This is a genomic window from Jannaschia sp. R86511, from assembly GCF_042466345.1.
GTDB lineage: Bacteria > Actinomycetota > Actinomycetes > Actinomycetales > JBBAYJ01 > Aquipuribacter.
On record NZ_JAXHCD010000001.1, the window covers coordinates 1,187,267 to 1,242,332 of the forward strand.

Genomic DNA, 55,066 nt, shown 5'->3' on the forward strand with positions numbered 1-55,066 from the left:
ACCCCGACACGCCGCTGCTCGTGGTCTCCCCGCTGCTGTGCCCCGTCCACGAGCAGACACCGGGGCCGGGCGCCTTCGACCTGGAGGCGCTGGCCGAGGGGCGGCTCGCGTTCACGGCCACCGGCGACCCGGCGCAGGTCGCCGCCGGCCGGCTGACGCTGCGGACGGTCAGGTCCGAGCTGGCGCGGGTGGTCGCCGAGCGCGCCGACGACCCGGCGCTGCACCTGCTCGACGGTCTGCGGTTGTACGGCGAGGACGACGCGGCCGAGCGGCCCCTGCCCGACCGGCTGCACCCCGACCCCGCCACGCACCGGCTGGTCGGGGAGCGGTTCGCGGCGCTGGTGTTCGGCTCCGGCGGTCCGTTCGGCCCCGACCGCGACACCTGAGCCGGCGCCCGGCGTCGGCGCCGTCGGGGGTCAGCGTCGTTGCGAGCCGGCCGTCTCCCGGACGTCCTCGGTCCCGGCGGTCCGGTCGCGGCCGCCGGCCTTGGCGCGGTAGAGGGCCTGGTCGGCCATGTCGACCAGGGTCGCCGGGTCCGCCAGCCGGGTCGGTCGGGCGCTGGCGGCGTACCCGATGCTCAGCGAGACCCGGCGCCCCGGCGGGCCCCCGAGGTGAGGGACCTCGGCCGCGCGGACGCGGGCCAGCACGCGCTCGGCCACCGTCGCCGCGCCCACGGCGTCGGTGCCGGGCAGCAGCACGGCGAACTCCTCGCCGCCGAACCGGGCGACCACGTCCCGCCCGCCCCGGACGGCGTCGGCCAGGCAGGCGGCCACGGCGCGCAGGCAGTCGTCGCCGGCGAGGTGGCCCGCCACGTCGTTGTAGGACTTGAAGTGGTCCACGTCGCACATCAGCACGCTCAGCGCCTCGCCGCTGCGCCGGTGCTCCGACCAGGCCCGCTCCAGCGCCCGGTCGAAAGCCACCCGGTTCTGCAGACCGGTCAGGCCGTCGACCAGCAGCGCCGCCTGGAGCCGCTCGTTGGCCTGTCGCAGCTGCCCGGTCCGGGCGGCGACGACGCGCTCCAGCCCGGCCGCGTGCTCGATCAGCTGCTCGGAGCGCGACAGGCTGGCCAGCGACCCCGTCAGCAGCTGCTGCAGCGCCTGCCCGGACCACCGGTCCTCCTGGTCCTGCTCGTACACCAGCAGGCCGGTCTCCTTGCCGCGGTCGGTGAGCAGGTGCACCACCAGGGTGCCGTGGTCCAGGTCCTGGCTGCGGGCCGCGGGCAGCAGCGCCTCCGGGGGGTAGGCGCAACCGTCGTCGGCCGCGGTGCCCCGTCCGTCCTGGGCGTGCAGCAGCGTCGCCTGGCCCCGCCGGGTGCGCGCGACGAACGTCCGGCGCAGCGCGGTCCGGGGGAGCAGGGCCGCCAGCTCCGAGGCCAGCTCGAAGTCGTCCGCGACGCCGAGCAGCCCCTGGTTGAGGACCAGCAGCTCCCGCAGCCGCGACAGCTCGGTCTCGGTGGCGTGGCGGCCCCGGTCCGTGGCCGGCGTCGGCGCCAGGTCGGCCGTGCTGGAGGCCCGCACGACCAGCCGCGCCCGGGTGCGGACCCGGCGGGGGATCGCGCGTCCGGCCAGCCGGCCCAGCAGGAGCCGCGCGGCGCAGCGGCCCTGCTCCACCAGGTGCTGGTCCAGGCTGGTCACCCCGGGACTGCTCGTCTCGGCGGCGGCGGTGTTGTCGAACCCCACGACGGCGACGTCCTGCGGGGTGCGCAGGCCCTGCACCCGCAGGGCGTCCAGCACGCCGAAGGCCATGTCGTCGTTCGCGGCGAACACGGCGTCGACGGGGTCGGCGCCGTCCGCGTCGACCTGGTGCAGCAGCCGGAGGGTGCGACGGTAGGCCAGCTCGCGGGAGAAGTCCGCCCGCACGAGGCGCACGGCCTCGCGCGGCAGTCCGAGCCGGACGCACTCCGCGGTGAACGCCACCTCGCGGGCGATGCCGTCGGGGTTGTCCACGATCCCGGCCACGACCAGCGGCCGGCGCCGGCCCTGCGAGAGCAGGTGGGCGGCGGCCGCCGCCGCCGCGGAGGCGTTGTCGCAGCTGACGTCGGGGACCCCCTGGTCCCCGCACCCCAGGGTGACGACCGGGACGCCGTCGGCCTGGGCGACGAGGTCACCGGCGCAGGACTCACCCGTCTCCGGGTCGACCACGGCCGTCACGGCCACGGCGTCCAGGGTGCCGGCCCGGACGACGCGGCGCAGCCACGGCTGCGCCGACGGCGAGACCGGGGGCAGGACCAGCACCAGGACCGAGGCCCCCGCGGCCCGCAGCACCTCCGTCATGCCCGTGGCCACCGGCAGGACGTAGTCCTCCACCCGGTTGACCACCAGCCCGACCCGCACCCCCCTCCGGCCCGGTCCGGCCGGACCGCTACCGGGCGACGGCACGCGGCCGGCCTGTCGTCGGGGCGTGGCCGGGACCGCCCGGGACCGGCGCCGCCGACACCCGTCCTGCGGCTCCGGCGGCGGGGGTGCGCCGCGGGGCGGGCGCGTGGTCGCGCAGGAACGCCGTGACGACGTCCACCGGCCCGGGTCGGGCGAAGTGGTAGCCCTGGGCGGTGGTGCAGCCGACCGCCAGCAGCTGGGCGACCTGATCCGGGGTCTCGACGCCCTCGACGACCACGCGCAGCGCGAAGGCCCGCGCCAGGTCCATGACCGCCTGCACGAGCTGCCGGCCGCCGGGCTCGGCGAGGCCGGTGACGAAGGACCGGTCGATCTTGAGCAGGTCCACCGACAGCCGGCTCAGGTAGCCCAGCGACGAGAAGCCGGTGCCGAAGTCGTCCAGGGCGAGGCTGACCCCGAGCGCGCGCAGGTCGGCCAGCACCTGCAGCAGCGCGGCGTCGTCGCCCACCACCAGGCTCTCCGTGATCTCGAGCACCAGGGCCTCACCGGGCAGGCCGGCGACGTCGAGGGCGGCGACGACGTCGGGGACGAAGGCCGGGTCGCGCAGCTGGTGCACGGACACGTTGACGTGCAGCAGCAGGTTCGGCTGGTCCCGTCGCCAGAGCGCGGCCTGCCGGCACGCCCGCTGCAGCACCCAGCGCCCGATCTCCACGATCAGCCCCGTGCTCTCCGCGACGGGCACGAACACCACCGGCGGCACGGCGCCGCGCTCGGGGTGCCACCAGCGCACCAGGGCCTCCACCGCGAGGGGACGACCGGTACCCAGCTCGACCACCGGTTGGTAGTGGACGTCGAGCTCGCCCCGGGCCAGGGCGTGCGGCAGGTGCGCGCGCAGCGCGAGGTGGTCGCGTCGCGCGCTGCGCATCTGGGGTCGGTAGGTGGCGGAGCGCCCGCCGCCGGCGGCCTTGGCGGTGTACATGGCCAGGTCCGCGTCACCGAGCAGCCGGTCGGCCAGGACGTCGGTGTCGACGTCGTCCCGGTCGGGCGGCGCGTGGGCGATGCCGACGGTGGCGCCGATCCAGGTGAGCTCCTGCCCGAGCGTGAACGGCTCGCGCAGGGACGCGACCAGGCGGTCGGCCACGGCCCGGACCTGGTGGGGGTCGTCCCCGTCGGCCAGCAGCAGGGCGAACTCGTCCCCGCCGAAGCGGGCCACGGTGTCCCCGGCCCGGGTGCAGTCCGTCAGCCGGCGGGCGACGGCGCGCAGCAGCTCGTCCCCGCCGGCGTGGCCCAGGGTGTCGTTGACGGCCTTGAAGCGGTCCAGGTCCACGAAGAGGACGGCCGGGTTGCGGCGGCCGCGGTCGCCGCGCAGCGCCTCGCCCAGCCGGTCGAGGAACAGCGACCGGTTGGGCAGCCCGGTCAGCGGGTCCCGGAACGCCGCGGCCAGGGCGTCCATGGCCCGGGCGTCGGTCAGGGCCATGGACGCGTGCCCGGCGAAGGTGTCGAGCAGGCTCTGCTCGGCCGTGGTGGTCCGGCCGTCGGCCGTGCCGGCGACGATCTCGCCCACGACGGCCCCGTCGACCTCGACGACCGCGCGGTGGCAGGGGCCGTCGCTCACCTCGCCCGCCCCGGTGACGATGGGACGTCCGGGGTCGGCCGCGTCCTGCAGCAGCAGCGCGACCGGCCGGTCGCCCAGCACCGAGCTGGCGCCCGCGGTGATGGCCGACAGGATGTCCGGCACGGGTTGGCGGGCGGAGATCGCCCGCTGCACCCCCAGCAGCACCTCCAGCAGGTGCTGGCGGCCGCGCTCGCGCTCGAGGGCGGCGATCATGTCCAGCGTCAGGCCCAGGGCGCCCGCCATCCCCAGCAGCAGGGTCCGGTCGCCCAGCTCGAACGGCAGCTCCGCCCGGGCCACGACCAGCCGGCCGCCGGAGCCCCGCCGCCAGGTCGCGGACAGGGTGTGCAGCGACCCGAGACCCGGCAGGTCGCAGCGGTCGCTGCCCGGGGGGACGTCGAGCAGGTGGGCCTCGGGCGGTACGTCTCGGCCGAACCCGACGTGCCCCTCCAGGCGGCCGTCCACCACGACGGCCCCCACCTCGGCGTCGAACTCCTCCGCGACCAGCTCGGCGGCCACCAGGTGGGCGGCCTGGACGCTGGGGCAGCGACCGACCGCCGTCATGAACTCGACCAGGCGGTGCGGCGACGCCTCGGGCTCGACCACGTCAGCCGAGGGCGAGCAGCACCAGGGTCGCGTTGTGCACGCCCCTGGCCCCGCTCGTCCGGGCGAACTCGCCGTAGGTGTAGAAGCCGCCCACGGGGACGCCCCCCATCAGCTCGTCGAGCAGCCGGGTCTCCGCCGCGGTGCCGTCCGGACCGAGCACGGCCCGACGAGCCACGCAGTCGAAGGCGACGACCCCGCGCGGCGCGACCCCGCCCAGGTCCCGCAGGGCCTCCGCCGCCGCGACCCGGGTGCCCTCCTGCACCGTGCCGGCGTCGCCGTCCATCAGCCAGACCGTGGTGCCCTGGGGGACGTCGCTGCACGTCAGGGTGCGCGCCTCGAAGTCGGCGCTGAGGACCGCGCGGACCTCCTCGCCCCCGGGCCGCGGCAGGCCGAAGCTGTTGCTCATCGCGATCCCGTACCAGAGCGAGGGGTCGGTGTACGCCTCCGCGGGGGCGCCGGCCAGACGCAGGTACTCGTCCAGCGCGGGGCGGTCGTCGAGGGTGTGGATGGTGCTGCCGTCGCTGCCGGTCACGACCAGCGGCCGGCCCACGCGGCGCCAGCCGTGCCCGATGCCGACGCCGATGGGGCCGGGGGAGCCGATGGCCACCCCGAGCAGCGACCCGCGGACCACCTCGCCGTCGACCAGCAGGGCTGTGGCGACCATCTGCAGCTCGTCCCCGGCGCAGCCGCCGACCAGCGCCACCGAGGCCCCGGCCACGCCGTAGGCGCCGCGCACCATGTCCGCGCGGTTGCCGGCGAAGCCGTCGCCGAGCAGCACCAGCGCCCGGTTCTCCCCGACCACCCCGTCCAGGGCCGCCGCGGCCTGCGCCCCTGCGGCGCGGGCGCCCCGGGACAGGTCACCGACCGAGACCCCGACGCTCACGCCCCCCAGGGCCACGGCGACGACCCGCCCGGACCCGGCCGTGCCCTCGCCGATCTCTCCCGACGTGGTGCAGCCGACGACCCGGGCCCCGGCCGGCGCCGTGCGGGCGGCCTCGGCGGCGACGGTCGCGAGGTCGAGGAACGGGGACACGAACAGCAGCACCAGGGCGGTGTCGCGGTCGGCGACGGCCCGGGCCACGGCGTCGGCTGCGGCTGCGGCGGGGTCCGTCATTGCGGAGGCGGCGACGCCCACCCAGCGGGTTGACGTCGTCGTCGAAGTCATGCTCATGGCTGGGGCATCGTCCGCCGTGCCGCCCCACCTGAGCCCCGGCGACCGGGCGACACCCGTGCGGACGAACGGGACGCCCTCGACGTCCCCGCAGGTCAGGGCCCAGGGGCGTCAGTCGTGCTCGGCCTCGAAGTCCGCCACGACCCGCCCGATCACGGTCCGGGCGTCCCGCGCGGCCGGCGCCTGCGGCCCGGAGCCGTCCTCGACGTGCTCGGCCAGCACGAGGGCGGCCTTCCACAGCGCCCAGCCCCGTCCGCGCGACCACGTGGCGGCGTCGACGTCGTAGCGGGCCCGGAACGCGTCCCGGGCCGGACCGTCCAGCAGGGTCCAGGCCACCACCACGTCGCAGGCCGGGTCACCCACCCCGCTGGTGCCGAAGTCGATGACGGCGTGCAGCCGCCCCCGGCGCAGCAGCAGGTTGCCCGCGGCGACGTCACCGTGGAACCAGACCGGGGCCCCGTCCCACCGGGCGGCCCGCGCGTGCTCCCAGACCCGGAGCACCCGGTCCCGGGGGAGGAGGTGACCGACGCGGTCCACGGACCGCAGGGCCTCGGCCTCGTAGGTGGCCAGCGGGCCACCGCGGTGGAAGTTGTGCGGTCCCGGCCCGGGCCCGTCCGTCGCGTCCACGCCGCGCAGCGCCACGAGGAAGTCGGCCAGGCTCGTGGCCAGGTCGACCTGGTCAGCGACCCGGGCCCGGTCGGCCCGCTCGCCGTCGATCCAGCGCCGCACCGACCACCGGAACGGGTAGCCGTGGCCGGGGTGGCCCAGGGCGAGCGGCTCCGGCACGGCCAGCGGGAGGTGGGGCGCGAGGCGCGGGAGCCACTGCTGCTCCTTGTCCACCTGCAGCCGGTAACCCTCCGCGCTGGGCAGGCGGACGCTCATGGCCCCGCCGAGGCGGAAGGTCCGGTTGTCCACCCCGCCGACGGCCACCGCTGCCACCGGCAGGTGGCTCCAGCGGGGCAGCTGGGACGCCACGAGCCGACGGACCAGCTGCTCGTCGATCCGGGGTCGGTGCTCGCTCACGGCCTGGACGCTACGGTGTGGGCTGTGCCAGCGTCCGGGCGTGCCGCAGCGGGGTCGCTGCGCGCCGTCGTGGCGAGCGCGGCCGTCGTGGGGCTGGCCGGGGCCGGGCACCTGCTCGCCGGTGGGGGGACGCCGTCGCTGCGGGCTCTGGTCCTGGCGCTGCTCGTGGTGGCGCTGCTGAGCACCTCCCTCGCGACCCGCCGGGTCACCGCCTGGCGGGCGGCGGCCGTGGTCGGTGGGGGCCAGGTGGTCCTGCACCACGCGTTCGGCTGGTCACCAGGTGACCACAAGACCGGCGGGGGCCATGACGCGCTGTTCTCGGACCCGGGCATGCTCGCCGCCCACGCCTTCGCGACGGTCGTCACGGTGGTGGCGCTGCGCCGCGGCGAGGCCGCCCTGGTCGCGCTCGGCTCCTGGGTCGGACCGCTCCGCCTCGTCCTCGCGGCCATCCTGCCGCTGGGCCCGGTCCGTCCGCTGCTGGCGGCGGGCGAGCCCGCCCCGCTCGGTGGGCCGGCCGCGGCCACCGACCCCGTCCGGGGTCCGCCGCACCTGCTCGTGCTCGCTGCCTGAACCGGCAGGAGCAGCTCGCGACGACCTAGACGGGGCCGGCCGACCGGTCGACGTCCAGGTGTTCCGCCAATTTTGGAGAATGCGCGAGAGTGTTATTCGTCATGCCATCCGCTGCTGTTTACGCACCATTCTCGATCGGCAAGAAATAGATCGCTGCGGCTATTGCCGGAGCCATTTCCTGGTGTAGCGTCTTTTGTGGTGGCGATCCGGGAGAGCAGCCATCACTCGTCCTCTGTCAGGGGAGACGGGGCCTTCGGGAAAGACGCGCGGTCCGCTCAGCCTGGGGCGGGCCGCGCGTACCTGTGCTGCTCAGGGCCTGGTCTCGACCGTGACCGGGTCCGACCTGTTTCACCCGGTCCGGGGTATGTCACGCGCCGTCCGGCGCGACGCAGAATCGCGTGGCACCGCAGCAGCCGGGACCGGACGGGGAGAACGCACGGGTACGACGCACCGGGTCGGGGTCGGTCGGGGAGCGGGGCCGCGGGTGGCGCCGTCGGTGCCGCTGGCCCTCGGGCTGATCGTGGTCTACGCCGCGGTGTTCACCGCGGTCGCGGCGAGCTCCGGCATCCCGTACGCCGACTGGTTCGCGTCCGGCTCCACCGCGTTCCGGACCGCGGTGCTGCCGCTGCTGGCCGGCGCCGTGGTCATCGTGGCGTTCCTGTGGTGGGCCCGGTGGGACTTCGTGTTCCGCGACCCGGAGCGCCTGCCGGTGCACCGGGCCTACCGCGTGGCCATGGCCGCGTTCGTCCTGGGCATCGTGGTGCACCTGGTGCTCGTCCGCTGGGACCGGCTCACCCTGGGGCTGCTGCTGGCGGTGCTGGCCGCCGGGGTGCTGGTCGGCTTCTGCGAGGAGACCTTGTTCCGGGGCGTGCTGCTGCGCAGCCTGCTCGACGGGCACCGCTCCGAGACCGCCTGCCTGCTGATCAGCTCGGCGGTGTTCGGCCTGTTCCACCTGACCAACGTCATCAACGGCTCGCCGCTGACGTCCGCGCTGACGCAGGTGGCGCTGGCGGCCGTCACCGGGGCGATCCTGTACCTGTTCCGGCGGGTGGGCGGGCTGCTGCTGGTCGGCATGGTGGCGCACGGCCTGTGGGACGTCTCGCTGTTCCTGCCCGGTGGGGGCGGCGGCAGCGCCGGGGCCCTGGTCAACGTGGCGCTGCTGGTCGTGGTGCCGCTGCTCGGCGTCGTCGCCGTGCTGGTGTCGCTGCGACGCGACCGGCAGCTCGTGGTCGGGTCGGTGCGGGCCACCGCCACGACCTGAGCCCGGTCGGTGGCACTCGTGCCGGGCACCGCCTTCACGTCCCGCCGCGGGCCAGCCGGAAGACGGGCCAGCCGATCTCCGTCCGCCAGGCCGACTTCTCGGCCGTGTCGTCGGGGCCGACGAGGTAGGTCTCGCGCACCGGCCCGGCGACGGCCAGCGCGTTGGCCACCACCCAGGCGCCGAGCCGGCCGTAGCTGACGTCGATGTCGTCGTGCTCGCCCCGGTGGGTCGTCACCGCCAGCTCGACGGCAGGCAGGGTGACCGGTCGGACCCGTCCCGCCCGCGGTGGTGACGCGGTCGGTCGGTACAGCAGCACGTGGCCGCGGCCCTGCTCGAACAGCTCGTTGTCGTAGAGCCCGCCCAACGGCCCGGTGGGCCGGCCCACCACGGCGGCCAGCTCGGCCGCGGCCCCGGCGTACCAGCCGAGCACGTCGTCGTGGGCCACGTCGTCCTCGACCGCCGCGACGGTGCTGGCCGGGACCTCGCGCAGCTCGACCTCCAGCGGGGCCGGGGCCGGCTGCAGCAGCCGGCGGAGCGAGGCCACCGCGGCCCGCGTCCGGTCCAGCTCGGACTCCAGCCGGCGCAGGTGCTCCGCGACCAGGGCCGCGCGGGCCTGCGGGTCGGCCGAGCGCAGGATCCGCTGCACGTCGGCCAGCGGGACGTCGAGCTCGCGCAGCCGGTGGATCACCTGCGCGACCGGGATCTGGTCGGCGTCGTAGTAGCGGTACCCGCTGGTGGGGTCCACGGTCGACGGCTCGAGCAGGCCTGCGTCGTGGTAGCGGCGCAGCGTGCGCACGCTCAGGTGGGTCAGTCGCGAGAACTCGCCGATCGCCAGCACCCCCGAACTCTGCACCCTCCCCCGGGGAGAGGGTCCAGCGGTTGACCTGCTCGTCGCGGGAGGCCGGACCCTGGTGGCATGACGAACCCCACCCCCCCCCCGTCCACCAGCATCCCGCCGGACGAGCTGCCGACCGCCGTCCGAGGCTTCCTCACCGCGCACGCGGTGCACGACGTGGCCGGCGCCCTGGCGCACCTGGCCCCCGACGCCGTGGTCACCGACCAGGGCGAGACCTTCCGCGGCGCCGAGGAGGTCCGGCGGTTCCTGCGGCAGGCGGGCAGCGAGTTCACCTACACGACCGAGCTGGTCGGCGCCGGGCGCGCGGGGGAGGACCGGTGGACGGCGGCCGTCCGCATCGAGGGCGACTTCCCCGGCGGGGTCGCCGACCTGACCTACCGCTTCGAGCTGCGTGGCGCCCTGGTGGCGGAGCTGCACATCGGGCCGTGACGGTGCCGACCCCCCGACCCGCCGACCGGCCGCCCTCAGCGGGGGTAGGCGTGGATCTCGGTCGCCTTGACGCTCGCCCAGACGTCCTGCCCGGGCTGCAGCCGCAGCTCGGCGACGGCGGCGGTCGTGACGTCGGCGAGCACGGGTGGCGTGGCGTCGAGGCGGACCCGGGCGGTGCTGCCGTGGTGCTCGAGACCGGCGACCCGACCGGGCCAGGTGTTGCGGGCCGAGCCCTCGGGGCGGTGCCGGTGCAGGGCCACCGCGGCGGGCGGGTAGGCGAGGAACACCGCGCCGTCGGTGGGCTGGGCGGTGTGCAGGGTGCCGCCGTCGACCAGGTCCACCGTCGTGCCGCGGCTGCTGCCACGGTGCAGGTTGAGCCCCACCAGCTGCGCGACGTACGGGGTGCGCGGGGTGCGGGCCAGCTCGGCGGGGGTGCCCTGCTGCACCACCCGGCCGGCCTCCAGGACGACGATGCGGTCGGCCAGGACCATGGCGTCCAGGGCGTCGTGGGTGACCAGCACGGTGCAGCCCGCGTACCCGCCCAGGTGGTGGGCGAGGTCGGAGCGGATGCCCGGGCGGGTCGAGGCGTCCAGCGCCGACAGCGGCTCGTCCAGCAGCAGCAGGTCGGGGTCGGTCACCAGGGCCCGGGCCAGGGCGATGCGCTGGGCCTGGCCGCCGGACGTCCGCCCCGGTCGCGACCCGCCCAGGTCGTCCAGGCCGACCCGGTCGAGCCAGCCGCGGGCCTGCTGCCGCGCGGCCCTCCGGCCGACGCCCCGGGCCCGCAGGCCGAAGGCGATGTTGTCCAGGACGCTCAGGTGGGGGAACAGCAGGTAGTCCTGGAACACCATCCCCACGCGTCGGTCGCGGGTGGCGGTGAGGTGGCCGGCGCGGGGGTCGTCCACGGTGCGCCCGCCGAGCCGCACGTGCCCGTCGCTCAGCGGCAGCAGGCCGGCCAGGGCGGCCAGCGCGGTGGACTTGCCGGCGCCGTTGGGGCCGAGCAGCGCGACGACCTCGCCGGGGGCGACGGGCAGGGGCAGGTCGAGGCGGAACGGGCCGCGCTCGACGAGCAGGTGGGCGTCCAGGCCGACGTCGCCGGTCACCGCACGGTCCCGGTGACCCAGCGGTCGCGCAGGCTGGCCAGGACCAGGACGGACACGGCGAGCAGCACGAGCGACAGCACGATCGCGGCCTCCGGGTCGGTCTCCAGGGCCAGGTAGACCGACAGCGGCATGGTCCGGGTGACCCCGGGGAAGTTGCCGGCGAACGTGATCGTCGCGCCGAACTCGCCCAGGGCGCGGGCGAAGCAGAGCACCGCACCCGCGGTGACCCCCGGGGCGATCAGGGGCAGCGTGACGCGATGGAAGACGGTCCAGCGGGAGGCACCCAGGGTGGCGGCGGCGTCCTCGTAGCGGCGGTCGGCGCCGCGCAGCGCACCCTCGACGGCGATGACCAGGAACGGCAGGGCGACGAAGGCCTCGGCGATGACGACGGCCGCGGTGGTGAACGGCAGCGTGAGGCCGAACCACAGGTCCAGCGACTGACCGAGCAGGCCGCGGCGGCCCAGCAGCAGGAGCAGCGCGACGCCGCCCACCACCGGCGGCAGGACCAGCGGCACGGTGACCAGCGCCCGCACCAGACGTCGGCCCGGGAACTCGGCCCGGGCCAGCAGCCACGCCAGCGGCACGCCCAGCACGAGGCAGATGAACGTGGCCAGGCTCGCGCACAGCAGCGACAGGCGCAGCGCCTGCCCGACCTCGGGGCTGCTCAGCTGCTGGGGCAGCGTGGACCAGGGGGCCCGGGCCAGCAGCGCGACCAGGGGCAGCAGCAGGAACGCCAGGCCCAGCAGCGCCGGGACGAGCAGGACGGCGGGCAGGCCGCTGCCCCGGCGCCCGCCCCGACGGTGGCGACGGGCCAGGCGCCGCTGCTGACGGCGGTCGGGTGCCGCCGTCAGCCGGTCAGGGGGTGCCGAAGCCGGCATCGGTGAGCACCTCGAGGCCGTCCTCCGACAGCACGTACGCGACGAACGCCTGCGCGGCACCGGGGTTCGGTGCCTCGGACAGGACGGCGATCGGGTAGTCGTTGACGGCCCCGTCCGCCTCGGGGACGTCGATACCCGTGACGGCGTCGCCCGCGGCGATGACGTCGGTGCGGTAGACCAGCGCCGCGTCGACCTCGCCCAGCTCGACCTTGCTGAGCGCGGCGCGGACGTCCTGCTCGAGGGTGTCCGGGGCGGGGGTGAGCCCGGCGGCCTCGAAGACGGTCTGCGCCGCGGCGCCGCAGGGCACCTCGACCGCGCACAGGGCGATGGTCCGGGCCTCGTCGGTGAGGTCCACCAGGCCGGTGACGTCACCCGGGTTGTCCGGCGGGACGGCGATCTGCAGCGTGTTGGTGACGAGCACCGTCGGCTCGCCGTCGGTCCCGCCGGCGTCCACGACCGTCTGCATGGTGGCGGGGCTGGCGGCGGCGAAGACGTCGGCCGGGGCGCCCTCGTTGACTTGGGTCGCCAGCGCGGAGCTGCCCGCGAAGCTGAACGTCACGGTGACGTCGGGGTTCGCGGCCATGAACCCCTCGCCGAGCCGGGTGAAGGTGTCCGTGAGCGACGCGGCGGCGAACACGGTCACGTCCCCGGACACCGCCGCCGCGGCGTCGTCGCCCGTCCCGGCGCTCGCCGCGGTCGCCGTCCCTCCGCGGTCGCCGCAGGCGGTCAGCAGCGCGACCAGCAGCAGCGGGGCGCCGACGGCCACCGGCCCCGTGCGGTGACGGTGCGGGTCGCGGATCACGTGGGCGGCACCTCGACCACGACGTTCGTCGCCTTGACGCTGGCCACGGCCAGGCAGCCGGGCTCCAGGCCCAGCTCGTCGGCGGCCTCCCGGCTCATCAGCGACACCAGCCGGAACGGCCCGGCCTGCATCTCGACCTGGGCCATGACGGTGTCGCGGGTGACCTTGGTGACCAGGCCGCGGAGCTGGTTGCGCGCCGACACCGTGGCCCCGCCGGTCCGCTCGTGACCCGTCGCCAGGGACTGGGCCAGGGCGGCGAGCTCGACCCCGGGCACCACCTGACGGCCGTTGGGCCCGCGGACGATGCTGACCCGGCCGGCCTCGGCCCACCGGCGCAGCGTGTCGTCGCTGACCCCGAGCAGGTCCGCGGCCTCCCCGACCTTGAACTCGTTGCCCACGGGGCGGTCCTTTCCGCAGATACGGGTGAAGCAGCGTCACGGTAACGCATGTGCGGGACGGCTGGCTCTGTCTGCGGGAACGCGCCCCGACTGTGTGCCAGCACACAGTGCCGACCGCGAGGCGTTCCTACCGTCGACGGCACGGGCGCGAGTGCCGCCCACGGAAGAGGTGAGAACGATGACGGCAACCACGGCACCTGGGACCGCGTCCTCGGTCGTGTCGCTCCGCTCGGTGCCGCTCGGCATCGTGGGCGGCCTGGCCGGCGGGGTCGCCTTCGGGCTGATGATGCAGCTGATGGGCATGCTCGGGATGGTGGGCATGCTGGTCGGGACGGAGTCCCTGGCCGTCGCCTGGCTGGTGCACCTGGCGATCTCCGCGGTCATCGGGGCGGGCTTCGGCCTCCTCCTCGCGCCACGGGTCAGGGGCCTCGGGCTCGGGCTCGGCCTGGGTGCGGCATACGGGCTGCTGTGGTGGGTGCTGGGGCCGCTCCTGCTGATGCCCGCCGCCATGGGCATGCCGGTGCTCACCGTCGACGCGGTCGCGGGGCAGAGCCTGCTGGGGCACCTGCTGTTCGGTCTGGTCCTGGGCGCCGTCGTCGCCCAGTCCCGTCGCCGCGCCCCCGGGCCCGTGCGCGGCTGACGTGACCCGCGCCGCCCGTGCGCCGGCCCTCGCGCGCGGGCGGCGGGAACCGGCTCGGCGGACCGTCGTACCGTGACGGCGTGACCCAGCCCGGAGCGGCCCGTCAGCCCGTGTTCTGCCTCGACGAGGTGGAGATCCTCCAGGACCTCGACCCGCAGGAGATGGCGGGCATCGCGGCCCGCGCCCCCATGCGCACCCTCCGGCGGGGCGGTCTCGTGTGGTCGCCGGCGGACGGTCGCGAGGTCCTCTACATCGTCAAGTCCGGCCGGGTCCGGCTGGTGCGGTCGGGCGCCGACGGGCGCACCATGACCCTGGCGGTGCTCGGCCCCGGCGCCCTGTTCGGGCAGATGCGTCTGCTCGGGCAGGACATGAGGTCCAGCAGCGCCGAGGCGTTCGAGGACGTGGTGCTCTGCCAGATGAGCGAGTCGGACGTCCGCGCCCTGCTGCTGTCCGACCTGCGGGTGGCCGCCCGCATCACCGAGGGCTTGGGGCGGCGGCTGGCGGAGGTCGAGCAACGGCTGGCCGACACCCTGCTCAAGACCGCGCCGCAGCGGGTCGCGGCGACCCTGGCCACCCTCGCCGGGGCTGCCCCGACCACCCTGCGCCTGGCCGGGCCCCGCGGTCACGAGGTCCGACTCACCCACGCCCAGCTCGCCGACCTGGTCGGCACGACGCGCGAGACCACGACCAAGGTGCTCGGGGACCTGCAGGTGAGGGGAGTGGTCGCGCTGCGGCGGGGCCGCGTCGTCGTCCTGGACGTGGCGGGGCTCCTGCGGCTGGCCGACGAGCCGCTCTGACGACGCGACGAGGGCGGGACAGCCTCGGCTGCCCCGCCCTCGTCGCGGTGCGGTGGGGGTGTGGACCCCCGCGGGCTCAGCCGGTGAAGGACGCGCGGCTGGAGACGGGCGTGGCGACCGGGGCGTCACCGGAACCGGCACCCGCGCCGGTACCGCCGTCAGCGGCCCCGCCGTCGGTGGCGTCCTCGTTGCACTCCAGCGCGATCTGGGTCAGCAGGTCGAGCAGGCGCTCGATGTCGAGCTCGTCCAGGTCGCCCAGGATGGCGTCCAGGTCGTCCTCGAGCTGCGCGTCGAGCGCCTCGATCTCGGCCTCGGTCGCGGCGACCTCCTCCTGCACGGCGACCAGGGCCGCGGCGGCCTCGGCCACGGCGGCCTCGGCCAGCGGCACGGCGTCGGTGGCGATGACCAGGGCCGCCTCGGCCTCGGCCAGCAGCTCCTCGGCCTCGGTCAGCGCCGCCTGCGCCGCCTCGATCTCGTCGGCGTCGCCACCGTCCTCCGCCTCGGCCAGCGCGGTCTCGGCGTCGGAGACGGCGGTCTGGGCCTCGGTGACCGCGACCTCCGCGAGGTCGCGGACGCCCTCGACGAGCTCGAGCGCCTCGGCGGCGTCCTCGGCCTCGCCGGCCGCCTCCTGCTCCTGCGTCGACAGGGTGTCGAGCTCGTCGAGCAGCGCGTCGTAGGACTCCTCGTAGGCGAGCAGCAGCGCGTCGAGCGCGTCCTCGTCGAAGTCGGGGTCGATGTCGACGTCCCCGAACTCGTCCTCGAGGGTGTCCACCAGGGCGACGCACTCCGACGACAGCGCCGGGGCGGCGCTGACCGGCGAGGCGCCGAGCAGGAACACCCCGGTGACGCTGAGCGTGGTGGCCGCGGCGGCGGCGACGAAGGGGGTGAGCGAACGACGAGAGAGCATGAACCGTCCTTGGATAGGCACCAGGAAGGAACCGAACCCCGGTGCCCCCCGAGCCCACCGTCGGTGGGCCACGCAGGATGTCTAGCAGGCCCGGCGCGGCCGGGGCCAGGAAATCACGCGACCCGTCGTCGCAGGTCAGCCCCGCGAAGGCTCCACCGCATCTGCGCACGGCGACATCGCATCCGCCGGGGCGCCCCTCTCGCGGGTGTGTCTCCATCATGCCGTCCCCAGCGGGGATCGTCCGTGGACGTCGGGAAGCGCGGTCGCTGCCCAGGGGGGCTGCAGTCAGCTGGTCGAGAGGGGCGATGGCCATGCCCGTGCTGATGCGGCGGACTGGCAGCACCCGGGGCTACGACGGACGGTCGAACGAGATGCGCATCAGGCGGCTGCGGGCCCAGTCCTCGAGCCGGGTCGGCCGGATGGTGCCGGGGTCGTGCGGTTGGTTGAGGTCGGCCACGATCGCGGTCAGCACGGCCTGACGCTCGGTGGGGTCGGTGACGGGTGTGGCCTGGGCGGGGAGGTCCGCACGGACCCCGTTCTTGAGGTGGAACGTGAAGCCGGGGTCGGCGAGCAGGTTCGCGTGCCAGTCGGTGGCGGCACCCCCCGCGCCGCTGCACAGGTAGGTGACTCCGGCGGCCCGGTAGAAGAAGATCTCGATCCGGCGCGGGCGCCCGGTCCGGCGTCCCACGGTCGTGATGTCGATGATGCGTTCCCTGGTGCCTGCGGCGGGAGTGATGTCGATGGCCCGCCGGACGGGCTCGGGCAGGTGCGCGAGCGACGTGTCGCGGGCTGCGTCCTGGGGGCTGCTGATTCCGGCGCGTTCATGCGGCCTCGTTCTGCAGGGCCGGACCGAGGAGGAGCCCGCCGTCGATGACGTACTCGGACCCGGTGACGAACGACGCCTCGCTCGAGGCGAGGAACAGCAGGAGCCGGGTGACGTCGGTCGGCTCCCCGAGGCGGGGAACGGCGAACGGCTCCGGTGTGTAGAAGTCGGCGATCGCCGCGGTCGCGCCGGCGGCCGGTTCGTGGATGAACGGGGTGGCGATGACGCCGGGGTGGATGGTGTTGACCCGGATCCGGTCTCGGCCGAGCTCGAGCGCCGCGGTGCGGGTGAGGCCGCGCACGGCCCACTTGCTGGCGACGTAGGGCGCGTAGAGCGCCGTCCCGCCCAGGCTCATCGTCGAGGCGATGTTGACGATCGCTCCGCCGCCGGCGCGGCGCAGCGCGGGGGCCGCGGCCTTGATGCCGAGGAAGCTGCCGGTGAGGTTGATGTCGAGGATGCGCGACCACGTGGCGCGGTCGGTGCCCTCGATGGTCGCGGGCGGGTTCTGGACGCCTGCGTTGTTGACGAGCACGTCCAGGCGGCCGACGACGTCCTCGGCGGTCCGTACGGCGGCGGACCACGACTCCTCGTCGGTGACGTCGAGGTGGACGAAGTGCGCGCGGGGTCCGAGCTAGTCGACGAGCGCGGCACCGCGTGCGGCGTCGATGTCGCCGACGACGACGTGGGCGCCTTCCGCGTGGAACGCCCGCACGTGGCTGGAGCCCTGGCCACCGGTCCCTCCGGTCACGAGCACGGTGTGGTTGGCGAAACGGGGCATGTGGGTGTCCTCCGACGTGGTGCACGGCCGACAGAGACCTCTGTTCCCACGCCGGGGGCAGAGCTCCCTGTGGTGAGTCGCACGACTCACCACGTACAACCTACGTCCGGACAATGAGGTGAGTCAAGCGACTCACTTCACGACAGCGTCTCCGCGGCCTGGGTGCTGTCGTATCGGGCGAGGAAGGTCAGGACTGCGCTCTCGACGACGTCCTGGACCCGGTCCGCGGGAAGGGCGAAGTCGACGAGCAGCATGCGCGGCCACAGGACGTAGTTCGCGATCATCCCGAGGAACTGGGTGCAGGCCATCTCGGGGTCCTCGACTCGGAGGGAGCCCAGGGCGTGCTCGGCCTCGACGTAGCGTCGCACCTCGTCGAAGAAGGGCGCCTTGCCGAGGTCGAACTGGATGCGCGCGAGCTCGGGGAACTGAGGCGCCTCGGCGATCACGAGCCGGAAGAGTCCGGCCATGCCGTCCCGGAGGAGCAGGGCGGCGTAGCGGGTCCCGAGGGCCGACAGGCCCGACGCCGGGTCGCCCTCGGTCGGTGCGGGTCCCGCGACCTCCACCTCGGTCCAGAAGTCCAGGACGAGGGCTTCGAAGAGGGCGGCCTTGTTGGGGAACTGCTTGAAGACCGTCGCCGTGGAGACGCCGGCCTCGTCCGCGACGCGCGCCAGTGAGGTCTTGTCGTACCCGCTCCGGGTGAAGAGTGTCCGGGCGCTGGTCAGGATCGCGGCTCGCTTGTCGCTCGAGACCCGCTGGTGGTACTCGGAGGCGGTCCTAGGCATGGGGTGATGCTACCCACCGGGCGAGACCTGATGTGAGCGACTTGACTCACCATCGCCGAACACCTAGCGTCCGAAGTGAGTCGATTGACTCACCTCCGTACCGCGACAGTGATCGAAAGGTGGACTCATGCAGCGCTTCACGAACCAGGTGGTCCTCGTCAGTGGCGGGGCGGGCGGTCAGGGGGCGTCCCACGCCCGGGCCTACGTCCACGAAGGAGCACGGGTCGTCGTCGGCGACGTCCGGGACGACGCGGGCGAGCGGCTCGCGGACGAGCTCGGCGACGACGCCGTCTACACGCACCTGGACGTCACCAAGGAGCAGGACTGGACCGACGCGGTCGCGCTGGCCGAGCACCGCTACGGCCCGATCGACATCCTCGTGAACAACGCCGGCGTCGGCAGCCCGCCCGTGCTCATCGAGGACGGGACGCTCGAGGACTGGGACCACATCATGGGGGTCAACATCACCGGGCAGTACCTCGGCATCCGGGCGGCCATCCCCTCCCTGCGCCGCGCGGGTGGAGGGTCGATCGTCAACATCGCCTCGATGGCGGCGAACACCGGCATCGCCTACCTGTCCCCGTACGTCGTGAGCAAGTGGGGAGTCCGCGGACTGACGCGCACGGCGGCGCTGGAGCTCGGCCGGGACGGCATCCGGGTCAACTCGATCCACCCCGGCGTCGTCGACACCCCCTTCATCACCGAGCCGCTGCGTCCCGGCGTCGCTCCGGTCAGCGACTACTACTCCGCAGAGCCCTTCGCCATCAAGCGCATGGCCCAGCCGTCGGAGATCACCGACCTGCTGCTCTTCGTGACCTCCGACGCCGGAGCGTTCCTCACCGGCTCCGAGCTCGTCGCCGACGGCGGCCTCCTGCTCGGTCCGGCCGTTCCCGCCGCCTGAACCGAGCACGGACGACGAGAGGAACGACCATGGTGATCGACATCAACCACCGGGTCCGGCAGATGATCGGGGCCGGCGCCGGCCCGACCGGATCCGCCCTGTACCGCGAGCTGCGAGCCGGTGACCCGCTCGCCTTGCGTGCCCTCCTGGACGAGGGCCTGTCTCAGATGAGCGGCCTGCCTGCCCAGCCCGAGGTCAGGTCCACCGACGTCCGGGTCACGGCGGCAGACGGGGGCGACATCCTCCTGCGGTGGAGCGAGCCGGAGCAGCAGGGACCGGGCTCGGCAGTGGTCTACCTCCACGGCGGTGCGATGCTCGCCGGGAGCGTGGACCTCTACGACCCGCTGGTCCGCACGCTCGTGGCGTGGAGCGGTGTGCCGTTCCTGTCCGTCGACTACCGGCTCGCTCCCGAGGCGCCGGCGGGCACCGCCGCCGAGGACGGGTTCCTGGCCCTCCGGTGGCTGCTCGGGAGATCGGGTGAGCTCGGGGTGGACCCGGCGCGCATCGCCGTCATGGGAGACAGCGCCGGTGGCGGCATCGCGGCCGCCGTGGCGGTCCTCGCGCGTGACCGTGGCCTCGACCTCGCCCGGCAGATCCTCGTGTACCCGATGCTCGACGACCGCACCGACGCCCCCGACCCGCACCTCGAAGCGGCGTCGTCGATGTTCTCCTACGACTTCAACCGGACGGCGTGGACGGCCGTCCTCGGGCCCGACCGTGGCTCGGACGACGTCCCGCAGTCCGCGGCGCCCGCCCGCACCGCCGACCTGTCCGGACTCGCTCCCGCGTACATCGAGGTGGGCGAGGTCGACATCTTCCGGGACGAGGACGTGGCCTACGCCCAGCGCCTCTGGCGTGCCGGGGTGTCGACCGCGCTCCACGTCCACGCCGGCATGCCCCACGCCTTCGACGTCCTCCTCACCGGTGACGAGATCGGCGCCCGCCACCGCGAGGAGAAGGTGCGCGTCCTGCAGAGCCTCTGAACCGTCCTCGATCCACCGTTGTCGACATCCCTCACCACGAAAGGCAGACCACCATGCAGCAGCGCACCCTGGGCGCCCACGGACTCACCAGCTCCGCGATCGGCTACGGGGCGATGGGTATCTCCATGGCCTACGGCTCCAGTCCCGAGCGCGGCGAGGCGGCCATCGCCGCCGCCCTCGACGCGGGGGTCACGCACTTCGACACCGCCGAGCTCTACGGCTGGGGTGAGAACGAGAAGGTCCTCGGCCGGGCGCTCGCGCCGTTCCGCGACCAGGTCGTCATCGCCACCAAGTTCGGGTTCACGCGTGAGTACGGCTTCGACAGCCGCCCTGAGCACATCCGCGAGGTGGCGCACAACAGCCTCCGCAACCTCGGGACGGACCGCCTGGACGTGCTCTACCAGCACCGGCTCGACCCCTCGGTGCCGATCGAGGAGGTGGCCGGCACCGTCAAGGAGCTCATCGACGCGGGCGACGTGGCCTACTTCGGCCTGAGCGAGGTCGGGGAGGAGACGCTCCGTCGCGCGCACGCCGTGCACCCGGTGTCTGTGCTGCAGACCGAGTACTCGCTCTTCGAGCGCGACGTCGAGCGGCTGGTGCCCGTCCTGGACGAGCTCGGCATCGGGCTCGTGGCCTACTCGCCGCTGGGGCGGGGGTTCCTCACCGGCACCGCCAAGCCGGCCGAAGCCCATGACGCGTCGGACATGCGCCGCACCGACCCGAGGTGGCAGCCGGGCAACTACGAGAAGAACGTCGCCGCGACGCGCCAGCTCACGCAGCTGGCCGAGTCACTCGACGCGACAGTCGGCCAGCTCGCCCTGGCGTGGCTCCTGACCCGCGGTGACCACGTCGTCCCGATCCCCGGGAGCCGTGATCCTCGCCGCGTCACCGAGAACGTCGCGGCCGCCGGCCTTCACCTCACCGCTGCCCACCTCGACCGCATCGCCGAGATCCTGCCCGACGGAGGGTTCGGAGCGCGCTACACCGACGAGAACATGCCTACGTGGGAGTGAGTGGGACGACGGGGCTGGTCTTCGGTGGTCTCGCCCGGGTCCCGCTGCCCGTACCGGGGCCGAGAGGGGGTGACGGCGTGGTCGCGTGGCGCGACCGCGGGGGCGGGTGAGGCTCAGCTCTCGCGCGGGGTCCGGGGGACCTCCGCGGACGACTTCCGCGACTGGTGCCTGCGGGCCTTCATGCGGTTGCCGCACGTGGCCATCGAGCACCACCGGGCGCTGTTGCCCTTCGAACGGTCGACGAGGAACCGCAGGCACTCCTCGTTGCCGCACGGGCGCAACCGGCCGGGACGTCGTGCTGTCAGGTCGGCCCAGGCGATCACCGCGCGTGCGGCGGGCAGGACGTCCTCGGAGCCGGTCAGCCGCCACCGCAGGCCGCCAGGACCGACCGGGAGCGGCGTCCAGGAGACGTGTCCCACCACGTCGTCGACCTCCGGCCCCACCACCCCGGAACGCACTGCTGCCTGCAGTGCATCTCGGACGGAGCGCAGGCGGCGCACTTCGCTCGGAGTCCCTCGACCACCGAAGGACCGCGCCATGTCGGCAGACCCTTCAGCATCATCCAGGAGGTCCCGAGGAGCGCCTGCCACGACGGGCGTCGAGTTGAGGAGCGCGAGCAGTGCGTCTTCGTCCGCCGGCGACATACCTAACCTCCGATGACAGGTTGACTGGTTAGGGCTTCCGTGCTGTGCTGGCCTAACCATCAAAACGTGTTTCGGAAGTGAGTGTGCCATGTCCGTCCACCACAGGTTCATCGACGTCCTGGACCGCAGGGTCTTCTACCGCGAGGCCGGTGACCCGCACGCCCCGTCCGTCGTGCTCCTGCACGGCTACCCCACGAGCTCCTTCATGTTCCGCGACCTCATCCCGCGCCTGGCGGAGCGGTTCCACGTCGTCGCGCCCGACCACATCGGCTTCGGCCTGTCCGACGCGCCGCGCGTCGAGGACTTCACGTACACGTTCGACGCGCTGGCCGACCACACCGCAGCGTTCCTCGCGACCATCGGGGTCGAGGAGTACGCGATCTACGTCCAGGACTACGGCGCTCCCATCGGGTGGCGACTCGCTCTGCGCGACCCCTCGGCGATCCGAGCCATCGTGAGCCAGAACGGGAACGCGTACGAGGAGGGCTTCGTCGACGAGTTCTGGGCGGGGATCTGGAGGTACGGCGATGCTCCTGGGCCTGAGACCGAAGCGTCCCTGCGTCCCGCCCTCGGGGAGGACGCGATCCGCTGGCAGTACACCCATGGAGTCCCTGACCCGACGCTCGTCAGCCCCGACACGTGGAGCCACGACGCGGCCCTGGTGGCGCGCCCGGGCAACGACCTCGCGCAGCTCGCGCTCTTCGAGGACTACGTGAGCAACGTCCGCCTGTACCCGGCGTTCCACCACTACCTCCGGTCCTCGGGCGTGCCCGTCCTCGCCGTCTGGGGACGGAACGACGAGATCTTCGCGCCGGCCGGAGCGGAGGCGTTCCGGCAGCACGCGAAGGACCCCGAGGTCCACCTGCTGGACGGCGGGCACTTCCTCCTCGAGAGCGCCCTCGACGAGGTCGCGCCCCTGGTGCTGGACTTCCTCTCCCGGCAGGAGGCTGCTGCACGTCCGGGTGGTAGCCAGTCCCACGTGGCGAGTGCCACCTGAGGTGCGAGGCGGCAGGACGTCTCTCTGCAACAGGGCTGAGCAGGACTCCACGGCGGACGTCGCCTTCGCAGACGATCTGGTTCTTCGCCGTCCAGACAGGGGCGGTGCAGCTCGTCAAGGAACAGCAGTGACCGGAACCGCACACGAGGGGACGTACACATGACCGACCGGCTGCCCGCTGCCGTCGCCGCGCTGCGCGATGCCATCAACTCCGCGAGCGCCTCCGCCGTCGCGGCTTGCTTCGCCGACGACTACGAGGCGACGCTGCCGATGCATCCGTCGCGAGACTTCACCGGCTCCGAGCAGGTCGAGAAGAACTGGACGGTGATCTTCAGCCAGCTCACCGCCGTCCACGCCGAGGTCCTGCGCCACGCCGTCCACGACGACGAGGTCTGGTCCGAGTGGGAGATCACCGGCACGAGCCCCGGCGGCTCACCTGCGCTGCTGCGAGGTCCGGTCATCTGGACCGAGTCCGATGGACGTGTGGCTACTGCTCGGTTCTACCTCGATCCGGTCACAGAGCGCCCGGCCGGAGACTCGACGCGCGACTGACCATGGATCAGTGCCGTTTCGACCAGGAGCGGGAACAGGTCTGCGATGGACCGGCCGACCGCAGTGCCCCGGCTGTGTCAGCTGTACCGGGGGCCACCGCACCGCCGGCGCCACGGGTGTGCACGGCAGCGTCGATCGTCCGGGGGTTGCTGAGGAGTCCGTGGCTGGTTCCGACCCCACGATCACTACCGTGACCGGACCCCGCCCGAGAGCTCCGCGACGTCGTGGTGCGGTTGCCCGCCGCGGCGAGGCGTCGGTCTCGAGAGCTGCAGGGACTTCCATCAGCGATCCCTGCCTGCGCAGCCGGCTGGGTCGCCTCCGACGTGCAGGACGGCCGCCACGACAGGCCGACCAGGGCCCGGGATCGGCGAGCGACGTGAATCCATCCCGGTGGAGTCCGCGGCCCCTGCTCCACCAGGCCTACGGAGGCCGCCGACGCTGAGCCACCCGCGCGGCGGTAGACGAGACGAGACTCGCCTCGGTCAGGTTACCCAACTGCATGTTGCGAGCCAACTCACTCGGCTCACCGTCGGTGGGGGACGCCGTTCGACCCGCGCGAGGAGAGTGGCGGGGATCGTGCCGGCTAGAGCGCGGCGACCGCGCGCCCCAGGGTGCGCGGGGCGATCCGCAGCATCGTCGGCAGGAGCCGCGTCTGGCCGGGAAGCGCCATCGGTCGCCGCTGCCGCAGTGCCTTCACGGTGGCCGTCGCGACCTCGGCAGGGGTCAGCTTCGTGGCTGTGCTCCCACTGTTCATCGGGGTGTCGGTGCGGGGGGGAAGGACCTCCAGCACGTGGGTGCCCTGGGGCTCGAGCTGCCGTCGCAGCCCGTCGGCGAAACCGTGGAGACCCGCCTTCACGGCGCCGTACGTCGGGGCGCGCGTCGGGGAGACCAGCGCGAACCCGGAGGTGACGAACACGACCGCCTGCAGGGGCTGCCATCGCTGCAGCACCTCGCCCGTGAGGTGGATCGGCGCCGTGAGGTTCAGAGCCACCTCCTCGTCGAGCGCGAGGGTGGCGGGGGCGCCCGTGGCGAAGTCACGCTCGACGAAGGTGCCGGCGTTGTTGACGAGCACGTCCACCCGGCCGAACCGATGCTCGATCGAGTCCAGCAGGACGGCCCGGGCCGCCGGGACGGTGACGTCCGCCTGGACGGCCAAGGCGTCCGGGTGCCGCCGGCTGAAGCGCTCGAGCGCCTCGGGCGACCGGCCGCAGACGGCCACCGCGGCTCCTTCACCCAGGAACGCCTCCCCGAGGCTCAGGCCGATGCCCGAGGTGCCTCCTGTGATCAGCACGACGTGTGGCACAGCTGCCTCCGGTTGAGTTCGGTATCGATCGGTACTGAACTCTAGCACTTCGATACCTGTCAGTACCGAAGTGCTACCCTCCGGCATGGTCAGCGCACCCAAGGGCCCCGCCGGACGGCCGCGCGGGTTCGACACCGAGGAGGCCCTCGAGCAGGCCGTACGGGTCTTCTGGTCGCAGGGGTACGAGGGTGCGAGCCTCGAGGAGCTGACCCGGGCCATGGGCATAACCCGGACGAGCATGTACCGGGCGTTCGGCAACAAGGAGGCGCTGTTCCGAACGGCCCTGCAGCGCTACACCCGGACCACGGCGTCCTACGTCGTCCAGGCCGTCGAACGGCCGACGGCGCGGGAGGTGGCAGTCGCCTTCCTCCACGGCGCAGCGTGCGCCACGACGCAGCCGGGCCACCCCGTCGGGTGCCTCGGGGTGCAAGGGGCGTTGGCGACCGGTACGTCTGCTCGCTGGTCCCAGGACGTGCTGGCCGAGTGGCGGGAGCAGGGCACCGCTCACCTGCAGGCCCGGTTCGAGCGGGCCGTGGACGACGGTGACCTGCCGGGCGGCGTCGACTGCCGGCTGCTGGCGTGCTACCTGATGACGGTCTCCAACGGGATCGCCGTCCAGGCCGCCGGCGGCACGCCGCGCACCGAGCTCATGGCGGTCGCTGACGTGGCGCTGCACCCGTGGCCCCCCGTTCCCGGTGGGGGGTGACGGCTACCCGGTTCGAGTACGGCGGCTCGTGTCGCCCGTTCGGGGCGGTGTCACCACGGCACCACGCCGTCGTCGTCGAAGAAGGACCCGGTAGGACCGTCGTCGGGCAGGAGCGCGAGGCGGATCGGGGTCACCGCACCCTGCTGCGGGGTGCGGTGACCGCGGAAGCCGTTCAGATCGGTCGCGACGAACCCGGGACAGGCGGCGTTGACGAGGATGTTCGTGCCCGCCAGCTCCTTGGCGTACTGCACGGTGACGGCGTTCAGGTAGGACTTCGACGGCGAGTACGCGACGGCGAGGGGGCCGGTCTCGCTCCGCGGGTCCGTCTGCAGCGTCAGGGAGCCGACGCTGCTGGACACGTTCACGATCCGCGGTGCCCTGGAGCGGCGCAGCATGGGCAGCACCGCGTTCGTGACGCGGATCGGGCCGAACACGTTGACCTCCAGGACCGCCCGCAGCTCTGCGAGGTCGACCGTCGTCGGCAGCTGGGCCGCGCCCCCGGTGATGCCGGCGTTGTTCACGAGCACGTCCAGGCCACCCGCGAGCTGCTCGACGAGTCGGGCTGCCCCGGCCACGCTCTCGTCGTCGGTCACGTCCAGCGGCACGCCGAACGCGTCGACCCCGCCAGCGCGCAGCGAGGCCACGGCGGCCTCGCGGCGGGCCCGGTCCCGGGCGCCGACGCCGACCCTCCAGCCCCGGGCTCCCAGCCCCGCCGCGATCTCGTACCCGATGCCCTTGTTCGCGCCGGTGACCAACGCCGTCCTGATCGTGTCCATGGTGGCTACTGCTCCTTAGTCTGATCATCAGTAATGCTGACGATCAGCATAGCGGTAGGGTGTGGGTGTGCTCGACGACGGAGGTCCGGGACCAGAGGTCGGTCGGCGGCTGGGGTACCTCCTCAAGCACGCCCAGGCGCGTCTGGGCGACTTGTACGAGCAGGCGCTGGCCACCTTCGACGTCGACGTCCGCGAGCTCGGCGTGCTGATGCTGCTCGGCAGCCACGAGCCGGCGTCCCAGCAGCAGGCCGCCGCTCGCCTCGGCGTCGACCGGACGAGCATGGTTGCCGTCCTCGATGCGCTGGAGGCCAAGGGGTACGCGTCGCGGCGCCCTGACGCCGCAGACCGGCGACGGAACGTCGTCCAGCTGACCGCCGCCGGCCGGGAGGTGCTCCTCGCCGGCGCTGCGGCGAGCGAGCAGGCCGAACGTGCTCTGCTCGCTCCGCTCGGCCCGGCCGAGGCAGAGCGCTTCCGTCAGGCACTGCGGCGGGTCGCTCAGGACCGCCTTCGTTGAGCGCGGGTGCTGCGGGGGCGCGCGGGACGTCACCAGGCGTTGTCGGTGCCCAGGAGGAGGTCGGCGATGCGCCCGATGTGACCGGGGCAGACCTGTTCGCCCTGGCTGCGTCGCTGCCCTGGCTCAGCGACCAGCCCGGCCACCAGCCCTCGGTGGACCGGTTGTTCGACCTGGTCGTCGGGGCGGTCCTGCACCCGCCTGCTGGATCTGCCGGGGGGGCCGTGGGTCAGCTGTCCGGCTAGCGGGGTAGGGCGGGGGGAAGGCTCCAGCTGGCCAGCGTGCGCAACGCGTGCTGGGACGGGCTACCCGGTGCGGCGCAGGACACGAACAGGTTCTGGTCCGGGTCGCCGGGGAGGGTCAAGGCCTCGTAGTCGAGGGTGAGCTCTCCGATGACCGGGTGGCGGAACTGCTCGGCACCGAACGTCCGCTGGTGGACGCGGCGCTCGGCCCACCACGTGCGGAACTCGGGGCTGCGCGCAACCTGCCGTTCAGCGGCTGGGGCGGGGTCCTCGACGACCAGGCCGTCGCCGCAGCGATGATCGACCGCGTCGTCCACCACGCCGACGTCCTCACCCTCAAGGGCGCCAGCTACCGGCTCCGCAACCGCGGCATCGACACCCTGCCCAGCATCAGAACCCAGACCACGCCAGACTGACCGAACACGAACCGGTGGCCTCGTTCTCGACCGTCACATCGGCCCCAGTTTCGAGCGACGTCGACAGCACGATGTCCATTGAGGTGCCGAAGTCACACACCAGCGGCGCATAGTGACGTTGCCCGCGTTCCTCACCGCAGAGTTGTCTGCTCACCTCGACCACACAACGGGGCCCCCGGATGCCCTCGTGTTCACGAGTCCCGATGGACTGCCGATGCGTAACGGCAACTTCCTGACGCCGGTGTGGCGGCCGGCTTGCGACGTGGTGGGCATCGACGCAACGCTTCACGACCTCAGGGCAAGCACTACGCCCGAAGTGTGGTCGGGCGAGACGTCGAGATTGCCACCCGGCTAGACGACCTGGCGCGGGTCGAGGAAGCAACGGACTCATGACGGTCGTGCAGACGCATCTGGCACGTATCTGGCATGACAGGTCGGCCGCTCGCGGAATGGGGATAGAGTCGAGCAGGCAAAGTGGCCTCTGACCTGCGCGTTCGTGTGGTGGCCCCGGCGAGATTCGAACTCGCGACACACGGTTTAGGAACTCAGTCGGAGCCGCCGTCCGGGGAGCGTCCTTGAGTTGTCGCCTACCTCGTTGGCGTGGACTGCTTATGGTTGCTGTCGGGTCATTGCGGACATGGTGCGGACTGGCCGCGGACCGAGAACCACGGCCGGACCAGCCGCACCATGCTCCGTTAGGTTCTCCGTTGACAACCTCAGACGGGGCACACCGTGCCTATCAGGCGCGTGCAGACCTCGAGGCAGGCGTCCGACTTGCGGAGGATGGCAAAGCCGCGCGTCGGCGCCAAGAAGCTCGCAGCGAACCCGACGAACTAGAAGATCAACCTGCACCCCAGGCAACGACCCGGACGTAGTGAGTGCCTGCACGGTCTTCGGCTTGTGCTGCTGGTCCGCGCGTGATGGTGACTGGTGAAGTGCGCACCCGTTGCGGACCGGGCGAGGCAGACACCGTGGAAGTCGGCTAGGCGGACTCTCCGCCGTCGTCGCGAGTTGGTGAGTGGGTAGTCAGCCCCGACCCTTGACACCTGGCCAGTGGGCTGCTGGCGGCAGTCCGCTGCGTACCCGGCTTGCGCCTGGCCGTCGGAAGCGATGGAGCACCACCGTTCGTGCTTCAGTCGTCCTCGGGTGACTCGACGACGAGGTAAGGCTCCACGGCTGACTTCTGCTGAAGGATCGAAGTCGGCGCTTCAATCATCGGCATCCTCGTAGAAGACTCCTCAAGTTCATTACGCAGTTGCGATACGTGTCCAGGAATGCTGATTGCGCCCATGAGGGTGACTACAACGGCAGCTCTTTCCATCATGGCCCAGAACTTCTGCCAGCGACCGTCGTTCTCGTCTACTCTGCCTCGCAGCGACTCCGACTGAACAATCAGATCTCCGTAGACGTGGGTGACCGACGTTTGCAAGTCAGCCAATCCAACGAAGGAAGACTCGCGCAGGGCCTCCTCTATCCTGTGCAGGTGATCTTCGATGAATGAGCGCACGCGCCGGTCGAGCGAATCAGAATGCTGATCCAGGGACGCTTTCAGATCTTCAATGCTCGCCTCGAGGTCACGAACGGCCTCGAATTGGACGGCTGTGGGGTGCACTCTTTCTTGTTCGGCGGAGCAGTCCAGCAAATCCTCGCGCCAAAATTCTACGCTTTCCGTGTCGTACTGAGGATTGACTCGGTTCGCAACAACCTGCTTTACAATTCCCCCCACCCACTTATGGATGTCCTCGAGGGGCTGAATCATGCGTTGTTTCGACCTGTCGGCGAGATTCAAAGCGAGGACATCCGTACGGACCCGTTCGGGCATTTGAAGGATGTGAGCTAGATCCTTCATCCTCTCGGCGTTCGCGTACGTTGGAAGCGGCTTTGGCTTCGCCCCCGAAGCCCATCCTAGAACGCCATGCCATTGCTGCATGATGGCCGAACCTAGTGGGCCATCAACAGATCTTTGTCCTGCGCGGAGCGGCTCGGCCAGGTTCTCGATCAGGTTCGACAGGCGCTGGGCAGAATCGAGCGCGGTGGACTCGCGCGACGATGGCATACGGGCACCATACCGACGAGGCGCCTCCTTGTCCGCCCTTCACACGGACCAGGTCGCTTCCAGTTGAAAGAACTGTCCCGGACATTGCGAACCTCTCGCCAGGGCTAGCTCCTCACCCCGAGAGACGAGTCCGTCGCATGGCGACCGTACTCCACAGAGTCTGCGTCGACCTGATGTCGAGTGTGATTTCAGCTGATCATCGCCCGCTTACTCACCGAAGCTTCGTGCCTATGTTTCGCATCCGAGAACAGATGTAGGTTAGGCGCACGAGCGGGCTGCCAAGTGAGTGGTCGAAGTAACTGTACAAATAGGTTCCTATACCGCTGGCCTGCACTGAGGTCTTGCGCCCGCCGAGGCTGGCGTCCGTGGGGTCGGTGGAAGTCTTCATGTCTTGAATTGCTGCGTTCATTTCTCGCAGCGATTGGCCCGACCCGTGCGCGATGGCGTTTCGCACCGATTGAGCCAAGGACAGGAGTCGCCAGTCGTCATCGGTAATCTTCCGCATTTTGGCCATGTGGGGGGGTGCTAGCCGTCGGGCCGACAGACTCATGGCGTCCCTTTTCGACTTGAACGTCACGTTCCGGTCCCTTGCGTCAAGCATCGCCTCCACTTGACGAATTGTCAGGTGGGACGGGATGTGGAGAGTAGTTGCGAGGTATCCTGCGGTGTGCAACTGTGCAGGAGTTCCAGATAAGCCTAGATTCGCCGCGCTCGCGGTAAGGAACTTTCTATACTCGCTCGAGTCTCGCACGATGGCCCTGATGTGCCACCGCGAAAGCAACAATTCCCAATTCTGAACGCAGGCGATGAGAGCCAGAGCTGAGGACATCTTCATGTCAAATGTTTTCCCATGATTTGAAGCGCCATACTGCTCCGACCACAGTGTGTTCACTCTATCTTGGGCTTTTTCGTACCAATCAATTTCGTTATTCAGGTTGGGTTTGTTCACCATCGGATCCCCCAGAGTTCGACTGACCACCGTCCGTGTTGGGCAACCTAAGCACGCGGGAACAGCAGCTGTGGTGGTTTCAGGGAGTCGCCTGCCTGTCTAGACAGGTACCGCATCCCCGTGCTTGACTGGTGGAGGTCGGGCGGACCTACCCCTAGACGGGGAGGTGTCGAGGTTGAGCCCCTATCGGCGATCTGGACAGGCCAGTCGTTGTCGTCTCGACAGTTCACCGGTTGCTGTGCAGCGCCGGTCGTTATCCACATCTCCGTGTCGTTTGCGGCCGCGGCGGCGTGTGGCGCGTACCGTACTAGCCGGCTGTAAAGCCGCAAGTCACACGTCGGTACCGCTCTGTTACCCAGTCATCCCGGGGGATCCAGGGTCGTCGTGCTCGGGGGTTCCACCGGGTCTCACCTCGCGAGGAGACCTGTCATGAACGCATCGCTGTCCGCTTTGCTCTCGCTGCCGGCCGCTGCGCCCGTCAACGTCGGTGGCATCCAGGACCTGCTCCTGCAGCTGCTCGGTGTCGGCCTGGTCGTCGTGGCGATCATCGTGCTGTTCGGCGTCAAGCGCTCCAGCATCGGTGACGCCCTCGGGACGTTCGCCATCGTCCTCATCGCCCTGCTCATCGCCGGCATCAGCGTCCCGCTTATCACCGGCACCAGCGACGACATCCTCAACTGGCTCCTCGCGTAGAGCTTGTCGTGGAGATCGGCAACGACGACGCGATCTGGCGCTACCAGCCGCGCTTGATCGACCTGCGCGGGTGGACCGTCATCGGCCAGCCCCGCTACACCGTGCTCGCCATCGGTGGCGCCATCACCGGCCTAGTCACGCTCCCGCTGCTGCTGCTCTTCGGCCTGTGGCCTGGTGGGCTCTACGCGCTCGCCACCGGCTTCGTCGGCGGCTACCTACTGGCCCCGCACTTCACCGCCGAGCGGCCCTTGTGGGCCTGGTTGGGCTACGTGCGCGGCGAACTCGTCAGCGCCCGGTATTGGCTCCGCTGCCGCCGAGCCTCACGCCGGGCCCGACCCGTCACCCACCGCTTCCTCCAGGAGTTCCGATGAGCCGTCGCCTCGCTCTACGACGCGGCCAGATCACCACTACGTCACGGCGGAACGCTCGCAGCATCCGCTCGGCAGTCCTGTCCTCACCCGACCGCGTCGACTACCCGCCCATGCGGCTCGCCCTACGCGGCATCGAGGGCAACCTCACCATCACCAGAACCGGCCTGCGTGCCTGGTACCGCCTCGGCACCCAGCAGTGGTCCTGGCAGGGCGACGAACGCCGGGAGAACCTGCTCCGGCAGATCGGCGACACGTTCTCCGCACTCGCCGGCCGTACCGTCCACCTGCGCTCCGTCCAGCGCCCGTACCCGATCCACACCTGGGCCAAGGCCCTGGCCGACGACACCCCCCACCCGGTCGACCGGCAGGCGTGGGGCGAGCACCTCATCACTGTTCAGCGGCACCTGCGCGGGTCCACGTTCTCCGACACCGAGACCTACCTCGGCGTCAGCGTCCAGGTCGGGCACCACGGCGACACGATCGGCAAGCGCTCCCGCGCCAAGCTCGCCACCGACCTCGCCCGCGTGGACACCCTGCTCGCCACCCCGGGCCTGGACGCCGTGCGCGCGGAGCAGCACGAGGTGGAGTGGCTCGTGCACCGCAGCCTCGGCATCGGCCTGCCCCAGCCCCACACGCTTGTCGACGGCCTCACCCAGCCCGTCGAAGCCTCCGACCTGACGATGTTCACCGGCACCCTCGACGTGGATCCCAGCCCGGGCCGGCCCTACGTCCGCCTCGTCGCCCGCCCCCAGCGCACCGGCACCGGCACCGACACCCCGGTCGAGCGGTATCTGACCGTCCTCAGCGTGGGGCGGATGGAGAGCTTGGCGATCCCGCAGTCGCATCTGCCGTGGATGGCCTACGCCGACTCCCTGCCCTTCCCGGTCGAGTGGTCGGGCAGCGTCCGCATCCTGTCCGGGCGTGAGGCCGCCGCGTCGATGCAGTCCCGGATCGACCAGGTCGTCGACCAGGAGCAGCAGTACACCGCCAGCGCCTCCGTCGAGGTCCCACCCTCCCTGCGTCGCACCGGGGAGCAGGCCCGCGCCACCGCCGATGAGATCGCCGACGGGGGAGCCCATGCTGTGGCCCGGATCGACGGCCGGTTCCAGCTCGCCGTCACCGCCGCCACGCCCGCGGAGCTGGAGGACCGCGTCAACACCGTGCTCAACCACTACCGCGAGTACCGCGTCGAGCTGCACCGCGACCTCGACCAGTACCGCCTGCACCGCGAGTTCATCCCCGGCGAGCCCGCCGCGTCCACCGCCCACCGCCGCCGCGGCAAGACCGAGTTCCTCGCGGCTGGTCTGCCCCACCTGTCCTCCACGGTCGGTACCCGCGACGGCTCTTACATCGGCTACACCGTCGGCACCTCCCGACGAGCCGTGGCGTGGAACCTGCACCACGCCATGGAGGTCCGCGAACGCTCCGGGTTCACCCCCGTCATCGGCGGCCTCGGCTCCGGCAAGTCCGTCGTCGTCGGCTCGCTGGCCTACGACGCCACCCTGCGCGGGATCAGCACCACGATCTTCGACCCCTCCGGCCCCCTGGCCCGCCTCACCCGGATCCCGCAGATCGCCGACGTCTCGGAGCACATCGACCTGCTCCGCTCCCGCCCCGGCACCGTCTCGCCGTACACCGCGGTCCCGGAACCGCTGCGCGGGCAGCTGGTCGACGACGAGAAGCTCATCGGCCTCACCGGCGCCGAGTACGACGCCACGCTCGATGAGCTCCTCGCCGACGCCAAGCACCTCGCCGCCCGCCGGCGCATGCAGCTGGCCACCGACACCATCCGGCTCCTGCTCCCACCGGAAATCCGCCGCGCCCGCGACGTCAGCCAGATCATCCGCTCCGCAGTCCGCGAGGTCGGCGGCCGCTACACCGTCTCCCTGATGAACGTGCTCGGCGTCATCCAGCGCGACCCCCGCGACAGAGACCATGAGATCTACGACGTCCTGCACGACATGTCGCAGTACCCGTCGGCGCGCTTGTTCTTCGACGTCGGCTACCTCGCCGACAACCACGCCCAACGCGAAGCCGAAGGACGGCCCGAACCGACCCTGCTCGTCTTCACCCTCGCCGGCCTCACCCTGCCCGAGCCCGACACGGAGGAGACCAACTGGAGCGAGGACGAACGCATCAGCGTCCCCCTGCTCAGCCTCGCCGCGAACTACGCCTCCCGCCGCGTCTACGGCCGCCGCATGGGGGAGCGGAAGGTCGTCGCCATCGACGAGGCCCACGCCCTGCGCCGCACCGCCGCCGGCCGCGCCCTGGTCGAACGCTTCGCCCGCGACTCCCGCAAGTGGAACACCCGCGTCCTCGCCGCCTCCCAGAAGCCCGGCGACCTGCTCACCCTCGAAGCCGGCGGCCTCATCGACGAGTGCGTCATCGGTGGCATCGAAGACCCCGACGAAGCCGCCGCCGCCCTGGGGTTGGCCCGCATCCCCACCGGCCTCGGCTACGAACGCGCCGTCGCCACCCTCGCCCTCGGCGGACTCCGCCCCCAGGTCGGCCGCGGCCGCGCCGGAGCCCGCGACTTCATCCTCCGCGACAGCGACGGCTACACCGAACGCGTCCGCTGGGACATGGGCCACCTACCTCACGTCCTCCACGCCCTCGACACCACCGCCGTCGGCAACCCCAGCACCCCCGCCCCACGCGAGCACATCGACCTCACCGGGACCAACCGTCCTCGAGGCCGAGACGACCACACCATCGACCGCCTCACCTCGGCCGAGCTCGACCACGACGACGCGGATGACCGAGAGTGGAGCTACACATGACCCGCCACCGTGTCGGCCTCCGCGCCACGATCCTGCTGGCGCTCCTGCTCGTCCTGCTCGGCAACGCCGCCCCCGCCACCGCCGCCACCGCGGGCAGACCGCAGCTCCCCATCCCGGGCCTGCCCGAGTGCCGGCAGCCCCCGGCCGCCCAGTCGCCAGACCGCGGCTTCAGCGGCTTCATTACGCCGCGACCGACCAACCCGCCTGCGGTGGACGCCGACCCGTTCACCACCGGCTCGGGCGTGAGCGTCTACGAGACGAACGGGCTCGCCGGCTACCGCTGGCACATGTACGTCGACTCCTGCATCCCCGGTGCCGGGCAGGCCACCAACCAGGCCCTCAACGGCACCGCCAACTCGCTGATGTCGTTCCCCGTCCTCGCCGTCGGTGTCGTCGCCACCCTCGCCGACGCCGTCTACAACCAGACGTGGCTGCAGACCCTCGACAAGCCGGTCGCCTACGTCTCCGGCGCGCTCTACGACGGCTTTACACGACCGTTCTTCCCCGTCCTCGCCGTCGCCGTCGGCATCGTGATGCTCATCAGCATCCGCCGGGCCCGGCTGTCCGCCGCCATCGGCACCGCGTGCCTCGTCCTGGTCGCCGCGACCCTGGCCGCGTTCGCCGCGAACTACCCGACCACCGTCGCCGAGCAGACGGACCGGATCACGGTCAGCGCGATCACGTCCGTCAACGGCGCCATCGCCGGCAGCGACAGCGCGGACCCGGCCGCCGCCACCGTCGCCCCGCTCGTCGACGCGATCCTCTACGACCGTTGGGTCGCCGGCACCCTCGGCGACACCGACTCACCCGTCGCTCGCCAGTACGGCCCGGAGCTCTACCAGGCCTCTACCCTCACCTGGGCCGAGACCGACATCCTCCGCCACGACCCCTCCGGCGCCGGCGCCGAGCTGCTCGAGGCCAAGGAAGAGCAGTGGCGCACGGCCGCCGAAGCCGTCCAGCAACGCGACCCCGACGCCTACGAGTACCTGATCGGTGCGCGCAGCCTCGACCGACTTGGCCACGCCCTGGTCGCGGTCGCACTCGTCGGCGTTTTGCCGTTCCTGCTCATGAGCCTGCTGCTGGTCGCGATGAGCTACCTCATCATCCGGCTCGTCGTCATGTTCCTGCCCCTGGTCGCCCTCGTCGCGCTCCTGCTCCGCGGCACCCTCCGAAGCCTCGTGTCCCTCGCCGCGGCCGCACTCATCAACAGCGTCGTCTTCGCGATCGGCGCCGCCGTCACCGCCTACCTCTACGGCGTCTTCCTCTCACCTGAGTCCGGCATCCCCGCCGTCCTCGGGATCTTTCTGGCCTTCGTCGTCGGCATCGCCATGTGGATCGTCCTAAGCCCCTACCGCCGCCTCACCACCATGGTCCGCGGCACCGACGCCGTCCGCGCCAGCACCACCGAGTACCGCAAGTACAAGAAGACCGGCACCGACCTCGCCGGCAGCGCCGCCCGCTTCGCCGCCGGAACCGCCAAGGTCGCCGCCGGCAACATGCTCGCCACCAAGCTCAGCAAGAACGACAAAAAGAAGCACCAGGACAGCGACCCCTACCGCTATGGCCCAGGCCAGATTCGACCCGAACACTTCGCGACCGCCGCACCAGCCGGACCTCACGAGCCGCGTACCGGCCCACCCGACGAGCTGCCGGCCTCACCCGTACCCTCTGCTCTCGCCGCGCCGTCCCTCGCGGCCCTGCCAGGACCCCGCACCTACTACGTCCCTCTCGACGAGCCGACGACCGACACCGCAGTCGCACCCGAGGCCGCACCAGGTCGCCACGCGGCACGTGCCATCAGTCAGGCCGCCGCTCCGGACACCACGACCTCGGAGCCAAGACCGGAGCCGCCAGCCGGCCATCGTCCTGAGTCCAAGCCGCTGCGCGACTTCGACCCCGTCGTCGTCGACGGCCGAGACGTCCCCGTCATCCACACCCTCGACGGACCCATCATCGACACCGAAGCCATTGATGGCCCCGATGGCGCTCAGCACGTCGTCCCCGGTGACGTCGTCACCTCCCGCAGGGAACCACTTCCGTGACCAGTGGCATGGCCCTCCGGCTGGCGGCAGCCGCAGCCCTCACAGTCGCGGTGCTCCTCGTCATGCTGCTCACCAGGACCCCCGATCCGGCCGCGCAGCCGCTGACGCAGCCTTCAACTGCACCGTTGGTCTTGCCGTCGCTCACCGGCGGTCCGGCCGCGACAACTGGACCTGGCCTCCGTGGACCGGCCGATGCGACTGCTGCCGCACTCCCGTCGACTGCCACAGCGTCGGTGACGCCGGTGGAGCAGCTGACCACCGACGTCCTTGCACTCGAGGCAATCACCGCCTGGCAAGCACCGACCGACCAGGCCCGCACCGACGCGCTCACCTCACTCGCCACCACCGAGTACCAAGACGCGGCCCGCACCATCGACGCCACACGCGTCCCCAGCGCCGCCCCCTTAACCGTGCGCACCCGAGTTGAGGCAGACGGCCAAGCCCTCGTCGACGTCGAGCTCGAGGACGGCACCGACCTGGCCCTAGTCCTCAGACTCGAGCAGGACCGCTGGCTGCTTCACGACTTGCGACCCGTCACCGCCGCGGAGGACGGGGGAGCGCCCTGATGTGGCACACCCTCGCGCTGCACGTGGCCACGTCCTTGCCCTGGGGCAAGATCATCGCCGTCATAGTCGGCGTCCAGGTCCTCGTCGCCGGCACCGCCGCGCTGATGATCTACGGCGTCATGGTCGAGGAAGAACCGACCGACACCCGCGGCGAGTGCCGCGTCACCGTCAACCCCACAGGCGTCGACGTCGGCGGCCTCGACGACATCCAGCTTGGCCACGCCGCCACCATCGTCCGCATCGGTCAAGAACGCGGCCTACCCGGCCAGGCCATTCGCATCGCTCTCGCCGTCGCTGCCCAGGAGTCCAAGTTCCGCAACTACGCCAACGACGGCACCGGCCAACTCCGCCCCGACCAGCGCGACGTCTCCCTCTCCCTCGCCTACCCCCACGACGCCGTCGGCCGCGACCACGGCTCCGTCAACGTCTTCCAGCAGCAGTACCCCTGGTGGGGCGACCTCGACCAGCTCATGAACCCCGAGTACGCCGCCGGCGAGTTCTACGACACCCTCCTCACCGTCACTGGCTGGGAACAGATGCCCCTCACCGTCGCGGCCCAACGCGTGCAGCGCTCCGCCTTCCCCAACGCCTACGCCCAGTGGGAGCCACTCGCCGGCGAGCTGCTCACCGCCCTCACCGGCGGCACGACACCCGCGGCCGGTGTGCCCGCGAGCGGCCTCGAGCAGACCTACCAGGACGCGACCGGCCGCTGCGAGGACCGAGCCGTACCCGCCAACTTCACCGCCCTACCCGGAGCCGACGTGGGCGAGGTCGCGGTCAACGTCGCCGCCTCGTGGATCGGCACGCCCTACTCCTGGGGAGGAGGCACCACCACCGGCCCCAGCGAAGTCTTCGCCCAGGGCGCCGGCATCGTCGGCTTCGACTGTTCCGGACTCATCCTGCACGCCTGGTACCAGGCCGCCGGCATCACACTCCCGCACTCGTCCGTCGCCATCGAAGCCATGTCGACACCCGTGCCCGCCTCCCAGGCACGCGCCGGCGACATCCTGTCGTTCGCCACCGCTGGGGGCTCCCGGGTCAGCCACGACGGCCTCTTCGACGGCCGCGGCGGCATGATCCACGCGCCCCGAACCGGCAAGACCGTCGAGTACGTCCCCGACGTCCTCAACGACCCGTACTGGTCCGGCAAGCTCGTCAGCATCACCCGCCCGCCCCTGTCCTCCGCCGACCGGCAAGCCCCACGGGACCTGGCCATGACCTCCGCCCTCTGGCCCACGTCAGCCCCCGCTTCTACGGTGGACGCATGGTGACGGAGCCGGTGTATCCCGAGGTCGCCCCCAATGGCGCTCTCGTCGTGCCCGTGCGGCCTCCCGCGGCTCGCGAGGCGGTGGCCGTGGTCGACTACCAGGGAACCGTCCGGGGGCAGCGAGTAGTCGTGCTGCAAGCTACGGAGTGGGTCTTCGACGTCCGGGCCGTCAGCGAGGCTTATAAGGACGACCGTGGCCGCACCGTAGTGGACGTGGCCTCCGAACAGGCCTTTTACACCGCTGACTCGCCACCGGCGACGACCTTGAACGCGGAGATCGTCTTCGTCGAGAGACCATCGCTCTGACCTACGCATCACGAGAAGGGTTTCAGGGTCTGCCGGGTTGACGCCCGGCGGCTGACCTGTCCGTTTGTCAATGTCAACCGCCGTGCGTTGATGGCTGCGTCGAGGTCGATCCCTGTACCTGGGGGGCATGGGGTCTGACCCCAACTCTGGTGGTGTGGGTGGTGATCCCGTCGCGTCGGCCAGCTGGGCCGTGAGCCGGCCCGGTGGTGGTCTGTCCAGGATGACGTGGTCACCGCGTAGCGGCCGTAGGTCCTGGACGGGCCGGCGCCGGGGTGGCTGGCCTGTGGCTGGTTGTCGCGTCGGGGTCGCCGCCATGGTGACCTTCTGTGCATCCCGGAGCCGAGGCCCGGGGCGGAGCCCCCCCCCTGAAGAACGGCGCACCTGCAGCGCAGTAGGCGCGGGCGCCCGCTTGTCAGGCGGCGTCTGTGTGTGCGTCTTGCCGCCTTGGAGGTGTCGGGACATCGCCGGATTTCTCGGGCTGAGGATGCAGGAGGCCCTAGGGTCGACGGGTGGGCGGAAACCTCCTGGACTTCAACCGGTCGCTGAACCTGATACCGAAGCGGGCGGAGCAGCGGCAGAGTGAACGGCTCCGAGAGACGTTCGTAGACTCTGGGGTCGCTGCTGCTTTGGAGGCGACGGACCATCAAGTCGTGTACGGGCGGCGAGGAACGGGCAAGACCCACGCGCTCCGCTACCTGGAGGCGGAACTTGCTGCGCAAGGGGATCTGGCCATATATCTTGATTTGCGAACGATCGGGTCGGCTCGCGATCTCTTCTCGCAAGAGAGCGGGGACATCACCCAACGCACGACTCGGTTCATATCCGACATGTTGGCAGTGTTCCATGACGCCGTGGTCGGTTACGTACTCGACTCCAGCATGATTGATGATAGTCGAGTGGTGCGTGGCCTAGATCTGTTAGAGAAGTCATTGACTAACTTCGTGGTCGAAGGTGCGGTGCGTCTCGAGACGCAGGAGATGACAAGTCAAAGTCGTGAGAGCGCGGCTGGGGGGCGGCTGGCGCAGTCACCCTCATTCGAGCTCCGGGCCGGGGCCAATCAAAGTGTGTCATTGAGTGGGACGACGGAGACCCAAGGAACGACGCGGCAGCGGTTCAACTTCAGCGAGGTCACTGCCGCGCTTCGCGACCTCGAAGACAGCCTTCAGGGACGCCGCATCTGGCTGCTTCTCGACGAGTGGAGTTCTCTTCCCACGGAACTGCAGCCATTCCTGGGTGAGTTCTTGGTTCGAAGCGTCTTGCCGCTGCGCTCATTCACGGTCAAGATCGCGGCTATCGAGCAACAAAGCAACTTTCGGACTTTCCTTGCGTCTGGAGATTCTGTTGGCCTAGAGCTGGGTGCCGACATGGCGGCCAATCTCGACCTCGACGACTTCATGGTCTTCGAGCAGAACGAGCAGCACGCACGGACGTTCTTCCTCGGGTTGTTCTTCAAGCACCTAACTCTCGGGAGTGATGACGACCTCAAGGTCGGCGGTTTAACCCGCGAGCGAGACGTAATTCGACTGGGATTCACCGATGCTCGCGCGTTTGACGAGCTGGTTCGCGCGGCGGAGGGCGTTCCGCGAGATGCCATCAATATCGCGGCCAAGGCGGCACTTCGAGCTCGAGACCGTGTCATCTCGGTCAACGACGTACGCTTTGCCGCGCGGTCTTGGTATCAGACCGACAAGGAGGCCGCCCTCAAGGGGCATCCGAGCGCCCCGGATCTCCTGAATTGGGTGATCGATACGGTCATTGGTCATAGGCGGGCTCGAGGCTTCCTCGTAAACCAAGTGGACGCTGAGAACGAACTACTAGGCCGGCTCTACGACTCACGAGTCCTTCACGTCGTGAGGCGGGGGTACTCGGCGCAGGACGCCCCCGGGGAGCGATACGACGTATGGGTCATTGATTACGGTGCCTACGTCGACCTCTTGCAGACCAAGAGTCAGCCGCAGGGCCTGCTTCCCCTCGCAGGCGCCGATGGGGCGGACGAGTACACCAACTTGGAAGTGCCGGTACAGGATCTACGTTCGATACGAAGGGCTATCCTTCGCCTCGCGGACTTTGAAGCCGCGCGCACGCCGGAGGTTCGCCACAGGTCTGAGGGTGCTGAGTCGCCAGAGGCGTTCCTCTGACTGTACTGAGACCTCGGCTCGTTCAAGCGACCGGGGACGGCACTCGTCGGCGGCGCGAACGGCGCCTGCGCCGCACGCGCAAGCCGCCGACGAGTGCCGCGCCCGGGGCCGCGCACGGCGCGGCCCTTGATCTTTGTACTGATTGATTCGGCAGTGCTACCAACTGAGACCGCTACACGCCGACTAGCGAAGGGGGAAGTGAGTGGTGAGTCTGCGCGAACTGGTCGAAACGGCGCGGAGTCAGGGATGGGCGTCTGCCCACATGCCGCTGGCCACGTTGACCCTCCAAGCGCAGTGGGGGTCACTAGAGCCGATCCTGAGCACGCGAAGCCGTGAACTGCACGAGGTGCTCAGACCGGTCGAGGCGGAGCAGGCGCCTAAACGGTCCCTAAGCGCGACTACGGGTCTAGGCCCACAGCCGTTGCATTCAGATGGGGCTCACCTTGAGCGACCGCCAGACGTGGTGGTCCTCGCCGCCAACCGACCAACACCGGTCTCGACTTTGCTTTGGCGAGCCGAACCATCCAGACTCGCCCCGGTGCGTGAGGAACTTGAGCACGGTCTTTTTCTCGTCAATGACGGGAAGAGGCAATTTCTCGCACCAGCTCTCGCCCGGGGCAGGCTCAGATTTGACCCAGGTTGTATGTCACCTTTGGACTCGCGCGCTCGTCGTGTGAAATTGTTCTTTGAGGGCCAACCTTCTGACGCGACTCGTTTCGATTGGAGCGCGGAAAACATGGTCTTGGTCATAAACAACATGACTATGCTCCATGCGCGTGCCGACGCTTCTGACGATCCAAGGCGCGAATTGACGCGACTACAGTTCCACATAAGAAGGCGGGCTGAGATATGACTACGCCCTATGATGATGAAGCGCTGTGGATGAAAGCGAAGTTGTTCGTCAGCCGCGCCATGGAGGGCGAATTCGACCGGTCTTTCGACGAGCAAGCCTTGTGGGCTTCGCTCGCGCTTGAGTTGCTCGCAAAGGCTGCTTTAGCCAGACAATCGCCCCTACTAATCGCGGTTCCGACGGAGGATGGAAGCAATGTCTTAATTGCCCTTGGTCTCACCAGTGGAGTTGCGAGGTTCGAGTCTGTGTCGGCCAAGACCCTATATTCGCGGTGCGAAAGGGCCTTTAGGCCATTTAGCAAGCCTGAAGCCGACAAAATTACGTTCGCGCGTAACGAATACTTGCATGGATCAACGCCAGGCTTCACGCTGATGCCGCCTGCGGCGTGGTGGCCGAAATTTTGGGCATTAGCTGTAATCCTCGTTGGGGCTTGCGACAAAGAAATCGATGATCTGGTGGGCCCTTCTCGTTTGGCCGTGGTGAACAAGCACCTGGAGCAGAACAAGAAGAATGTTGAGCATCGCACTGAGATGCTGCTCGATCGCGCTAGACAACGACGGGCGCAGTTTGAGGCAGGGACACTGCCCGCAAAGGTGGCCTCGCAGTGGAAGCCTGGCCAGTTGTTGACGGCCGGTCTGAAGCACTCGGGGAACGCTGGCTGCCCCGCATGCGGTCGAGATGGGGTGATCGAGGGCAACGAAGTGACGGACGTCGAGACCGAGTACCTGCAAATTGCTGAGAACGACTACGACGTCTTGGTGTCTCTCACTGTGGAGTCAGAGTACTTCAGTTGCGCTAGCTGTGGTCTGGTTCTGGATGAATATGAACTGCTGATGGAGGCGGAAGTGCCGTCCGATTTTCGGACTGATGGTGATAGCGGCGATATAGATCGTGAGGAAGAGTATGGAAACGATTAGCTTGCTCGCAGGCTCCTCGCCTACACCCAACTTACGTCAAGTTCCTTCCGTCGTGCGTTCTGTGACGCGGCAAGGCTCCTAGTGCGTCGTGAACTCTGATGGCGTAACTTTCTGTTAGCAAGGTGTCGACGTCCGATACCGATATCCATCTAGTGGCGAGAGCTTCTTCCGTGACGACGGCATCGGTGGTACGGCCTACGAGGTGGCACCTAAAGACGAGAGCCACTATCCCTCTCGTCATGTTCTTATAGGCACCCGTGAGCCTCTCGACTTCAACTTGGACGCCGGTCTCTTCGAGCACCTCCCGCGCGACTCCTGCTTCGAAGCTCTCGTTCAACTCCAACACACCGCCGGGTGGTTCCCAGTAGCCGTTGTCGCGTCGCTGGATCACCAGGACCCGACCATCGCCGTCGACGACGATGCCGGCGACGCTGACGGAGTGCTTCGGGGTGTCGGTCACGCTGGTACCTCCTGTGTGCCAGGCTACCCAGAGGACTAGACAAGTTGCGGAGGTTGTAGGTGGCGTTGCGGGCGGTGGACGATGCCGCACCCGAACCTGGTTTCCTGCAGATCGCCCGGCAGCTGCGGCAGGAGATCCGGTCCGGCGCCTACCCGCCCGGCAGCAAGTTGCCGTCCGAGACCGAGTTGACGCGGACGTTCGGCGTGGCCCGTATGACCGTCCGTGGGGGCATCGCTGAGCTGCGCAGCGAGGGTCTGGTCGTGTCCGAGCAGGGCAGGGGAGTGTTTGTCCGCGCTCGCCCGCCCGTGCGGAGGCTGGCCGCCGACCGCTTTGCCCGTCGACACCGCGATGCCGGCCGGGCCGCGTTCCTGGCCGAGGCGGACCAGGTCGGTTCAACCCCCGCTGTCGACGAGGTAGTCGTCGACACCGCCGGCGCACCCGACCGTGTCGCGTCACTGCTGGGTGTCGAGGGAGACGTGCTCCGGCGGTCCCGGCGGTACCTGCTGGACGGTCAGCCGGTCGAGACCGCGGTGTCCTACATCCCGCTGGACCTGGCGCAGGGAACCAAGATCGCCGACCTGGACACCGGTCCGGGCGGCATCTACGCCCGCCTGGAAGAGCTGGGCCACGAGCTCGCCCACTTCACCGAGGAAGTGGGCGCGCGCATGCCGACACCGGCGGAGCGAGAGCGGCTGCAGCTCACCGCCGGCGTTCCGGTCATCACGCTGCTGCGCACCGCCTACGACACGGCTGGCCGCGCCGTCGAGGTCTGCGACACCGTGAAGTCGGCGCAGAGCTACGTGCTCGAGTACCTCGTCGACGCCACCTAACCGGGGTTCTCCACAAGCAACTCAACCCCTTGACTCAACTCATCTAGATGGGTGTACCTTCGTCATCGCCCTACTCATCTAGACAAGTGGAAGGAGCGGGTCATGGCGATGCCAAGCGGTATCCCGATCGATCACGGGACAGCGTTCCCCAACGGAGCGTTCGTGATCGGTGAGGTCACCCCGGTCGAGGACTACGACGCGGTCAAGGCCGCCCGGGAGTCCGGCCGCCCGGGGGACGTGCAGAGCAGGGACAAGAACACCGGCAAGCGGATGTGGGCGGTGCGCGTCGTCGACGCCGACGACCTCGTCCGCAAGGGCCAGGCCGAGGTGACCGTCAAGGTCATCGCCGACGTCCAGCCCGTACCGCCCGAGCAGGCCCCCGGCGTGCCGTTCCGGCCCGTCTACTTCGAGGGCCTCACCGCCACCGCGTGGGTCGACACCAACCGCGCCCGTCCGCGTCTCGCCTGGTCGTTCAAGGCGACCAGCATGCGCGCCCCCGGCCGCAGCGAGACCCCCACCCCGGGCCAGCGGCCCAGCACCACGCCCACCACGGGCACCGGCGGCGACAAGGCTGCCTGACGCACCCTGCACCAGGGACGTCCGCACACCCCCGGTGCCCGTCGTCGAGCCGAGGCCACGACGGGCACCGGGACCCCACCCCTACCGCGCACCCGCGCCACCGACACGGCATCGCCGCCCACCGGGCGGCACAGGTGAAGGAGTGGACCATGACCGACAGCCTCAGCGGCTACACCCCCGTCAACGTCAGCCGCCTGACCAACTACGACGACCACCCCTGGCGCGCCACCCGCGAGGCCGCCGAGTGGGCCCGGGCGTTGAGCTGCACCATCGAAGACCTACCCGACGAGCTGCTGCGGGTGTGGAAGCGGATTGATTGGCTCGGCAACGAGGTCTGGGCCTTCCACGCCCTCATGCTCGACGTGCCCGACGACTCCATCCCGCGGATCCTCAGCGCCGCCGCCGCGCAGCTGTCCGACCCGCTGCTGTCGGTCGAGGCCGTCATGCGCCGCGCCGGAGCCCACGTTGGCTGACATCGACCGCGTCCTGTCCTGGGCCGTGGACAGCACCGGCACCGGCACCGCCGAAGCGGCCCACCACGAGACCCGACGCATGCTCACCCTGACCCGCAGCCTCGTCGAGGACTTCAAAGCCTGCTCCCGCAAGATGCTCGAGTACCCCGACGCCGACGTCCGCTCCTCCGCCCGTCGCGTCGCCGCCGCCCTCGCCGACTGCGAGGACGCCCTCTACGAGGCCCTCCGCGACATCGAGCACCACACATGACCGGCGACCAGAACGAGACCTCGCAGCACGAGGCCTACGTGCAGCACTGGCTCGACGCCCTCGACTGCCAGACCCGCGAGCAGGCCAACGTCACTCTGGCCCGCCTCATCGGCCAGACCGACCAGTGGCGCTGGGACCTGCTCGAGCTGTCCAAGCAGGTCGCCGGCGCACCCGAGCACGGCCTCGCCGACCACGCCCGGAAGGTCGCCACCGAGTGTGACGCCCTCTACTGGCACCTCACCATCGCCAGCGCCGCCCTGAGGAACGGCTCATGAACGCTGCCCTGGTCGACGCCGCCACCTGGGCTGGTGTCGCCTTCTTCGTGCTGGTGGGGACGCTGCTGCTGTGGGCCGTCGTCCACCGCCGGTCGTTCCGCGCCGGACCGGGACGGGTGCTCGGCTCCGCGTGGGCGCACCACGTCGTCTACGGACCCCGCTGGCCCGCCCTGGCCCGCCGGCACGGGCTGGCCGCCTCCGACCGGGTCGACGACCGGAGGCCCCACCGCGACGACCGGTCCGGCTCGCGTCCCGCAGCACCACGGGTCGAGCTCGTCCGCCTACGGTCCGTCCGACGGGAAGCCGGCCGCGACCGGCTACGCCTGGCCTTGCCCAGCGGCATCAGCCCGGACGACGTCCGCGATGCGAGCGACTCCCTCGCCCACGCCCTGCGCGCCCGCAGCTGCACCGTCCGCGCCGACCGCCCCGGGCAGGTCTGGCTCGACGTCCGCCGCCGCGACCACCTCACCGCTGTGGTCCCAAGTCGCATGCCCGGCGCGATGACCACCGAGGAGGCCCGGCAGCTCCTCGACGGCGTCGTGGTTGGCCGCGACGAGAACGGCCACCCCTGGTGCACCCCCGTCCGCGGCAGCCACACTCTCATCGCCGGCACCACCGGCTCGGGCAAGAGCAGCCTGCTGTGGTCCCTCGTCTGCGGCCTGCTGCCGGTCGTCGATGCCCGCCTGCTCCACCTGACCTGGCTCGACCCCAAAGGCGGCATGGAAGCCGACGCCGCCCGCCTCGTCGCCAACGTCGTCGACCGCGTCGATGAGATGGCCGACCACCTTGAAGACCTAGTCACCGACCTCGACGCCCGCGCCGCCCAGCTCGCCGGCACCGTCCGCACCCACCACGCCACCCCGGCAAGTCCGCACCACCTCATCGTCATCGACGAGCTCGCCACCATCACCGCCCTCGCCGACGCCAAGACCGCCCGCCGCGTCGAAGCCGCCCTCGGCGCCCTGCTCTCCCGCGGCCGCGCCGTCGGCTTCACCGTCATCACCACCACCGTCGACCCCGGCAAGGACGTCGTCCGCTGGCGCGGCCTGCACGCCACCCGCGTCGCCTTCCGCCTCGACGAACCCATCCAGGTCGACATGGTCCTCGGCGACGGCGCCCGCCAACGCGGAGCCCGCTGCGACGAGATCAGCCTCGCCCAGGCCGGCGTCGCCTACGTTCGCGTCGACGGCCACCCCGACCCGGTGCGCGTCCGCGCCGCCTACCTCGACGACAACACCATCCGCGACCGGATCACAGCCTCCGCCCACCTCCCTGCGGCCACGGGCACAACCGCGCTCCCGGACGAAGGGGTGCGCCCCGCCGTCGACGCTGTCGACGAGGACGGGACCGCCGACGCGGAGGTTCTCCGATGAGCACCGCGCCGACCGACCGGGTCCCCCTCGTCACCCCCGGGTCCGGCACCCGCGCCGACCGGATGAGCCAGCCCGCCGCCGCCGAGCTGCTCCGCGACGTCGCTGCCAGCAACGGCGTCTGCATCCGACCCGTCACCCTCAAGGTCCTCGACGAGACCACGGGGCGAACCGATTACGTCGACGTCCCCTGTGGTTCCACCCGCGAAGCCGTCTGCCGCGCCTGTGCCGCGAAGGCCAAGGCCCTGCGAATCACCCAGTGCCGAGAAGGCTGGCACCGCGACACCGAACCCTGGGACGAACGCGACCCCGAACCCGTCGAGCGCGACCTCGTTCTCGTCCGCGCCGACGTCACCGCCGAACGCGACCGCAGCTCCGCCACCGGCGACGACATCGAGGCCGACGCCGCAGTAGCCGCCCTGGACGCCGTCGACGCCGACCTCGCTGCTGGGGGAGTCCGCGGTCACCTCGAGCCCGCCACCGCCCGCCGCCGGTCGAGGTCCACGCGCCGTCGTGACGACGCCCCAGACCTGCCGCGGAAAGCCTCCAACGGCTCCACCCTCGGGCGCACCTTCATCGCCCAGGGCGACCGCGTCTACCGGCCCAGCATGTTCGTCACCGTCACCCTGCCCTCCTATGGCCCCGTCCACGCCGACGGCACCCCCCGCCGACCCGGCACCTACGACTACGCCGCCCAGGCCAGGGACAACCTCACCTTCTCCCGCCTGCTCGACCGGCTCGTGCAGAACCTCCGCCGCGTCGCCGGCTACGACATCCAGTACTTCGCCACCATCGAGCCCCAGCGCCGCGGCGCCCTCCACGCCCACTTCGCCATCCGCGGCACCCTGCCCCGCGCCCTGCTCCGCCAGGTCATCGACGCTACCTACCACCAGGTCTGGTGGCCACGCACCCACACCGTCACACACGACGACCAGCACCCACCCGTCTGGGTGCCCGACGACCCCGACGCCACCGACGGCGACCCCCACCACCGCGACGGCCACTATGTCGACGCCGACACCGGCGAACAGCTGCCCACCTGGGACGAGGCCGTTGACGCCGTCACCGAACCCCTCTACGTCACCCGCTTCGGCAGCGTCGCCGACATGCGCGGCATCCTCACCGGCACCCCCGAGGCCGACCGACGCATCGGCTACCTCTGCAAGTACCTCACCAAGAGCATCGACGCCGCCATGGACCACCCCGCCGCCGACCCTGACGACGGCGCCGACGACACCCAGAGCACGTCGCCGGCCATGGCCCGCCGCGCTGCGCACGTCGACCGCCTCGTCGAGGCTCTCCGGTACGAGCCGTGCTCACCGACCTGCGCCAACTGGCTCCGCTACGGCGTCCAGCCCCGCAACGCCCGACCCCGGATGCGCGCCGGCGCCTGCCGCTCCAAGGCCCACAGCCGCACCCACCTCGGCCACGCCGGCCGCCGCGTCCTCGTCTCCCGCCGCTGGAGCGGCAAGACCCTCACCGACCACCGCGCCGACCGTGCCGCCTTCGTCCGCGCCGTCCTCCTCGACGCCGCCGACCGCGAGGCCGAAGAGCAGGTCGCCGCTAGCCGCCGGGGGCCTGTGGACGAGCCCGACGAGCACGATCAGTCCGGGGATACCGTGCCGGAGACTGCGCGACCGGACCGTTCGCCCGGCTGGTCCGTCAGGCCTCCCGACCGGCTCGATGAGGACGGTCAGCCCCGCCGCTTGGTGTGGCAGCTCGCCAAGCGGACGGACCCCGTCCCGCCGCTGGCCACCCGCCTGCTCCACGCCGTCGCCAACCGCGACCTCTGGCGACGTCAGTACGACGAGGCCATGGCTCGAGCGCAGCTCACCGAGGAGGACGCCGATGTCGCCTGATCCTCAGCCGGCCCCGCGGCTCTGGTCCACCCAGGACCTGGCCGACTACCTCGGCGTCACCGTCCAAACCATCCACGCCATGCGCCGCCGCGGCGAAGGGCCACCCACCTACCGCGTCGGCAAGGTTCTGCGCTTCGACCCTGACGAGGTGCGGGGCTGGCTGCACCGCGACGCACTCGAGCAGCCGCCCAACTCCGAGCAGACGCCGGATGTCGTCGAGCTCGCGCTCCACCGAGAGGAGACCCATCGTGCCTGACGCCATCATTCACAGTTCATCCCGGTCCATCGGGGCCGAGCCTCTGTGGCGCATCGGTGACGTCGCCACGTTCCTCGGGGTGCCGGTGGCCACGCTCTACCAGTGGCGACGCCTCGGCAGCGGACCGCCCGCCTACCGGCTCGGCAAGCACCTGCGCTACCGCCGGTTCGAGGTCGAAGCCTGGCTCGCCAAGCAAGGAGGCTGAGATGGGCAATGTCGCCAAGCGCCCCGACGGACGCTGGCGCGCCCGCTACCGCGACCCCTCCGGCAAGGAGCGCGCCAAGCACTTCGACCGCAAGCTCGACGCCCAACGCTGGCTTGCCACCGTCGAGGTCGCCGTCGGACGAGGGGAGTGGCTCGACCCCTCGCTCGGCAGAGTCACCGTGGGGGAATGGGGCAAGCAGTGGCTCGCCGGTCAGTCCCAGCTCAAGCCGACGACCCTGGAGCGCTACCGCGGCGCCTTCGCCAACCAGGTGCTGCCCACCTGGGATTCCGTGCCTGTGGCGTCCGTGACGCACTCGGGAGTGGCTGCCTGGGTAGCGGACCTGCATCGCGGCGGGCTGTCTGCGTCCTCGGTCCGCCATGGCTACCGGGTGCTCCACATGATCCTCGGTAGCGCCGTGAGGGACGGTCGACTGCCCCGGAACGTCGCCGTCGGGGTGCGACTGCCTCGGATCGGCTCCGCGGACAAGCGCTTCCTGACTCACCAGCAGGTCGCGGCGTTGGCCCTAGCCGTCGGTGAGCCTTTCGGCGTCGTCATCTGGGTGCTCGCCTACACCGGGCTCCGTTGGGGCGAGCTGGCCGGCCTGCGCGTCGGAGACGTCGACCTCGAGCGCCGCCGGATCCACGTCCAGCGGTCCATGGTCGAGGTGCGTGGCCGTGCGGTCTTCGGGACGCCCAAGAGCCACCAGCGCCGATCCGTGCCCCTGCCGGCCTTTCTCGTGGACCGGCTTCGTCGGCACTTATCGGGTCGGTCGCCCGACGATCTCGCGTTCACGAGCCGGCAGGGAGCGGTGCTGCGGAACCGCAACTTCCGGGGCCAGGTTTTCGACGCTGCTGCGGCCTCAGTCGGTCTCCCGGGTCTGACCCCTCACGAGCTCCGGCACACGGCGGCGTCCCTGGCCGTGGCCGCAGGCGCCAACGTCAAGGCGGTCCAGAAGATGCTCGGCCACGCCTCCGCCGCCATGACGCTCGACGTCTACGCAGGGTTGTTTGGGGACGATCTCGACGAGGTCGCCGAGAGGCTCGACCGGGCCGCGACGACGGCGTTTGCGGACCAGGTGCGGACCTCGGACTCACCGGCCGACCAGAAGACTGAGTCCGGTCGCGAGCAAACCGCCCCTGACCTCGACGTTCGTTCGGTGGCCCCGGCGAGATTCGAACTCGCGACACACGGTTTAGGAAACCGATGCTCTATCCCCTGAGCTACGGGGCCGTGGGCGGCGGTGCGGCTCCTGCCGCCGGCTCCGCGCCCGCCCGGGAGGCTACCGGACCGGACCCCCGGGACCGGCCGCGGGACGGGCGGGCGGGGCGGCTGCGACCGGCGCTACAGGAACCGGGTCGGCGTGCCGACACCTGAGCCGACGCATTCACCCGAACGGAGCCCGCCATGCCCGCGCCCAGCGCCCCCGACCGGCCCGCGACCCACCTGCTGCCGCGCCAGCACGTACCGCCCCGCTGGCGTCAGGAGGCCCTGAACCTGCTGGTGGACACCGCCGTGGCCGAGCTGCGCGCGGGCACGAGCCCGCGCCGCACGGTCCGGGCGATGGCCGAGCTCGGTGCAGGCGGACCCGGCCACGACGCCGTCGCGGTCCTGGACCGTCGGCTGGACGACACCCTGGCCGCGTGGGTGGAGCGGCAGCGCCGCACGCGGCTCGCCGACCCCGACGCCGACCTCGAGCAGACGGCCCGGGAGCTCGTCGCCCCGCTCTTCGACGGCCTGCCGGTGGGGGCGGTCGACGGCTGCCCGCACCCGGGCGCGTGGGTCGCGTCGTCCGTGGACGAGGTGCCCTGCGCGGTCCACGGCTACGAGCGCGACGCCGCGGACTGCCTGCGCATGCTGGTGGAGACCTACCTCGTGGACACCATCGACCGTGCCGTGGACCGGGCGGACGCGCGACCGGCCCCCCTGCCGGCCGACGGCCCGGCCCTGACCCAGCTCTGGCTGGGCGTGGCGGTCCTTGCCGCCTGGGCGACGTCCGACCACTGAGGCCGCACGTCCTGTCGCCCCACGGGCGGGGGCAGGACGCTCACGGCGCGACGGCCCCCCGGGCCGCGTCGGCCCGTTCCAGGAAGTACGCCCCCAACGCCCCGGCCAGCGTGGCGAACACCACGACGGAGTAGACGGCCAGCACCACCTCTAGCAGCCGCGGGAACGCGCCCTCGGCGCTGAGCCCGGTGCCGGTGACCGTGGTCATGGCCGCCTCGTGCAGCGCGACGACGTAGTCGTCGTAGGACCCCAGCACGTACAGCAGCTGGCTGGCCGCCAGCACGACCACCCCGGTCACCAGACCCAGCCACGTCACTCGCCCGGACAGCAGCCGGCCGCCCGACCGGGACCCGCGCACCGCGGCGGACAGCACGCTGCCGGCCCGGGCCACGCGGGTCAGCCGCAGCAGGGTCAGCGCGCGGGCGAAGCGCAGGAACGGCACGGCGAGGAACACCAGCTGCCACCAGTTGCGACGCCAGAACACCCGCTGGTCCCGGGCGACCCACGCCCGCAGCGCGAACTCGGCCACGAACACGGCCCACAGCACCCAGCCGACCACCGTCAGCACCCGCACGACGGTCGGCTGCTCCGCCAGCACCTGGGCGAGCACGACGAGCAGGAACAGGATCCCCAGCGCGCTCATCGGGCGGTCGAGGTGCCGGGCCACCCGCTCCGCCGTGGTCGGGTCGCGCACGACGGGTGCCTCCCGGTCGGGCGTGGGGTCGGGACCGGGCGTCGGGTCGGGACCGGGCGTCGGGCTCGAGCCGGGGGGCGGGGTAACGGGGGAGGGCATGCCCCAGGAGTGCCCGATCCGCCGCCCGTCGAACACCGGACCGGCCCGGCACGTGTCCCGACCGCCGATCCGGGGTACGCCAGCACCCATGACCGACCTCACCGCACTCGTGCTCACCTGCTCCCTCAAGAAGTCCCCCGCTCCGTCCAGCAGCCACACCATCGGCCAGGAGGTGCTCGACGCCCTGGCCGAGCACGGCGTCACCGGCGAGGTGGTCCGGGTCGCCGACCACGACGTCCGCTTCGGCGTCTCCACCGACGAGGGCGACGGTGACCAGTGGCCGCAGCTGCGGGCCAAGGTCCTCGCCGCCGACATCCTCGTCATCGCGACCCCGATCTGGATGGGCCAGCCGTCCAGCGTCAGCAAGGTCGTCCTCGAACGGCTGGACGCCGAGATCTCCGAGACTGACGACCAGGGCCGCATGCTGACCTTCGGCAAGGTGGCCGGCGTCGCCGTCGTCGGCAACGAGGACGGCGCCCACCACGTGTGCGCCGAGGTGTTCCAGGCGCTCGTCGACGTCGGGTTCACCGTGCCCGCCGCCGCCAGCACCTACTGGGTGGGGGAGGCCATGGGCAGCGTCGACTACCAGGACCTGCAGCCGCGCCCGGACAAGGTCGTCGGCACCACCAGGGACACCGCCCGGCACCTGGCGCACCTGGCCCGGCTGCTCAAGGCGGAGCCCTACCCCGCCGGCTGAACCGACCGGAGCGTCTGGACCCCGGCCCACCGCCCGCCCGGCGGCAGGGTGACGGGGTCCAGCCGCGCCGGCTCCACGCAGACGAACTCCGTCGCGCCGCCGGCGTGAACGTCCCCGGGCGCCGAGTCCGCACCGGGGTTCCACACCACCCAGGAGTCGAAGCCGGTGGCGCTCATCACCAGGTCGCCCAGGCCGGGGTCGACGACCCTCACGACGTCCGCGTCACCGGTCACGGCCAGGTCGACCGGCCCGGCGGTCGGCAGCGGTGCGTCGGGCAGCACCGACGTGCCGCTGCCGTCGTTGTGGTGCGCGCTCGCGCCCTCCAGCCCGGCCACCCGCGCCGTCGCCGTCGACGACACGGCCAGGTAGCCGTGCAGCGCCGCCGTGAACGTGAACGGCTCGACCCCGTCGTTGCCGGCGGTCAGGGCCAGCCGGAGCCGGTCACCCGCGGCCTCGACGTCCAGGGTCAGCGTGAACGGGTGCGGGAACAGCACCCGCGTGGCGGCGTCCGCGCGCAGCTCCAGCCGGGCCCGGGCCACCCCGTCGGCGTCCGGGCCGGCGTCCGGGCCGGCGTGCAGGACCGACCAGGTCCGGTCCCGCGCGACACCGTGCCGGGGGCCGTCGCCGCGCTCGGCGAACTGGGGCCACACGACGGGCACCCCGCCGCGGATCGCGGTGCGGGGTCCGCAGCCGGTGTCCCGGCTCAGCCACAGCCGCTCCGCCCCGCCCGCGGGCACCCAGCCCAGGACGTGGCCGCCGTGGGCGCAGAACCGGAACGACGCCCCGTCGGCACCCGTCACCTGGCGCGGGGCGCATGGGTCCGGCGGCAGGGCGGTCGCGGGCGGTACGGCGGGCTCGGTCACCCGGTCGATCCTGTCAGCGTCCGCGCCCATCCGGCCAGCACCGGCGAGCAGCCGCCCTCGACCAGCACGTCGGCGAAGTCGGCCGCCCGCGTCGGTCCCCGGTTGACCACCACCACCGGCACCGACCGCTTGACCGCCCGCGCCACGAACCGGCGACCCGAGAACACCGTCAGCGACGTGCCCGCCACCAGCAGCACCTGCGCGTCCTCGACCAGGCGGTAGCAGTGCTCGACCCGCGCGACCGGCACGTTCTCGCCGAAGAACACCACGTCGGGCTTGAGCACCCCGCCGCAGCGCTCGCAGCCGACGACCACGAACCCGGCCGTGTCGTCCAGCCGCACGTCGCCGTCGGGCGCGATGTCGGCCTCGGGCAGGTCGACGCGCTCGGACCAGCCGGGGTTGAGCCGGGCCAGCCGCTCGTGCAACCGCTCCCGCGGGCTCAGGGCCCCGCAGCCCAGGCACACCACCTGCGACAGCCGACCGTGCAGGTCGACCACGTCGGTCGACCCCGCCGCGGTGTGCAGCTCGTCGACGTTCTGCGTCACCACCGAACGCACCAGACCCGCCCGGCCCAGCGCGGCCAGGGCCCGGTGCCCGGCGTTGGGGCCGGCCCCGGCCATCCGCTGCCAGCCGACGTGGCTACGGGCCCAGTACCGCTGCCGCGCCTGCTCGGAGCGGGTGAAGTCCTGGAACGTCATCGGCGTCCGTCGGGGCGAGCCGGGGCCGCGGTAGTCCGGGATGCCGGAGTCGGTGCTCAGGCCCGCGCCGGTGAGGGCCACGACCCCGCCGCGGGCCAGCAGCTGCTCGGCAGACGTCACGCCCCAGGGTAGGCAGGCCGGGCCCGGCCGCGCCGCCCGGGTTAACGTGCGGTGTGAGCGGGCCCATCGTCGCCGTGGCGGCGCGCATGGCCGACGAGCTGGCCGTCCTGGAGCGTGACGGCGACCCCGCCCGGCACTTCCTGGCCACGTACCGGCGGGTGACCCTCGCGGTCGGCGGGGCGGCCGGTTCCGGGCTCGTGGAGGACCCGGACTGGCTCGCGCGCTGGGACGTCGCCTTCGCCGAGCTGTACCTGCGGGCACTCACCGCGCACCGCGCCGGGCCGGAGCAGGCCCCCGGGCCGTGGCGGGCGGCGTTCGCGGCCCCGGCCGACCTGCACCCCTACCTGCACGTGCTGCTCGGCATGAACGCCCACATCAACTACGACATGCCGCAGTCGCTGCTGCAGGTGCTCACCGAGGCCGACACCGGCGACCCCGCCCTGATGGCGTCGCGGGCGCGGGACCACCACGCGCTGGACCGGGTGATCGTCGGGCTGGTGCCCTCGGAGTCCCGGCACCTGGTCCGGGCCGCGGCCGCCGCCCCCGGGGTGCTCGACCGGCTGCTGCTGCCGGTGTCACGGGCGGCCTCGGCCCGGTTGCTGCGCGAGAGCCGGGAGCAGGTGTGGGCCAACACGGCGGTGCTGCTGCGGGCCCGGCGCGAGGGCGCCGACGCCCTGCAGGCCGCCGTCGGCCGGCTGGAGGAGCTGTCGACCCGTCGCGTGCAGGACCTCCTGCGCCCGCGCCACCCGTTGCTGCACCTGGCCCGCCGCGGCTTCGGTGTCCGGCTGACCTGAGCGACCTCGCCCGCCGGGCGGGCCACCCGCAGGACACTGGCCACCTGGTGCCCGGTAAGGCCGGTATCGGGACGCCCGCCGTCACCGCCCGGGCCTACCGTGCCGACATGCCCGCATCGCGTCCCGCTCTCGTCGTCGCGTGGCTCGTGGCCGCGACCTGCTGGGGGGCCAGCTTCCTGTTCATCAAGTGGGGCCTGGAGGGGCTGAGCCCGGGCCAGGTCGCGCTGGCGCGGCTGCTCTTCGGCAGCCTCTTCCTGGGGGCGTGGCTGCTGGTGACCCGGACCGCGCTGCCCCGCGACCGCGTGACCTGGGGCCACTTCGCCGTCCTCGGGGTGCTGTTCTGCTTCGTCCCGTTCACGCTCTTCGCGTGGGCCGAGACCCGGATCGACTCCGGCCTGGCCGCGATCCTCAACGCGACGACGCCGCTGTGGACGCTGGTCATGGTGCTGCTGTTCCTGCCCACCGAGCGCGTCACCACCCGCAAGGTCGTCGGGCTGCTCGTGGGCTTCGCCGGGGTCGTCGTCGTGGCGCTGCCGCAGGTCACCGGGCTCGGCGGCCGCGAGGCCCTGCTGGGCCAGCTGGCCTGCCTGGGCGCGACCGCCTGCTACGGCGTCGGGCTGGTCTGGGTCCGCCGGTTCGTGCTGCCCCGCGGGGTAGGCCCCCTGGTCATCGCGTTCGGCCAGGTCAGCTGCGGGCTCGGCTGGAGCGTGCTGGCCGCGCCGGTGCTGTCGAACGACCCGGTCGACCTGACGGTCCGGGTGGTCGTGGGCATGGTCGCGCTGGGCGTGCTCGGCA

General features: G+C 71.5%; 60 protein-coding genes, 1 tRNA gene and 2 pseudogenes (2 of these 63 cut by a window edge). 38 read left to right on the forward strand and 25 right to left on the reverse strand.

The window, feature by feature from the left end; translation table 11 throughout:
• Positions 1-386, forward strand: the 3' portion of a protein-coding gene (locus SJY06_RS05825) for a GDSL-type esterase/lipase family protein (protein WP_380165557.1). Its footprint begins 337 nt before the window's first position; 386 of the gene's 723 nt are visible here — the last part of the coding sequence; its start codon lies off the left edge, out of view; the stop codon is at positions 384-386.
• Between the two features lie 30 nt (positions 387-416).
• On the opposite strand, the gene SJY06_RS05830 is transcribed toward SJY06_RS05825, so the two are convergent.
• From SJY06_RS05830 to SJY06_RS05845, 4 genes are all read right to left on the reverse strand, one after another.
• Complete coding sequence (locus SJY06_RS05830; protein WP_380165559.1) at positions 417-2,378, reverse strand: diguanylate cyclase domain-containing protein; 1,962 nt, start codon at positions 2,376-2,378, stop codon at positions 417-419.
• Positions 2,362-4,551 carry a putative bifunctional diguanylate cyclase/phosphodiesterase gene (locus SJY06_RS05835; RefSeq protein ID WP_380165561.1) on the reverse strand — a complete coding sequence of 730 codons (2,190 nt, stop codon included), beginning with the start codon at positions 4,549-4,551 and terminating at the stop codon, positions 2,362-2,364. The genes SJY06_RS05830 and SJY06_RS05835 overlap by 17 nt, the downstream gene beginning before the upstream one ends.
• A gap of 1 nt (position 4,552) precedes the next feature.
• Positions 4,553-5,722: an FIST signal transduction protein gene (locus tag SJY06_RS05840; protein WP_380165563.1), complete on the reverse strand. Its 1,170-nt coding sequence runs from the start codon at positions 5,720-5,722 to the stop codon at positions 4,553-4,555.
• A gap of 111 nt (positions 5,723-5,833) precedes the next feature.
• Entirely contained in the window at positions 5,834-6,745 is a 912-nt protein-coding gene (locus SJY06_RS05845) for an aminoglycoside phosphotransferase family protein (protein ID WP_380165565.1), read from the reverse strand.
• 24 nt (positions 6,746-6,769) lie between these two features.
• Between SJY06_RS05845 and SJY06_RS05850 the strand changes: the two genes are divergently transcribed.
• Both SJY06_RS05850 and SJY06_RS05855 read left to right on the forward strand, forming a co-directional pair.
• On the forward strand, positions 6,770-7,315 hold the full coding sequence (locus SJY06_RS05850; protein WP_380165567.1) for a hypothetical protein: 546 nt from the start codon (positions 6,770-6,772) through the stop codon (positions 7,313-7,315).
• 484 nt (positions 7,316-7,799) lie between these two features.
• Positions 7,800-8,576, forward strand: a complete 777-nt coding sequence (locus SJY06_RS05855; protein WP_380165569.1) for a CPBP family intramembrane glutamic endopeptidase — start codon at positions 7,800-7,802, stop codon at positions 8,574-8,576.
• Positions 8,577-8,610: 34 nt separating this feature from the next.
• Here the strand turns inward: SJY06_RS05855 and SJY06_RS05860 are convergent, their stop codons facing one another.
• Positions 8,611-9,414, reverse strand: a complete 804-nt coding sequence (locus SJY06_RS05860) for a MerR family transcriptional regulator (RefSeq protein ID WP_380165571.1) — start codon at positions 9,412-9,414, stop codon at positions 8,611-8,613.
• 78 nt (positions 9,415-9,492) lie between these two features.
• On the opposite strand from SJY06_RS05860, the gene SJY06_RS05865 reads away from it, so the two are divergent.
• Positions 9,493-9,861 carry a nuclear transport factor 2 family protein gene (locus SJY06_RS05865; protein WP_380165573.1) on the forward strand — a complete coding sequence of 123 codons (369 nt, stop codon included), beginning with the start codon at positions 9,493-9,495 and terminating at the stop codon, positions 9,859-9,861.
• 35 nt (positions 9,862-9,896) lie between these two features.
• Here the strand turns inward: SJY06_RS05865 and SJY06_RS05870 are convergent, their stop codons facing one another.
• Genes SJY06_RS05870 through SJY06_RS05885 form a run of 4 tightly spaced genes read right to left on the reverse strand, consistent with a single transcriptional unit; the run spans position 9,897 to position 13,039 of the window.
• Entirely contained in the window at positions 9,897-10,961 is a 1,065-nt protein-coding gene (locus SJY06_RS05870) for an ABC transporter ATP-binding protein (RefSeq protein ID WP_380165575.1), read from the reverse strand.
• The gene (modB, locus tag SJY06_RS05875; RefSeq protein WP_380165577.1) at positions 10,958-11,839 is read right to left on the reverse strand and encodes a molybdate ABC transporter permease subunit; all 882 of its coding nucleotides are present in this window, start codon (positions 11,837-11,839) and stop codon (positions 10,958-10,960) included. The genes SJY06_RS05870 and modB overlap by 4 nt, the downstream gene beginning before the upstream one ends.
• Positions 11,817-12,641 carry a molybdate ABC transporter substrate-binding protein gene (gene modA / locus SJY06_RS05880; RefSeq protein ID WP_380165579.1) on the reverse strand — a complete coding sequence of 275 codons (825 nt, stop codon included), beginning with the start codon at positions 12,639-12,641 and terminating at the stop codon, positions 11,817-11,819. The genes modB and modA overlap by 23 nt, the downstream gene beginning before the upstream one ends.
• The gene (locus SJY06_RS05885; protein WP_380165581.1) at positions 12,638-13,039 is read right to left on the reverse strand and encodes a molybdopterin-binding protein; all 402 of its coding nucleotides are present in this window, start codon (positions 13,037-13,039) and stop codon (positions 12,638-12,640) included. The genes modA and SJY06_RS05885 overlap by 4 nt, the downstream gene beginning before the upstream one ends.
• A 178-nt stretch (positions 13,040-13,217) precedes the next feature.
• On the opposite strand from SJY06_RS05885, the gene SJY06_RS05890 reads away from it, so the two are divergent.
• Together SJY06_RS05890 and SJY06_RS05895 are read left to right on the forward strand one after the other, a co-directional pair.
• On the forward strand, positions 13,218-13,679 hold the full coding sequence (locus tag SJY06_RS05890; RefSeq protein WP_380165583.1) for a hypothetical protein: 462 nt from the start codon (positions 13,218-13,220) through the stop codon (positions 13,677-13,679).
• Between the two features lie 80 nt (positions 13,680-13,759).
• Positions 13,760-14,476: a Crp/Fnr family transcriptional regulator gene (locus tag SJY06_RS05895; protein ID WP_380165585.1), complete on the forward strand. Its 717-nt coding sequence runs from the start codon at positions 13,760-13,762 to the stop codon at positions 14,474-14,476.
• A 76-nt stretch (positions 14,477-14,552) separates the two neighbouring features.
• Here SJY06_RS05895 and SJY06_RS05900 read toward each other — a convergent pair whose 3' ends face one another.
• The 5 genes and pseudogenes from SJY06_RS05900 to SJY06_RS05920 form a co-directional block, all read right to left on the reverse strand.
• Complete coding sequence (locus tag SJY06_RS05900) at positions 14,553-15,383, reverse strand: hypothetical protein (protein ID WP_380165587.1); 831 nt, start codon at positions 15,381-15,383, stop codon at positions 14,553-14,555.
• A gap of 349 nt (positions 15,384-15,732) precedes the next feature.
• Positions 15,733-16,071, reverse strand: a complete 339-nt coding sequence (locus SJY06_RS05905; protein WP_380165589.1) for a nitroreductase/quinone reductase family protein — start codon at positions 16,069-16,071, stop codon at positions 15,733-15,735.
• A gap of 133 nt (positions 16,072-16,204) precedes the next feature.
• Positions 16,205-16,819, reverse strand: a pseudogene (locus SJY06_RS05910) (SDR family oxidoreductase); the annotation flags it as partial.
• 18 nt (positions 16,820-16,837) lie between these two features.
• Entirely contained in the window at positions 16,838-16,984 is a 147-nt protein-coding gene (locus tag SJY06_RS05915) for a hypothetical protein (protein WP_380165591.1), read from the reverse strand.
• Positions 16,985-17,121: 137 nt separating this feature from the next.
• The gene (locus SJY06_RS05920) at positions 17,122-17,766 is read right to left on the reverse strand and encodes a TetR/AcrR family transcriptional regulator (RefSeq protein WP_380165593.1); all 645 of its coding nucleotides are present in this window, start codon (positions 17,764-17,766) and stop codon (positions 17,122-17,124) included.
• Positions 17,767-17,893: 127 nt separating this feature from the next.
• Here SJY06_RS05920 and SJY06_RS05925 point away from each other — a divergent pair, with 127 nt between their 5' ends.
• The 3 genes from SJY06_RS05925 to SJY06_RS05935 are packed head-to-tail and all read left to right on the forward strand — an operon-like array spanning position 17,894 to position 20,663.
• Positions 17,894-18,667: an SDR family oxidoreductase gene (locus tag SJY06_RS05925; protein WP_380165595.1), complete on the forward strand. Its 774-nt coding sequence runs from the start codon at positions 17,894-17,896 to the stop codon at positions 18,665-18,667.
• Between the two features lie 29 nt (positions 18,668-18,696).
• Entirely contained in the window at positions 18,697-19,650 is a 954-nt protein-coding gene (locus SJY06_RS05930; RefSeq protein ID WP_380165597.1) for an alpha/beta hydrolase, read from the forward strand.
• Positions 19,651-19,703: 53 nt separating this feature from the next.
• Positions 19,704-20,663, forward strand: a complete 960-nt coding sequence (locus SJY06_RS05935) for an aldo/keto reductase (RefSeq protein WP_380165599.1) — start codon at positions 19,704-19,706, stop codon at positions 20,661-20,663.
• Positions 20,664-20,776: 113 nt separating this feature from the next.
• Here SJY06_RS05935 and SJY06_RS05940 read toward each other — a convergent pair whose 3' ends face one another.
• Entirely contained in the window at positions 20,777-21,109 is a 333-nt protein-coding gene (locus SJY06_RS05940) for a CGNR zinc finger domain-containing protein (protein WP_380165601.1), read from the reverse strand.
• A gap of 286 nt (positions 21,110-21,395) precedes the next feature.
• On the opposite strand from SJY06_RS05940, the gene SJY06_RS05945 reads away from it, so the two are divergent.
• Together SJY06_RS05945 and SJY06_RS05950 are read left to right on the forward strand one after the other, a co-directional pair.
• Positions 21,396-22,304 carry an alpha/beta fold hydrolase gene (locus SJY06_RS05945; protein WP_380165603.1) on the forward strand — a complete coding sequence of 303 codons (909 nt, stop codon included), beginning with the start codon at positions 21,396-21,398 and terminating at the stop codon, positions 22,302-22,304.
• 159 nt (positions 22,305-22,463) lie between these two features.
• Complete coding sequence (locus tag SJY06_RS05950; protein WP_380165605.1) at positions 22,464-22,856, forward strand: nuclear transport factor 2 family protein; 393 nt, start codon at positions 22,464-22,466, stop codon at positions 22,854-22,856.
• 583 nt (positions 22,857-23,439) lie between these two features.
• Here the strand turns inward: SJY06_RS05950 and SJY06_RS05955 are convergent.
• Complete coding sequence (locus SJY06_RS05955) at positions 23,440-24,147, reverse strand: SDR family NAD(P)-dependent oxidoreductase (protein ID WP_380165607.1); 708 nt, start codon at positions 24,145-24,147, stop codon at positions 23,440-23,442.
• Positions 24,148-24,244: 97 nt separating this feature from the next.
• On the opposite strand from SJY06_RS05955, the gene SJY06_RS05960 reads away from it, so the two are divergent.
• Positions 24,245-24,865 carry a TetR/AcrR family transcriptional regulator gene (locus tag SJY06_RS05960; RefSeq protein WP_380165609.1) on the forward strand — a complete coding sequence of 207 codons (621 nt, stop codon included), beginning with the start codon at positions 24,245-24,247 and terminating at the stop codon, positions 24,863-24,865.
• A 50-nt stretch (positions 24,866-24,915) separates the two neighbouring features.
• Here the strand turns inward: SJY06_RS05960 and SJY06_RS05965 are convergent, their stop codons facing one another.
• The gene (locus tag SJY06_RS05965) at positions 24,916-25,641 is read right to left on the reverse strand and encodes an SDR family oxidoreductase (protein WP_380165611.1); all 726 of its coding nucleotides are present in this window, start codon (positions 25,639-25,641) and stop codon (positions 24,916-24,918) included.
• Between the two features lie 67 nt (positions 25,642-25,708).
• Here SJY06_RS05965 and SJY06_RS05970 point away from each other — a divergent pair, with 67 nt between their 5' ends.
• Positions 25,709-26,155 carry a MarR family winged helix-turn-helix transcriptional regulator gene (locus tag SJY06_RS05970; RefSeq protein ID WP_380165613.1) on the forward strand — a complete coding sequence of 149 codons (447 nt, stop codon included), beginning with the start codon at positions 25,709-25,711 and terminating at the stop codon, positions 26,153-26,155.
• Positions 26,156-26,232: 77 nt separating this feature from the next.
• The gene (locus SJY06_RS05975) at positions 26,233-26,397 is read left to right on the forward strand and encodes a hypothetical protein (RefSeq protein ID WP_380165615.1); all 165 of its coding nucleotides are present in this window, start codon (positions 26,233-26,235) and stop codon (positions 26,395-26,397) included.
• Here SJY06_RS05975 and SJY06_RS05980 read toward each other — a convergent pair.
• Positions 26,394-26,675 carry a hypothetical protein gene (locus SJY06_RS05980; protein ID WP_380169677.1) on the reverse strand — a complete coding sequence of 94 codons (282 nt, stop codon included), beginning with the start codon at positions 26,673-26,675 and terminating at the stop codon, positions 26,394-26,396. The genes SJY06_RS05975 and SJY06_RS05980 overlap by 4 nt on opposite strands.
• On the opposite strand from SJY06_RS05980, the gene SJY06_RS05985 reads away from it, so the two are divergent.
• Complete coding sequence (locus SJY06_RS05985) at positions 26,562-26,810, forward strand: ATP-binding protein (RefSeq protein ID WP_380169678.1); 249 nt, start codon at positions 26,562-26,564, stop codon at positions 26,808-26,810. The two genes, SJY06_RS05980 and SJY06_RS05985, sit on opposite strands and share 114 nt — an antisense overlap.
• A gap of 1,132 nt (positions 26,811-27,942) precedes the next feature.
• On the opposite strand, the gene SJY06_RS05990 is transcribed toward SJY06_RS05985, so the two are convergent.
• Together SJY06_RS05990 and SJY06_RS05995 are read right to left on the reverse strand one after the other, a co-directional pair.
• Positions 27,943-28,866 carry a hypothetical protein gene (locus tag SJY06_RS05990; RefSeq protein ID WP_380165617.1) on the reverse strand — a complete coding sequence of 308 codons (924 nt, stop codon included), beginning with the start codon at positions 28,864-28,866 and terminating at the stop codon, positions 27,943-27,945.
• A gap of 211 nt (positions 28,867-29,077) precedes the next feature.
• Entirely contained in the window at positions 29,078-29,818 is a 741-nt protein-coding gene (locus SJY06_RS05995) for a hypothetical protein (RefSeq protein ID WP_380165619.1), read from the reverse strand.
• Positions 29,819-30,244: 426 nt separating this feature from the next.
• On the opposite strand from SJY06_RS05995, the gene SJY06_RS06000 reads away from it, so the two are divergent.
• The 9 genes from SJY06_RS06000 to SJY06_RS06040 all read left to right on the forward strand — a co-directional run bounded on the left by SJY06_RS06000 (position 30,245) and on the right by SJY06_RS06040 (position 41,745).
• Complete coding sequence (locus SJY06_RS06000; protein ID WP_380165621.1) at positions 30,245-30,508, forward strand: hypothetical protein; 264 nt, start codon at positions 30,245-30,247, stop codon at positions 30,506-30,508.
• 8 nt (positions 30,509-30,516) lie between these two features.
• Positions 30,517-30,879, forward strand: coding sequence for a hypothetical protein (locus SJY06_RS06005; protein ID WP_380165623.1), 363 nt, complete (start codon positions 30,517-30,519; stop codon positions 30,877-30,879).
• Positions 30,876-33,659, forward strand: coding sequence for an ATP-binding protein (locus SJY06_RS06010; RefSeq protein ID WP_380165625.1), 2,784 nt, complete (start codon positions 30,876-30,878; stop codon positions 33,657-33,659). The genes SJY06_RS06005 and SJY06_RS06010 overlap by 4 nt, the downstream gene beginning before the upstream one ends.
• Entirely contained in the window at positions 33,656-35,701 is a 2,046-nt protein-coding gene (locus SJY06_RS06015; RefSeq protein ID WP_380165627.1) for a hypothetical protein, read from the forward strand. Before SJY06_RS06010 ends, SJY06_RS06015 begins: the two co-directional genes overlap by 4 nt.
• Before the next feature lie 242 nt (positions 35,702-35,943).
• The gene (locus SJY06_RS06020; protein ID WP_380165629.1) at positions 35,944-36,267 is read left to right on the forward strand and encodes a hypothetical protein; all 324 of its coding nucleotides are present in this window, start codon (positions 35,944-35,946) and stop codon (positions 36,265-36,267) included.
• Complete coding sequence (locus SJY06_RS06025) at positions 36,267-37,538, forward strand: C40 family peptidase (protein ID WP_380165631.1); 1,272 nt, start codon at positions 36,267-36,269, stop codon at positions 37,536-37,538. The genes SJY06_RS06020 and SJY06_RS06025 overlap by 1 nt, the downstream gene beginning before the upstream one ends.
• Entirely contained in the window at positions 37,532-37,840 is a 309-nt protein-coding gene (locus SJY06_RS06030) for a hypothetical protein (protein WP_380165633.1), read from the forward strand. Before SJY06_RS06025 ends, SJY06_RS06030 begins: the two co-directional genes overlap by 7 nt.
• A gap of 509 nt (positions 37,841-38,349) precedes the next feature.
• The gene (locus SJY06_RS06035; protein ID WP_380165635.1) at positions 38,350-39,978 is read left to right on the forward strand and encodes a hypothetical protein; all 1,629 of its coding nucleotides are present in this window, start codon (positions 38,350-38,352) and stop codon (positions 39,976-39,978) included.
• A gap of 849 nt (positions 39,979-40,827) precedes the next feature.
• Positions 40,828-41,745 carry a hypothetical protein gene (locus SJY06_RS06040; RefSeq protein ID WP_380165637.1) on the forward strand — a complete coding sequence of 306 codons (918 nt, stop codon included), beginning with the start codon at positions 40,828-40,830 and terminating at the stop codon, positions 41,743-41,745.
• 31 nt (positions 41,746-41,776) lie between these two features.
• On the opposite strand, the gene SJY06_RS06045 is transcribed toward SJY06_RS06040, so the two are convergent.
• Positions 41,777-42,205, reverse strand: coding sequence for an NUDIX hydrolase (locus SJY06_RS06045; protein ID WP_380165639.1), 429 nt, complete (start codon positions 42,203-42,205; stop codon positions 41,777-41,779).
• A 59-nt stretch (positions 42,206-42,264) separates the two neighbouring features.
• On the opposite strand from SJY06_RS06045, the gene SJY06_RS06050 reads away from it, so the two are divergent.
• The 10 genes and pseudogenes from SJY06_RS06050 to SJY06_RS06095 all read left to right on the forward strand — a co-directional run.
• Positions 42,265-43,035 carry a GntR family transcriptional regulator gene (locus SJY06_RS06050; RefSeq protein ID WP_380165641.1) on the forward strand — a complete coding sequence of 257 codons (771 nt, stop codon included), beginning with the start codon at positions 42,265-42,267 and terminating at the stop codon, positions 43,033-43,035.
• 102 nt (positions 43,036-43,137) lie between these two features.
• Positions 43,138-43,614: a hypothetical protein gene (locus tag SJY06_RS06055; RefSeq protein WP_380165644.1), complete on the forward strand. Its 477-nt coding sequence runs from the start codon at positions 43,138-43,140 to the stop codon at positions 43,612-43,614.
• 149 nt (positions 43,615-43,763) lie between these two features.
• Positions 43,764-44,087, forward strand: coding sequence for a hypothetical protein (locus SJY06_RS06060; RefSeq protein WP_380165646.1), 324 nt, complete (start codon positions 43,764-43,766; stop codon positions 44,085-44,087).
• On the forward strand, positions 44,080-44,337 hold the full coding sequence (locus tag SJY06_RS06065) for a hypothetical protein (protein ID WP_380165648.1): 258 nt from the start codon (positions 44,080-44,082) through the stop codon (positions 44,335-44,337). The genes SJY06_RS06060 and SJY06_RS06065 overlap by 8 nt, the downstream gene beginning before the upstream one ends.
• Complete coding sequence (locus SJY06_RS06070) at positions 44,334-44,612, forward strand: hypothetical protein (RefSeq protein WP_380165650.1); 279 nt, start codon at positions 44,334-44,336, stop codon at positions 44,610-44,612. The genes SJY06_RS06065 and SJY06_RS06070 overlap by 4 nt, the downstream gene beginning before the upstream one ends.
• Positions 44,609-45,985, forward strand: a complete 1,377-nt coding sequence (locus SJY06_RS06075; RefSeq protein WP_380165652.1) for an FtsK/SpoIIIE domain-containing protein — start codon at positions 44,609-44,611, stop codon at positions 45,983-45,985. The genes SJY06_RS06070 and SJY06_RS06075 overlap by 4 nt, the downstream gene beginning before the upstream one ends.
• Positions 45,982-47,841, forward strand: coding sequence for a replication initiator (locus SJY06_RS06080; RefSeq protein WP_380165654.1), 1,860 nt, complete (start codon positions 45,982-45,984; stop codon positions 47,839-47,841). The genes SJY06_RS06075 and SJY06_RS06080 overlap by 4 nt, the downstream gene beginning before the upstream one ends.
• A complete protein-coding gene (locus tag SJY06_RS06085) occupies positions 47,831-48,097 on the forward strand; it encodes a helix-turn-helix domain-containing protein (RefSeq protein ID WP_380165656.1) in 267 nt (88 codons plus the stop codon). The genes SJY06_RS06080 and SJY06_RS06085 overlap by 11 nt, the downstream gene beginning before the upstream one ends.
• On the forward strand, positions 48,090-48,302 hold the full coding sequence (locus tag SJY06_RS06090; protein WP_380165658.1) for a helix-turn-helix transcriptional regulator: 213 nt from the start codon (positions 48,090-48,092) through the stop codon (positions 48,300-48,302). The genes SJY06_RS06085 and SJY06_RS06090 overlap by 8 nt, the downstream gene beginning before the upstream one ends.
• Positions 48,303-48,699: 397 nt before the next feature.
• A pseudogene (locus tag SJY06_RS06095) lies at positions 48,700-49,290 on the forward strand (tyrosine-type recombinase/integrase); the annotation flags it as partial.
• Between the two features lie 169 nt (positions 49,291-49,459).
• On the opposite strand, the gene SJY06_RS06100 reads toward SJY06_RS06095, so the two are convergent.
• Positions 49,460-49,532 (reverse strand) — tRNA-Arg (locus SJY06_RS06100).
• 174 nt (positions 49,533-49,706) lie between these two features.
• Between SJY06_RS06100 and SJY06_RS06105 the strand changes: the two genes are divergently transcribed.
• Entirely contained in the window at positions 49,707-50,306 is a 600-nt protein-coding gene (locus SJY06_RS06105) for a hypothetical protein (protein ID WP_380165660.1), read from the forward strand.
• Positions 50,307-50,346: 40 nt separating this feature from the next.
• On the opposite strand, the gene SJY06_RS06110 is transcribed toward SJY06_RS06105, so the two are convergent.
• A complete protein-coding gene (locus SJY06_RS06110; protein ID WP_380165662.1) occupies positions 50,347-51,000 on the reverse strand; it encodes a hypothetical protein in 654 nt (217 codons plus the stop codon).
• A 187-nt stretch (positions 51,001-51,187) separates the two neighbouring features.
• On the opposite strand from SJY06_RS06110, the gene SJY06_RS06115 reads away from it, so the two are divergent.
• Positions 51,188-51,796, forward strand: coding sequence for a flavodoxin family protein (locus SJY06_RS06115; RefSeq protein ID WP_380165664.1), 609 nt, complete (start codon positions 51,188-51,190; stop codon positions 51,794-51,796).
• On the opposite strand, the gene SJY06_RS06120 is transcribed toward SJY06_RS06115, so the two are convergent.
• Positions 51,781-52,659, reverse strand: a complete 879-nt coding sequence (locus SJY06_RS06120) for a hypothetical protein (protein WP_380165666.1) — start codon at positions 52,657-52,659, stop codon at positions 51,781-51,783. The genes SJY06_RS06115 and SJY06_RS06120 overlap by 16 nt on opposite strands.
• Positions 52,656-53,477 (reverse strand): NAD-dependent protein deacetylase, encoded by an 822-nt coding sequence (locus tag SJY06_RS06125; RefSeq protein ID WP_380165668.1) that lies wholly within the window; start codon positions 53,475-53,477, stop codon positions 52,656-52,658. Before SJY06_RS06125 ends, SJY06_RS06120 begins: the two co-directional genes overlap by 4 nt.
• Positions 53,478-53,530: 53 nt before the next feature.
• Between SJY06_RS06125 and SJY06_RS06130 the strand changes: the two genes are divergently transcribed.
• Together SJY06_RS06130 and SJY06_RS06135 are read left to right on the forward strand one after the other, a co-directional pair.
• Positions 53,531-54,271, forward strand: a complete 741-nt coding sequence (locus SJY06_RS06130) for a DUF5995 family protein (protein ID WP_380165670.1) — start codon at positions 53,531-53,533, stop codon at positions 54,269-54,271.
• 107 nt (positions 54,272-54,378) lie between these two features.
• Positions 54,379-55,066, forward strand: partial view of a DMT family transporter gene (locus SJY06_RS06135; protein WP_380165672.1) — the 5' portion only. The gene runs 293 nt beyond the window's last position; only the first 688 of its 981 coding nucleotides appear in the window; its start codon is at positions 54,379-54,381; its stop codon lies off the right edge, out of view.

Excerpts from the sequence above, each read along its gene's own strand:
- SJY06_RS06055 (WP_380165644.1), top strand. The coding sequence starts at position 43,138 with ATGGCGATGCCAAGCGGTATCCCGATCGATCACGGGACAGCGTTCCCC.
- SJY06_RS05960 (WP_380165609.1), top strand. The coding sequence starts at position 24,245 with ATGGTCAGCGCACCCAAGGGCCCCGCCGGACGGCCGCGCGGGTTCGAC.
- SJY06_RS06105 (WP_380165660.1), top strand. The coding sequence starts at position 49,707 with ATGCCCGCGCCCAGCGCCCCCGACCGGCCCGCGACCCACCTGCTGCCG.
- SJY06_RS06080 (WP_380165654.1), top strand. The coding sequence starts at position 45,982 with ATGAGCACCGCGCCGACCGACCGGGTCCCCCTCGTCACCCCCGGGTCC.
- SJY06_RS06060 (WP_380165646.1), top strand. The coding sequence starts at position 43,764 with ATGACCGACAGCCTCAGCGGCTACACCCCCGTCAACGTCAGCCGCCTG.
- SJY06_RS05865 (WP_380165573.1), top strand. The coding sequence starts at position 9,493 with ATGACGAACCCCACCCCCCCCCCGTCCACCAGCATCCCGCCGGACGAG.
- SJY06_RS05930 (WP_380165597.1), top strand. The coding sequence starts at position 18,697 with ATGGTGATCGACATCAACCACCGGGTCCGGCAGATGATCGGGGCCGGC.
- SJY06_RS05920 (WP_380165593.1), bottom strand. The coding sequence starts at position 17,766 with ATGCCTAGGACCGCCTCCGAGTACCACCAGCGGGTCTCGAGCGACAAG.
- SJY06_RS05925 (WP_380165595.1), top strand. The coding sequence starts at position 17,894 with ATGCAGCGCTTCACGAACCAGGTGGTCCTCGTCAGTGGCGGGGCGGGC.
- SJY06_RS05890 (WP_380165583.1), top strand. The coding sequence starts at position 13,218 with ATGACGGCAACCACGGCACCTGGGACCGCGTCCTCGGTCGTGTCGCTC.
- SJY06_RS05840 (WP_380165563.1), bottom strand. The coding sequence starts at position 5,722 with ATGAGCATGACTTCGACGACGACGTCAACCCGCTGGGTGGGCGTCGCC.
- SJY06_RS05915 (WP_380165591.1), bottom strand. The coding sequence starts at position 16,984 with ATGCCCCGTTTCGCCAACCACACCGTGCTCGTGACCGGAGGGACCGGT.
- SJY06_RS06025 (WP_380165631.1), top strand. The coding sequence starts at position 36,267 with ATGTGGCACACCCTCGCGCTGCACGTGGCCACGTCCTTGCCCTGGGGC.
- SJY06_RS06085 (WP_380165656.1), top strand. The coding sequence starts at position 47,831 with ATGTCGCCTGATCCTCAGCCGGCCCCGCGGCTCTGGTCCACCCAGGAC.
- SJY06_RS05965 (WP_380165611.1), bottom strand. The coding sequence starts at position 25,641 with ATGGACACGATCAGGACGGCGTTGGTCACCGGCGCGAACAAGGGCATC.
- SJY06_RS05995 (WP_380165619.1), bottom strand. The coding sequence starts at position 29,818 with ATGGTGAACAAACCCAACCTGAATAACGAAATTGATTGGTACGAAAAA.
- SJY06_RS05990 (WP_380165617.1), bottom strand. The coding sequence starts at position 28,866 with ATGCCATCGTCGCGCGAGTCCACCGCGCTCGATTCTGCCCAGCGCCTG.
- SJY06_RS06000 (WP_380165621.1), top strand. The coding sequence starts at position 30,245 with ATGAACGCATCGCTGTCCGCTTTGCTCTCGCTGCCGGCCGCTGCGCCC.
- modB (WP_380165577.1), bottom strand. The coding sequence starts at position 11,839 with ATGCCGGCTTCGGCACCCCCTGACCGGCTGACGGCGGCACCCGACCGC.
- SJY06_RS05945 (WP_380165603.1), top strand. The coding sequence starts at position 21,396 with ATGTCCGTCCACCACAGGTTCATCGACGTCCTGGACCGCAGGGTCTTC.
- SJY06_RS06030 (WP_380165633.1), top strand. The coding sequence starts at position 37,532 with ATGGTGACGGAGCCGGTGTATCCCGAGGTCGCCCCCAATGGCGCTCTC.
- SJY06_RS06040 (WP_380165637.1), top strand. The coding sequence starts at position 40,828 with ATGACTACGCCCTATGATGATGAAGCGCTGTGGATGAAAGCGAAGTTG.
- SJY06_RS06115 (WP_380165664.1), top strand. The coding sequence starts at position 51,188 with ATGACCGACCTCACCGCACTCGTGCTCACCTGCTCCCTCAAGAAGTCC.
- SJY06_RS05900 (WP_380165587.1), bottom strand. The coding sequence starts at position 15,383 with ATGCTCTCTCGTCGTTCGCTCACCCCCTTCGTCGCCGCCGCCGCGGCC.
- SJY06_RS06015 (WP_380165627.1), top strand. The coding sequence starts at position 33,656 with ATGACCCGCCACCGTGTCGGCCTCCGCGCCACGATCCTGCTGGCGCTC.
- SJY06_RS05935 (WP_380165599.1), top strand. The coding sequence starts at position 19,704 with ATGCAGCAGCGCACCCTGGGCGCCCACGGACTCACCAGCTCCGCGATC.
- SJY06_RS06070 (WP_380165650.1), top strand. The coding sequence starts at position 44,334 with ATGACCGGCGACCAGAACGAGACCTCGCAGCACGAGGCCTACGTGCAG.
- SJY06_RS06075 (WP_380165652.1), top strand. The coding sequence starts at position 44,609 with ATGAACGCTGCCCTGGTCGACGCCGCCACCTGGGCTGGTGTCGCCTTC.
- SJY06_RS05950 (WP_380165605.1), top strand. The coding sequence starts at position 22,464 with ATGACCGACCGGCTGCCCGCTGCCGTCGCCGCGCTGCGCGATGCCATC.
- SJY06_RS06010 (WP_380165625.1), top strand. The coding sequence starts at position 30,876 with ATGAGCCGTCGCCTCGCTCTACGACGCGGCCAGATCACCACTACGTCA.